General features: G+C 64.6%; 59 protein-coding genes (2 of these 59 running past the window's edge). 37 read left to right on the forward strand and 22 right to left on the reverse strand.

Translation table 11 applies throughout. The features are described from left to right. A protein-coding gene (locus BKG76_RS21070) for an ArsR/SmtB family transcription factor (protein ID WP_070939647.1) crosses the window boundary here: on the reverse strand, window positions 1-170 show its 5' portion. It extends 166 nt beyond the left edge of the window; the window shows 170 of its 336 coding nt (coding positions 1-170); its start codon is at window positions 168-170; the stop codon falls past the left edge of the window. 172 nt (window positions 171-342) lie between these two features. Here BKG76_RS21070 and BKG76_RS21075 point away from each other — a divergent pair, with 172 nt between their 5' ends. Then, complete coding sequence (locus BKG76_RS21075; protein WP_070939648.1) at window positions 343-759, forward strand: DUF5313 domain-containing protein; 417 nt, start codon at window positions 343-345, stop codon at window positions 757-759. 7 nt (window positions 760-766) lie between these two features. Here BKG76_RS21075 and BKG76_RS21080 read toward each other — a convergent pair whose 3' ends face one another. From BKG76_RS21080 to BKG76_RS21095, 4 genes are all read right to left on the reverse strand, one after another. Then, entirely contained in the window at window positions 767-1582 is an 816-nt protein-coding gene (locus BKG76_RS21080; RefSeq protein ID WP_407937670.1) for a DUF6498-containing protein, read from the reverse strand. Between the two features lie 5 nt (window positions 1583-1587). Beyond that, window positions 1588-2346: a hypothetical protein gene (locus BKG76_RS21085; protein ID WP_070939649.1), complete on the reverse strand. Its 759-nt coding sequence runs from the start codon at window positions 2344-2346 to the stop codon at window positions 1588-1590. A gap of 33 nt (window positions 2347-2379) precedes the next feature. Beyond that, on the reverse strand, window positions 2380-2586 hold the full coding sequence (locus BKG76_RS21090; protein WP_070939650.1) for a hypothetical protein: 207 nt from the start codon (window positions 2584-2586) through the stop codon (window positions 2380-2382). Window positions 2587-2656: 70 nt separating this feature from the next. Further along, window positions 2657-3625 (reverse strand): class I SAM-dependent methyltransferase, encoded by a 969-nt coding sequence (locus BKG76_RS21095; RefSeq protein WP_165611543.1) that lies wholly within the window; start codon window positions 3623-3625, stop codon window positions 2657-2659. A 53-nt stretch (window positions 3626-3678) separates the two neighbouring features. Between BKG76_RS21095 and BKG76_RS21100 the strand changes: the two genes are divergently transcribed. Together BKG76_RS21100 and ilvA are read left to right on the forward strand one after the other, a co-directional pair. After that, window positions 3679-4116, forward strand: coding sequence for a nitroreductase family deazaflavin-dependent oxidoreductase (locus tag BKG76_RS21100; RefSeq protein WP_070939652.1), 438 nt, complete (start codon window positions 3679-3681; stop codon window positions 4114-4116). A 14-nt stretch (window positions 4117-4130) separates the two neighbouring features. Next, window positions 4131-5372: a threonine ammonia-lyase IlvA gene (gene ilvA, locus BKG76_RS21105; RefSeq protein ID WP_070940038.1), complete on the forward strand. Its 1242-nt coding sequence runs from the start codon at window positions 4131-4133 to the stop codon at window positions 5370-5372. Window positions 5373-5378: 6 nt separating this feature from the next. Here ilvA and glgX read toward each other — a convergent pair whose 3' ends face one another. Together glgX and BKG76_RS21115 are read right to left on the reverse strand one after the other, a co-directional pair. Further along, window positions 5379-7520 (reverse strand): glycogen debranching protein GlgX, encoded by a 2142-nt coding sequence (gene glgX, locus BKG76_RS21110; protein WP_070939653.1) that lies wholly within the window; start codon window positions 7518-7520, stop codon window positions 5379-5381. 39 nt (window positions 7521-7559) lie between these two features. Next, window positions 7560-9740: an acyltransferase family protein gene (locus BKG76_RS21115; RefSeq protein WP_070939654.1), complete on the reverse strand. Its 2181-nt coding sequence runs from the start codon at window positions 9738-9740 to the stop codon at window positions 7560-7562. Between the two features lie 123 nt (window positions 9741-9863). Here BKG76_RS21115 and BKG76_RS21120 point away from each other — a divergent pair, with 123 nt between their 5' ends. From BKG76_RS21120 to bioD, 3 genes are read left to right on the forward strand one after another with little or no spacing between them, the layout of a single operon-like run. Next, window positions 9864-11180 (forward strand): adenosylmethionine--8-amino-7-oxononanoate transaminase, encoded by a 1317-nt coding sequence (locus tag BKG76_RS21120; protein ID WP_083338199.1) that lies wholly within the window; start codon window positions 9864-9866, stop codon window positions 11178-11180. A gap of 30 nt (window positions 11181-11210) precedes the next feature. After that, window positions 11211-12356, forward strand: coding sequence for an 8-amino-7-oxononanoate synthase (locus BKG76_RS21125; protein ID WP_070939656.1), 1146 nt, complete (start codon window positions 11211-11213; stop codon window positions 12354-12356). After that, the gene (bioD, locus tag BKG76_RS21130) at window positions 12353-13030 is read left to right on the forward strand and encodes a dethiobiotin synthase (RefSeq protein ID WP_070939657.1); all 678 of its coding nucleotides are present in this window, start codon (window positions 12353-12355) and stop codon (window positions 13028-13030) included. Before BKG76_RS21125 ends, bioD begins: the two co-directional genes overlap by 4 nt. Here the strand turns inward: bioD and BKG76_RS21135 are convergent. Beyond that, window positions 13027-13701, reverse strand: coding sequence for a TetR/AcrR family transcriptional regulator C-terminal domain-containing protein (locus BKG76_RS21135; RefSeq protein ID WP_083338156.1), 675 nt, complete (start codon window positions 13699-13701; stop codon window positions 13027-13029). The two genes, bioD and BKG76_RS21135, sit on opposite strands and share 4 nt — an antisense overlap. 62 nt (window positions 13702-13763) lie before the next feature. Between BKG76_RS21135 and bioB the strand changes: the two genes are divergently transcribed. Genes bioB through BKG76_RS21150 form a run of 3 tightly spaced genes read left to right on the forward strand, consistent with a single transcriptional unit; the run spans window position 13764 to window position 15735 of the window. After that, window positions 13764-14792, forward strand: coding sequence for a biotin synthase BioB (gene bioB, locus BKG76_RS21140; protein WP_109420938.1), 1029 nt, complete (start codon window positions 13764-13766; stop codon window positions 14790-14792). After that, window positions 14789-15040 carry a biotin synthase auxiliary protein BsaP gene (gene bsaP / locus BKG76_RS21145; protein WP_070910254.1) on the forward strand — a complete coding sequence of 84 codons (252 nt, stop codon included), beginning with the start codon at window positions 14789-14791 and terminating at the stop codon, window positions 15038-15040. Before bioB ends, bsaP begins: the two co-directional genes overlap by 4 nt. Next, window positions 15037-15735, forward strand: a complete 699-nt coding sequence (locus tag BKG76_RS21150; RefSeq protein ID WP_070939658.1) for a DUF2567 domain-containing protein — start codon at window positions 15037-15039, stop codon at window positions 15733-15735. Before bsaP ends, BKG76_RS21150 begins: the two co-directional genes overlap by 4 nt. Here BKG76_RS21150 and BKG76_RS21155 read toward each other — a convergent pair. Then, window positions 15719-17215 (reverse strand): malate:quinone oxidoreductase, encoded by a 1497-nt coding sequence (locus BKG76_RS21155; RefSeq protein ID WP_236737616.1) that lies wholly within the window; start codon window positions 17213-17215, stop codon window positions 15719-15721. The genes BKG76_RS21150 and BKG76_RS21155 overlap by 17 nt on opposite strands. Before the next feature lie 66 nt (window positions 17216-17281). On the opposite strand from BKG76_RS21155, the gene BKG76_RS21160 reads away from it, so the two are divergent. Next, window positions 17282-18202, forward strand: a complete 921-nt coding sequence (locus BKG76_RS21160) for a LysR family transcriptional regulator (protein WP_070939660.1) — start codon at window positions 17282-17284, stop codon at window positions 18200-18202. Here BKG76_RS21160 and BKG76_RS21165 read toward each other — a convergent pair. After that, window positions 18199-19905 (reverse strand): hypothetical protein, encoded by a 1707-nt coding sequence (locus tag BKG76_RS21165; protein WP_070939661.1) that lies wholly within the window; start codon window positions 19903-19905, stop codon window positions 18199-18201. The genes BKG76_RS21160 and BKG76_RS21165 overlap by 4 nt on opposite strands. 159 nt (window positions 19906-20064) lie before the next feature. Beyond that, window positions 20065-21288: an FAD-dependent monooxygenase gene (locus tag BKG76_RS21170; protein WP_070939662.1), complete on the reverse strand. Its 1224-nt coding sequence runs from the start codon at window positions 21286-21288 to the stop codon at window positions 20065-20067. A gap of 80 nt (window positions 21289-21368) precedes the next feature. On the opposite strand from BKG76_RS21170, the gene BKG76_RS21175 reads away from it, so the two are divergent. Continuing rightward, window positions 21369-21905, forward strand: a complete 537-nt coding sequence (locus tag BKG76_RS21175; protein WP_070939663.1) for a TetR/AcrR family transcriptional regulator — start codon at window positions 21369-21371, stop codon at window positions 21903-21905. A gap of 6 nt (window positions 21906-21911) precedes the next feature. Here the strand turns inward: BKG76_RS21175 and BKG76_RS21180 are convergent, their stop codons facing one another. Continuing rightward, the gene (locus BKG76_RS21180) at window positions 21912-23234 is read right to left on the reverse strand and encodes a lipase family protein (protein ID WP_070939664.1); all 1323 of its coding nucleotides are present in this window, start codon (window positions 23232-23234) and stop codon (window positions 21912-21914) included. A 64-nt stretch (window positions 23235-23298) separates the two neighbouring features. Then, window positions 23299-23994: an NUDIX hydrolase gene (locus BKG76_RS21185; RefSeq protein WP_070940041.1), complete on the reverse strand. Its 696-nt coding sequence runs from the start codon at window positions 23992-23994 to the stop codon at window positions 23299-23301. An 82-nt stretch (window positions 23995-24076) separates the two neighbouring features. Between BKG76_RS21185 and nadA the strand changes: the two genes are divergently transcribed. The 3 genes from nadA to nadC are packed head-to-tail and all read left to right on the forward strand — an operon-like array spanning window position 24077 to window position 27533. Then, on the forward strand, window positions 24077-25105 hold the full coding sequence (gene nadA / locus BKG76_RS21190; protein WP_070939665.1) for a quinolinate synthase NadA: 1029 nt from the start codon (window positions 24077-24079) through the stop codon (window positions 25103-25105). After that, on the forward strand, window positions 25102-26673 hold the full coding sequence (locus BKG76_RS21195) for an L-aspartate oxidase (RefSeq protein ID WP_070939666.1): 1572 nt from the start codon (window positions 25102-25104) through the stop codon (window positions 26671-26673). The genes nadA and BKG76_RS21195 overlap by 4 nt, the downstream gene beginning before the upstream one ends. Further along, window positions 26667-27533 (forward strand): carboxylating nicotinate-nucleotide diphosphorylase, encoded by an 867-nt coding sequence (gene nadC, locus BKG76_RS21200; protein ID WP_070939667.1) that lies wholly within the window; start codon window positions 26667-26669, stop codon window positions 27531-27533. The genes BKG76_RS21195 and nadC overlap by 7 nt, the downstream gene beginning before the upstream one ends. Window position 27534: 1 nt before the next feature. On the opposite strand, the gene BKG76_RS21205 is transcribed toward nadC, so the two are convergent. Both BKG76_RS21205 and BKG76_RS21210 read right to left on the reverse strand, forming a co-directional pair. Beyond that, complete coding sequence (locus tag BKG76_RS21205) at window positions 27535-28191, reverse strand: nitroreductase (RefSeq protein WP_070939668.1); 657 nt, start codon at window positions 28189-28191, stop codon at window positions 27535-27537. A gap of 4 nt (window positions 28192-28195) precedes the next feature. Beyond that, entirely contained in the window at window positions 28196-28570 is a 375-nt protein-coding gene (locus BKG76_RS21210; RefSeq protein ID WP_070939669.1) for a nitroreductase family deazaflavin-dependent oxidoreductase, read from the reverse strand. Window positions 28571-28714: 144 nt separating this feature from the next. Between BKG76_RS21210 and hisD the strand changes: the two genes are divergently transcribed. Genes hisD through hisI form a run of 8 tightly spaced genes read left to right on the forward strand, consistent with a single transcriptional unit; the run spans window position 28715 to window position 35120 of the window. Then, the gene (gene hisD / locus BKG76_RS21215) at window positions 28715-30064 is read left to right on the forward strand and encodes a histidinol dehydrogenase (RefSeq protein ID WP_070939670.1); all 1350 of its coding nucleotides are present in this window, start codon (window positions 28715-28717) and stop codon (window positions 30062-30064) included. Next, window positions 30061-31191: a histidinol-phosphate transaminase gene (locus tag BKG76_RS21220; RefSeq protein WP_070939671.1), complete on the forward strand. Its 1131-nt coding sequence runs from the start codon at window positions 30061-30063 to the stop codon at window positions 31189-31191. Before hisD ends, BKG76_RS21220 begins: the two co-directional genes overlap by 4 nt. Next, window positions 31188-31811: an imidazoleglycerol-phosphate dehydratase HisB gene (hisB, locus tag BKG76_RS21225; protein WP_070939672.1), complete on the forward strand. Its 624-nt coding sequence runs from the start codon at window positions 31188-31190 to the stop codon at window positions 31809-31811. Before BKG76_RS21220 ends, hisB begins: the two co-directional genes overlap by 4 nt. Then, window positions 31808-32458, forward strand: coding sequence for an imidazole glycerol phosphate synthase subunit HisH (hisH, locus tag BKG76_RS21230; RefSeq protein WP_070939673.1), 651 nt, complete (start codon window positions 31808-31810; stop codon window positions 32456-32458). The genes hisB and hisH overlap by 4 nt, the downstream gene beginning before the upstream one ends. Further along, window positions 32455-33186 (forward strand): bifunctional 1-(5-phosphoribosyl)-5-((5-phosphoribosylamino)methylideneamino)imidazole-4-carboxamide isomerase/phosphoribosylanthranilate isomerase PriA, encoded by a 732-nt coding sequence (gene priA, locus BKG76_RS21235; RefSeq protein WP_070939674.1) that lies wholly within the window; start codon window positions 32455-32457, stop codon window positions 33184-33186. The genes hisH and priA overlap by 4 nt, the downstream gene beginning before the upstream one ends. A gap of 1 nt (window position 33187) precedes the next feature. Further along, window positions 33188-34003, forward strand: a complete 816-nt coding sequence (locus BKG76_RS21240) for an inositol monophosphatase family protein (protein ID WP_070939675.1) — start codon at window positions 33188-33190, stop codon at window positions 34001-34003. Continuing rightward, window positions 34000-34773, forward strand: coding sequence for an imidazole glycerol phosphate synthase subunit HisF (hisF, locus tag BKG76_RS21245; protein ID WP_070939676.1), 774 nt, complete (start codon window positions 34000-34002; stop codon window positions 34771-34773). The genes BKG76_RS21240 and hisF overlap by 4 nt, the downstream gene beginning before the upstream one ends. Then, window positions 34770-35120 (forward strand): phosphoribosyl-AMP cyclohydrolase, encoded by a 351-nt coding sequence (gene hisI / locus BKG76_RS21250; RefSeq protein WP_070939677.1) that lies wholly within the window; start codon window positions 34770-34772, stop codon window positions 35118-35120. The genes hisF and hisI overlap by 4 nt, the downstream gene beginning before the upstream one ends. A gap of 10 nt (window positions 35121-35130) precedes the next feature. Here hisI and BKG76_RS21255 read toward each other — a convergent pair whose 3' ends face one another. Further along, window positions 35131-35589 carry a peroxiredoxin gene (locus BKG76_RS21255; protein ID WP_070939678.1) on the reverse strand — a complete coding sequence of 153 codons (459 nt, stop codon included), beginning with the start codon at window positions 35587-35589 and terminating at the stop codon, window positions 35131-35133. A gap of 50 nt (window positions 35590-35639) precedes the next feature. On the opposite strand from BKG76_RS21255, the gene BKG76_RS21260 reads away from it, so the two are divergent. Next, the gene (locus BKG76_RS21260; protein ID WP_070939679.1) at window positions 35640-36299 is read left to right on the forward strand and encodes a nitroreductase; all 660 of its coding nucleotides are present in this window, start codon (window positions 35640-35642) and stop codon (window positions 36297-36299) included. Here BKG76_RS21260 and BKG76_RS21265 read toward each other — a convergent pair. The 3 genes from BKG76_RS21265 to BKG76_RS21275 form a co-directional block, all read right to left on the reverse strand. Further along, window positions 36286-36726 carry an HIT family protein gene (locus BKG76_RS21265; protein WP_070939680.1) on the reverse strand — a complete coding sequence of 147 codons (441 nt, stop codon included), beginning with the start codon at window positions 36724-36726 and terminating at the stop codon, window positions 36286-36288. The genes BKG76_RS21260 and BKG76_RS21265 overlap by 14 nt on opposite strands. Before the next feature lie 188 nt (window positions 36727-36914). Beyond that, window positions 36915-39734, reverse strand: coding sequence for an MMPL/RND family transporter (locus BKG76_RS21270; protein WP_070939681.1), 2820 nt, complete (start codon window positions 39732-39734; stop codon window positions 36915-36917). Next, window positions 39731-40174 (reverse strand): MmpS family transport accessory protein, encoded by a 444-nt coding sequence (locus BKG76_RS21275; protein WP_070939682.1) that lies wholly within the window; start codon window positions 40172-40174, stop codon window positions 39731-39733. Before BKG76_RS21275 ends, BKG76_RS21270 begins: the two co-directional genes overlap by 4 nt. A 374-nt stretch (window positions 40175-40548) precedes the next feature. Here BKG76_RS21275 and BKG76_RS21280 point away from each other — a divergent pair, with 374 nt between their 5' ends. The 14 genes from BKG76_RS21280 to BKG76_RS21345 all read left to right on the forward strand — a co-directional run bounded on the left by BKG76_RS21280 (window position 40549) and on the right by BKG76_RS21345 (window position 53884). Then, window positions 40549-41040: a MarR family winged helix-turn-helix transcriptional regulator gene (locus tag BKG76_RS21280; protein WP_070939683.1), complete on the forward strand. Its 492-nt coding sequence runs from the start codon at window positions 40549-40551 to the stop codon at window positions 41038-41040. 61 nt (window positions 41041-41101) lie between these two features. Then, the gene (locus BKG76_RS21285; protein ID WP_070939684.1) at window positions 41102-42637 is read left to right on the forward strand and encodes an anthranilate synthase component I; all 1536 of its coding nucleotides are present in this window, start codon (window positions 41102-41104) and stop codon (window positions 42635-42637) included. Beyond that, entirely contained in the window at window positions 42630-43247 is a 618-nt protein-coding gene (locus BKG76_RS21290) for a TIGR02234 family membrane protein (RefSeq protein WP_070939685.1), read from the forward strand. Before BKG76_RS21285 ends, BKG76_RS21290 begins: the two co-directional genes overlap by 8 nt. A gap of 122 nt (window positions 43248-43369) precedes the next feature. Continuing rightward, window positions 43370-44188, forward strand: a complete 819-nt coding sequence (gene trpC, locus BKG76_RS21295) for an indole-3-glycerol phosphate synthase TrpC (RefSeq protein ID WP_070939686.1) — start codon at window positions 43370-43372, stop codon at window positions 44186-44188. Between the two features lie 39 nt (window positions 44189-44227). Continuing rightward, the gene (gene trpB / locus BKG76_RS21300; protein ID WP_070939687.1) at window positions 44228-45487 is read left to right on the forward strand and encodes a tryptophan synthase subunit beta; all 1260 of its coding nucleotides are present in this window, start codon (window positions 44228-44230) and stop codon (window positions 45485-45487) included. Beyond that, window positions 45484-46272 carry a tryptophan synthase subunit alpha gene (gene trpA, locus BKG76_RS21305; protein ID WP_070939688.1) on the forward strand — a complete coding sequence of 263 codons (789 nt, stop codon included), beginning with the start codon at window positions 45484-45486 and terminating at the stop codon, window positions 46270-46272. The genes trpB and trpA overlap by 4 nt, the downstream gene beginning before the upstream one ends. A 34-nt stretch (window positions 46273-46306) precedes the next feature. Further along, entirely contained in the window at window positions 46307-47356 is a 1050-nt protein-coding gene (gene lgt, locus BKG76_RS21310; RefSeq protein WP_070939689.1) for a prolipoprotein diacylglyceryl transferase, read from the forward strand. Further along, on the forward strand, window positions 47353-47706 hold the full coding sequence (locus BKG76_RS21315; RefSeq protein WP_070939690.1) for an NINE protein: 354 nt from the start codon (window positions 47353-47355) through the stop codon (window positions 47704-47706). Before lgt ends, BKG76_RS21315 begins: the two co-directional genes overlap by 4 nt. An 85-nt stretch (window positions 47707-47791) precedes the next feature. Next, on the forward strand, window positions 47792-48106 hold the full coding sequence (gene sugE, locus BKG76_RS21320) for a quaternary ammonium compound efflux SMR transporter SugE (protein WP_070939691.1): 315 nt from the start codon (window positions 47792-47794) through the stop codon (window positions 48104-48106). An 87-nt stretch (window positions 48107-48193) separates the two neighbouring features. Next, window positions 48194-49612, forward strand: coding sequence for a pyruvate kinase (pyk, locus tag BKG76_RS21325; protein WP_078277792.1), 1419 nt, complete (start codon window positions 48194-48196; stop codon window positions 49610-49612). Between the two features lie 9 nt (window positions 49613-49621). Next, window positions 49622-50491, forward strand: coding sequence for an acyl-CoA thioesterase II (locus tag BKG76_RS21330; protein ID WP_070939693.1), 870 nt, complete (start codon window positions 49622-49624; stop codon window positions 50489-50491). Further along, entirely contained in the window at window positions 50488-50673 is a 186-nt protein-coding gene (locus BKG76_RS21335) for a PLD nuclease N-terminal domain-containing protein (protein WP_070939694.1), read from the forward strand. Before BKG76_RS21330 ends, BKG76_RS21335 begins: the two co-directional genes overlap by 4 nt. A 50-nt stretch (window positions 50674-50723) precedes the next feature. Continuing rightward, complete coding sequence (locus tag BKG76_RS21340) at window positions 50724-52133, forward strand: bifunctional lysylphosphatidylglycerol flippase/synthetase MprF (RefSeq protein ID WP_070939695.1); 1410 nt, start codon at window positions 50724-50726, stop codon at window positions 52131-52133. A gap of 56 nt (window positions 52134-52189) precedes the next feature. After that, window positions 52190-53884, forward strand: coding sequence for a purine-cytosine permease family protein (locus tag BKG76_RS21345; protein ID WP_070939696.1), 1695 nt, complete (start codon window positions 52190-52192; stop codon window positions 53882-53884). A 3-nt stretch (window positions 53885-53887) separates the two neighbouring features. Here the strand turns inward: BKG76_RS21345 and BKG76_RS21350 are convergent, their stop codons facing one another. The 3 genes in view from BKG76_RS21350 to cydD are tightly spaced (each overlapping or abutting the next) and all read right to left on the reverse strand, a layout consistent with a single transcriptional unit that may run on beyond the window. Then, the gene (locus BKG76_RS21350) at window positions 53888-54382 is read right to left on the reverse strand and encodes a DUF4190 domain-containing protein (RefSeq protein ID WP_070939697.1); all 495 of its coding nucleotides are present in this window, start codon (window positions 54380-54382) and stop codon (window positions 53888-53890) included. Beyond that, window positions 54379-56031 (reverse strand): thiol reductant ABC exporter subunit CydC, encoded by a 1653-nt coding sequence (gene cydC, locus BKG76_RS21355; RefSeq protein ID WP_070939698.1) that lies wholly within the window; start codon window positions 56029-56031, stop codon window positions 54379-54381. Before cydC ends, BKG76_RS21350 begins: the two co-directional genes overlap by 4 nt. Continuing rightward, window positions 56015-56484 carry the final stretch of a thiol reductant ABC exporter subunit CydD gene (cydD, locus tag BKG76_RS21360; RefSeq protein ID WP_083338157.1) on the reverse strand. It continues 1204 nt past the right edge of the window, so 470 of the gene's 1674 nt are visible here — the last part of the coding sequence; its start codon lies beyond the right edge, outside the window; the stop codon is at window positions 56015-56017. Before cydD ends, cydC begins: the two co-directional genes overlap by 17 nt.

Raw genomic sequence — 56484 nt, forward strand, 5'->3', positions numbered from 1 at the left:
ACGGCCAGCTGCTGTGAGAGGTTGGCTGCCTCGATGCCGACTTCGGGCAGCATCTCCGACACGGCCTGATCGCGCTCGCTGAGCAGTTCCAGTACGCGTATGCGCACCGGATGGCCCAGCGTCTTGAAGAAATCCGCCTTCATCCGATACAGCGGCTGACGTGCATCCATATCGAGTCCATCTCACCACATGACAACTTGCAAAGATTAGCAACCCGGCAACAATGCTGGACAGGGGCACGTCTATAGTTCCTGACGGCTCTCGCCGGGGCCTTACCTGTATTCCAGCAGGGCTGTCTGCTGTCCACTCCGGCGAGAGCCGTCTAGCGCCCAGGAGCTCTGTATGACGACCGACCGGCCCAGCATCGGGCAGTTCATCACCTACGCCTATGGACGGCGCTTACCGGACTCGATGCGGGAATGGGTGGCCAACGACCTGTCCGGGCCGGGCGCCGTCCGCCGGCACATGATCCGGTACGTGATTCCGCCGCACTTCATCCTGGCGCCATTCTGGCTTCTGCCCGGCGGAACGCTGCTGCATGTGGCGATTACCCTGCCCATCTACGTCTGGGCAATTCTGATGACCCACGCCCTCAACAAGATCTGGCGCCGTTACCGGTTGGCCCAGCACGATCTGGATCCGAAACTCGCTGACATCGGCAACCGCGAGAAGCACGCGCGCAAGCACGAGGCGTACGCCCAGCGCTACGGTGCCCGTCCTGAGTCGAACGACACCTACTCCAGTAGCGATCCCATCTGATAGACGGTTAATGCCTCGCCGCGGACCACGGTTCTTCGTTTTTCTTGCGCCGCGCGGCCTCATCGCGCCGATCCTTGGCCCATTGCTCCTCGAAGGTCAGTCCGGGGCGGGCGCTGGGGATGCGGTTCATCGCTCGGCTGAGCCAGCGCGGCGGGGTGGCCGGCTCCCATTGCGGGAAGGTGGTGCTCAACGAGTACATGGTCTTCAGGGCAACGAACACTCCGAATAGTGCGGAGGACGCATCGGTGACCGCGACCGCGAACATCCCGAAGATCAGGGTGAGGTGCACGACGGCGACTCGTAGGAACCCGCGGCTTGCCATCGTCTCCAGCTGCCAGAAGGACCAGCGGCGCAGGGAGGGCAGATCCACCAGAAAGTCGACAGCCAGGGCGATGGATACCTGCAGGCAACCGAATACCACACTGCGCCAGTCGATACCGATGAGTGCGGCCTTGCCGTTATGGGTGAGTAGAAACAGGATGATGGCCAAGAAGAAGCCGTGGGCGGCAGAGAAGACGAGGGTGGTGAAAAGGAACCCCGTGACGAAGGAATCGCGCGAGCGGCTACGGTCCGGTCCCGGCGCCTGGTATTGGAAATGGCCCCGACGCGGACTCCACCGTTTGTGAAGGACGGTCCGAAGGGCGACGAACAGTGAGGCCACCACGGTCTCGAACCAGTAGACCGCGAGTGTGGTGCCGGCCGACCACCCTCCGGCGAACCAGCCGGCCAGGGGAATGGCATTGACCACGATCATCGTGGCCAGATGAAGGATGCGATTGAGGGTGTCGGGTGCGTCCGAGGATGAGTCGGAATCCCGGGCGATCACCGCTAGCTCAGAATGTTCACGGCACGGGCGAGTACCAATGCGACGGTGGAGAGCGCCACCATCGACTGCACAGTCATCAGCATCTTGGCCCACCGTGACAGCGGCATGGTGTCCGTTGGGGAGAAGGCGACGACGTTGGTGAAACTCACGTAGAGGTAGTCGGGGAACTTCGGACGCCAATCCGGCGGTGCGAGTTCGGGATTGGACATCTGCGGAAACATGAAGTCCGGATGTGGCCTTTCCGGCGTGCGGCGCGCGAATGGACCGCCCCGGTCAAACTCCCAGTACCACATGCCGAATACGATCACGTTGGTGATGAAGATCGCCAGGCCGCTGCCCAGGAGCACGCGCGGATTGTCGCCCATCTGCCCCGACACGATCTTGTAATCCAGCAGGACTGCCGAGATGGTGTTGTCGGCGGTGATGGCGGCGATCAGTAGATACGTCGCCCAGCGCCCGAGAGTCGTTGAACGCGTGAACTTTATTGGGTTGAGGACAACCAGGACCACCAGCAGCGCGGACTCCAGGACGGGCAGCGGCCAGCGCGGAGTGAGGTTGAACTGGGCCGGGATGGCCAACTGCAGGCAGATCGCCGCGACAAGAGCGATGAGAACCGGTATCCGGCTTTCCGGAGCGCCGGGACGCAGCCAGGACGGCAGGTGTTTTTCGGCGGCCAGCACGTCGTCGGACACTTCGTGGGCGAGTCGTTCAATACGGTGCCCGGCCGGGTGCCCGGCGGCCGATTCGGTTGGCGAAGACATGGGGATGTACTACACCCCGCAGCGAGATTCTGCTCAGTGAATGAGCGAGCCTGTGAGCCAGACAAGGCTGGCTACCGCAGAAGCGGAGAACAGCGCGGTCGACATCGATGCCACGACCATGAGCGTGACCAGGAAGACTGCGGTACCGATTCCGAGAGCGAGCAGTTTGTAGGCGGGCGATGCCACCGCGGCGACGTCCAGGGACCGCACCTGATCTGCTGCGCGCTCGAAGGTCGTCATGAAATACAGGATATGCCTAATGAGGAAGTTCGGTCAACCGAACACGCGGCTACGGGTGTGGAAAGACGGACTAGCTGGTCTTCCTCATCCCGCCCCGGTAGTAGTCGATCAGATCCGACTCCGATATCGACTCCGGCGCCTTTCGGCCCAGGAAGAAGACACTGCTGGCGCCGTCCAAACTGTGTCCTGGGTCGAGGATGCGATCGGCGTAGCTGAGCCAGAAGAACAGCAGCGATGCCACCCGGCCAAGACGAACAGATCGCGTCAGGGCCCGTACGAAGTAGTCGATCGACCATCGCAGCGCGGTTCCGGCGCCGGCCACCGCTCCGGAATCGATCCGTTCGAACGAGCGGAACAGATATCGATGCCCGCTATCGGTGAAGCGGGTGAAGTCGTAGGGCCCCTCGTGTACCTGCTGCAGGAAGGGGGTGTCGGCATAGACGATTCCACCGCTGCGCAGCACCCGGTGGATTTCCTGTGCCACCTGCCGCGGCTCCACAACGTGCTCGAGCACGGCCTGCACGATGACGCCGTCCATCGACCCGTCGGCCAGCGGAATCGCGTGGCCATCGCCCACGAATTGCACCACCGGGCTGACGTAGACGTCGAAGGCGATCAGATCGATTGCCTCGTCGGCATACAACGCTTCCAGGCCGCCGCCCACGGTGCCACCGCCGATCACCAACACCCTGGGCCGGCGGCCATGCCCCGGCTCGTCGGCGCGAAGGGCCTGCAGCATGTGGGCGACAGCGGTCGGTGCGACCGTGTTGTCGGGGTGTACGAGTCGCTGCGCCACCTGAAACAACCCCGACCGTTTGAGCGCGGATGCCCCATCGACGGCCTGGAGCCGATCGGCGTTCAGGACGCTGCGGGTGAAGTCGACGAGCGCCGGCAGGCCGCCCACCACCGGGAATGACGCCGTGTGGAGCTCGCACGCCGAACTGGCGCAGCGCCACACATTCTCCGCACTGTCTATCGACGCCCCGCAGCGCGGACAGATGAAGAGATTCTGGTTAACCATCGTCTCCAAAGAAAGCACGGCGCAACTATATGCGTGGAAGTACGTCGCAGCGCGGCGATACAGTTGTCGGCATGCCATTAACCGGTGAATACGAACCCAGTGGACTCGATTGGTCGCAGAAGCAGGTGACCAAGATTATTGAGAGCGGGACCACCGATGGCATCACCATCGCTGATATGCCGGTGATCCTGCTGACCTCGCTGGGCGCCAAGTCCGGCAAGCTGCGCAAGATCGCCCTGATGCGGGTCGAGCACGATGGCGAGTACGCGATTGTCGCTTCACTGGGCGGTGCACCCAAGAATCCCGTGTGGTATTACAACGTCAAAGAGAACCCGCTCGTGGAGCTGCAAGACGGCAGCACCACCAAGGACTACCAGGCGCGCGAGGTCTTCGGTGACGAGAAGGCACCGTGGTGGGATCGCGCCGTCGAGGCCTACCCGCCGTATGCGGAGTACCAGACCAAGACCGACCGTCAGATCCCGGTTTTCGTGCTGACACCGGTCTCTTGAGCGCGCCCGAGGTGGTGACGGCAGCCGATATCGATGCCGCGGCCAAGCGCATCGACGAGGTGGTGCACCCGACTCCCGTCCAGCATGCGGATCGGCTTTCGGCCCTCACCGGCGCCAACGTGTACCTCAAACGTGAAGATCTGCAATCGGTCCGGTCGTACAAACTGCGTGGAGCCTTCAATCTGCTGATGCAGCTCAGCGACGAGGAAAAGGCTGCCGGCGTGGTGTGCTCCAGTGCCGGCAATCACGCCCAGGGCTTCGCGCTGGCGTGTAAGTCGATGGGCGTGCATGGCCGGGTATACATCCCGAGCAAGACGCCCAAACAGAAGCGGCAGCGAATCATCTACCACGGCAACGGCTTCGTGGAATTGATCGCCGTCGGGCACGGCTACGACGAGGCCGCGGCGGCGGCCAAGGCCGACGCCGCACGTACCGGCGCCACTTTGGTACCGGCCTTCGACGATGTGCGGACCATCGCGGGCCAGGGCACCATCGCCGCCGAGATCCTCGACCAATTGGACAACCCGCCGGACGTGGTGGTGGTGCCGGTCGGCGGTGGAGGCTGCATCTCGGGAATCGTCACCTATCTGCGGGAGCGTGCCCCGCAGGTTCGCGTGGTGGGCGTGGAACCTGCCGGTGCCGCTTGCATGGCCGCGGCCATGCGTGCCGGTGGCCCGGTTCCGCTCGACCACGTGGATCCGTTCGTCGACGGCTGCGCCGTGCAGGTCGCCGGCGCTGCCCCGTATCGGCTGCTGGCCGCGGCGGGGGAGATGCTCTCGCTCACCACGGTTGATGAGGGCGCTGCCTGCACCGCGATGCTGGAGCTGTATCAGAACGAGGGGATCATCGCGGAACCCGCCGGTGCACTGTCGGTTGCGGCGTTGGCCGACATGTCGATCGAGCCGCGATCCACCGTGGTATGCCTGATTTCCGGTGGCAACAACGATGTTTCGCGATACGGCGAGATCCTGGAACGCTCGCTGGTGCACCTGGGGCTCAAGCACTACTTCCTGGTCGACTTCCCGCAGGAGCCGGGTGCGCTGCGGCGTTTCCTCGGCGAGATACTCGGCCCCAACGATGACATCACGCTGTTCGAGTACGTCAAGCGGAACAACCGTGAAATGGGCGCCGCGCTGGTGGGCATCGAGCTCAGCAACCCCGACGATCTAGCGGGTCTGCTGGATCGGATGCAGGTCTCGGATCTGGATATCGAACGGCTGGAACCAGATTCGGCGGCCTTCCGCTATCTGACGTAACGGCGACTAGCCGCTCTTGCGCAGCACCACAAGGGCGCGGTCCTGCACTCGCACCGCCTTGCCCGCATCGACCACGGCCGAGCATTGGCCGTCGGGCTCGGCGGTGTCGAGTACCGCGGTCCACTGGGCCGCGTAATCGCCGTCGGGTGTCACGAAATCCAGTGGTTCGTCGTAGGCGTTGAAGCACAACAGGAACGAGTCGCCGGACACCCGTTCGCCGCGGGCGTTCGGCTCTGGAATCGCGTCACCGTTGAGGAAGACGGCGAGGCTCTTGCCGAACCCGCTATCCCAGTCGGCGGTGGTCATCTCCTCGCCGGCCGGGGTCAGCCACGCGATATCGCGTACCTCCTCGCCCTCACGGATCGGGCGTCCCGCGAAGAACCGTCGGCGCCGAAACACCGGGTGCTGTTTGCGCAGCGCGATCACCGTTCGCGCGAATTGAAGGAGATCGGCGTTGGTCGCGGCCAGTTCCCAATCCATCCAGGACAGCGGCGAATCCTGGCAGTAGACGTTATTGTTGCCCTGTTGGGTCCGGCCGATCTCGTCGCCGTGGGACAGCATGGGAGTGCCCTGGCTCAGTACCAGGGTCGCGAAGATATTGCGCATCTGCCGGGCGCGCAGCGCGAGTATTCGCGGGTCATCGGTGGGCCCCTCCACACCGCAGTTCCACGAGCGGTTGTAGGTTTCACCGTCCTTGTTGTTCTCTCCGTTGGCCTCATTGTGTTTGTCGTTGTAGGAGACCAGATCTCGCAAGGTAAAGCCATCGTGTGCGGTGACGAAGTTGATGCTCGCGCTGGGCCGGCGCCCGGTGGCCTCATACAGGTCGGAGGAGCCGGTAAGCCGGGAGGCGAACTCTCCGAGAGTGGCGGGCTGTCCGCGCCAATAATCGCGGACGGTGTCACGGAACTTGCCGTTCCATTCGGTCCACAGTCCGGGGAAGTTGCCCACCTGATATCCGCCCTCGCCGATATCCCACGGCTCAGCGATCAGCTTGACCTGGCTGACAACCGGATCCTGCTGAACCAGATCGAAGAACGCCGAGAGGCGGTCGACATCATGCAGCTCACGGGCCAGCGTGGAGGCCAGATCAAAGCGGAACCCGTCGACGTGCATCTCGGTCACCCAGTAGCGCAGCGAATCCATGATGAGCTGCAAGGTATGCGGATTGCGGGCGTTGAGGCTGTTCCCGGTGCCGGTGTAGTCGGTGTACCGAGCGAGGTTGTCGTCGTTGAGCTTGTAGTAGGCGCGATTGTCGATGCCGCGGAAACTGAGAGTCGGGCCGATGTGGTCGCCCTCGGCGGTGTGGTTGTAGACAACGTCGAGGATGACCTCGATACCGGCCTCGTGAAATGCGCGCACCATTGCCTTGAACTCGGCGACGGCGCCACCGGCATGTGGAGAAGACGCGTACCCGGCGTGTGGCGCCAGATATCCGAAGGTGTTGTACCCCCAGTAATTTCGCAGCCCTAAGGCGATCAACCGGCTGTCGTGGAAGAACTGGTGCACGGGCATCAGTTCGATGGCGGTGACGCCCAGGGAACGCAGGTGGTCGATGACGGCCGGATGGGCCAGACCCGCGTACGTTCCCCTGAGCTCCTCGGGCACCCCGGGGTGTGACTGCGTCATGCCCTTGACATGCGCCTCATAGATGACGGTCTCGTGATACGGGGTGCGCGGACGGCGATCCGAGCCCCAGTCGAAGTACGGATTGATGACGACGGTGGTCATGGTGTGGCCCAGCGAGTCTCGCGCAACGAGCGCCTCGGTGTCCAGGGGATCTATCTGATAGGACAGCAGCGGCGGCGCGGTGTCGGGGCCGTAGTCGAATTCGCCGTGGAAGGCCTTGCCGTACGGATCGAGCAGCAGCTTGTTCGGGTCGCAGCGATGCCCGTTGTCGGGATCCCACGGCCCGTGCACCCGGAAGCCGTAACGCTGGCCGGGGGAGATGGTCGGCAAGTAGCAGTGCCAGACGTACCCGTCGACCTCCTCGAGGGGCACCCGGGTTTCGGTGCCATCCTTGGCGATCAGACACAGCTCGACGGACGTGGCCACCTCGGAGAACAACGAAAAGTTGGTGCCCGCCCCGTCGTAGGTGGCGCCCAGCGGATATGGGTTACCCGGCCATACCTGAAGCGGTGGCAGGGTCATGGTGAAGACCCTATCGGGCGCAGGCCCAGATCGCGCGCCTCACTGGCCCGGCTGAACCGGTCGCCACCATCCGGTGGCCAGAGCGATCTGTCGCCCCAGCTCCCGGGTCATGGTGCGCATGTAGGTGGCCGAGATGTGGTGAGAATCGTGATACACCAACACGTTTCCTTCCACGACGCGGCATTTGTCGGGCCGGCAGACAGCGCGAGTCATATCGAGGATCTTCAACAGTGGGAACCGGTTCGCAATGGCCAGGGTGGGGTTCACATCGTCGAGAGCGCGGTTGCGATCCATGGCGCACGAATCGGCGTTTCCGCCCGCGGAGATGCAGTCGGCCGCGGTGTAGGTGGTGCCGTCCTTGTCGATGAGCCATGGGGTGTCGCGCATCCCGAGGACCGGGATACCGGCCTCATCGAATGCCGACCAGATGCCCATGTAGCTATCGGGCATCACGTCGCCGGTGCCAAGAGCCGAGCGGGGGCGGGTGGTCGTGGTGAACACGTAATCGGGATGCTCCTGGATCAATCGCGACATCACCTCGTCGACCCATTTCTTGCAGTCCGGGTACGGGTCATTGGACCCGGCGATACGGGGGACCTCTTCGGTGCTGAGCGGGCAGCCCATCTTCAGATAGGTGGTGATCTTGAAGTTGTGCTGGCGCCCCAGGATGTCGAGTGCGGTGATCCAGTGCTCGGCATGTGAGCCGCCGGCCAGTGCGATGGTTCGGGTGGCATGTGGGTTGCCGTACGTACAGGTGATCACCGCGCGGTTGCGGAAATCGCTGATGCAGTCCTGCTCGGTGGTGATCGGCAGATCGTCGGAGGCCTCGAGGGTGGTGGGCCGCATCGGCAGCTCCGGTACGCGGTCGCCGTACAGCAGTGCCCCCGCGCCGGGGTAGTCCCGCGGGCGCAGACCTGAGAGTTCCTTGCCGTTGGAACGCTGCACCGTGACGTGCTCAAGCCAGGTGAATGAGGTCGCGGTGAGGGCCACGGCCATCAGCACGATCGCGGTGCCCAGCGCCAGCGTGGGGCGGCGTAAACGAGTCCACAGGGACGAGGACTTCGGTGAGACCCTCGGGTACCGCAGGGGAGTCTCCACGTACTTGTTGGTCAGATAGGCCAACGCCAGCGAGATGCCGAGGATCGCGGCGCCCTCCCAGAGGGAAACCTTGGGCTCGCCGCTGTACACCAACCAATAGACCAACAGCGGCCAGTGCCAGAGGTACAGCGAGTAGGCCAGCGCCCCCAGCTCGACCAGCGGGCGGGAGGCGAGGAACCGGTTGGCCGCCGGCTGTGGGGTCTCCGCCGGCAGGTTCGCCGCCGACAAGATGAGAACGAGGGTCGCGACCACGGGCACCAGGGCCAAGGGGCCGGGGAACTCGCGTACACCGTTGATGAGCGCGCCACAGGAGAGGATCGTCGCGACGGCCACGACGGCCAGGAGCTGCCGCAGCCACATCGGCCAGCGCGTGCCGGCGACCAGTGCGCCCACCAGTACCCCGAGCAGTAACTCCCAGGCCCGGGCAAAGGTGTTGTAGTAGGCGATCGACTGGAAGTCGAGATGGGCGTAGATCGCGTAGCCGAAGGATGCCAGCGACAGAGCTGCGATCACGGTGATGAGGACGGTGCGCATGTGCCGGCCGAGCGGTTTGCGCAGCAGGACTGCCAAGAGATACACCAACGCCAGGAAGCCGACGTAGAACTGTCCCTGCACCGACATCGACCACAGATGCTGTAGCGGGCTCACCGACTCGCTGGCCGCCAGGTAGTCGGCGGCGGTGTTGGCGAGCTCCCAGTTCTGGTAGTAACCCAGGCTGGCCAGGCTCTGTTCGGCAAACGTTTCCCAGCGGGTTTCCGGTTGCACCAGCACGGTGAGTACGGCGCAGGCCGCCAGCACCAGGATGAGTGCGGGCAGCAGCCGTCGCACTAGTCGTTTCAGGACCGGCACCGGGTTGAGCGATGCTCCCTGTGTAGTCGCTGTGCGTAGTAGCTTGCTGCCGTAAAAAAAGCCCGAAAGGGTTAAGAAGACGTCAACTCCACCCGACACCCGGCCGAACCACACGTGAAAGACGGCGACCAGAAAGATTGCGATACCGCGCAGGCCATCGAGGTCGTAGCGGTAAAATGCCTTGTCGCCCTTGGTCTTCGGGGCGGCATCCATCGCCGCGGCGGGTGGCACCTCGGGATCGGTCATTGGCTTAGTTGCTGAGACGAAGAACATTTTCGGCCCCCAATGTACCTATGGTTGCCGAGAGTCTTGGCAGATGCGCGCCAACGGCGTGTGCGGATGACCCGAATGGCCCCGATCAGAGGGTCTGTGACAGGCTCGCTGACTGTGCCGAAGTTGACGCCGGAAGAGGTCGGAGCCGTCGATGCCGCCCATTTGTGGCATCCGTACAGCGGGATCGGCGCCCCCGACATGGCCCAGAGACCGCTGGTGGTGACCGGCGCAGACGGTCCGAACATCACCGTCGTGCGCGACGGGCAACCGACCGACGTGCTCGACGGCATGAGTTCATGGTGGTCCTGCATTCACGGCCACGGTCACCCGGTACTGGACCGCGCCGTAACCGAGCAGGTGGCGTCGATGAGCCATGTCATGTTCGGGGGACTCACCCACGAACCCGCCGCCCGGTTGGCACAGCTGCTGGTGGAGGTGACGCCACCGGCGCTGCAGACGGTCTTCTTCTGTGACTCCGGATCGGTGTCGGTGGAAGTGGCGATCAAGATGGCGCTGCAGTATTGGCGCAGCCTCGGGTTGCCCGCCAAACACCGCCTGATGACCTGGCGCGGCGGCTACCACGGGGACACCTTCGCGCCGATGAGCGTCTGCGACCCCCAGGGGGGCATGCACTCGTTGTGGACCGATGTGTTGGTCGAGCAGATCTTCGCCGACCGGGTCCCCAGTGCCTACGACGACGAGTACATGCGGCGTTTCGAAGCGGAACTGACAGAACACGCCGCCGAACTCGCGGCCGTCATCGTCGAGCCCGTGGTGCAAGGCGCCGGGGGCATGCGATTTCACGACCCGCGTTACCTGGCCGAGCTGCGCGCCATCTGCGATCGCCATGGGGTGCTGCTGATCTTTGATGAGATCGCGACGGGATTCGGGCGCACCGGTGAGCTCTTCGCCGCCGATCACGCCGGGGTGAGTCCCGACATCATGTGTGTCGGCAAGGCCATCACGGGCGGTTATCTGACGCTGGCTGCCACGTTGTGTACCGCCAAGATCGCGCAGACCATCAGTGACGGCCCGGCGGGCGCACTGATGCATGGCCCGACGTTCATGGCGAACCCGTTGGCATGCGCGGTGGCGGTCGCGTCCATCGAGCTGCTGCTGTCCGGGGATTGGAAGTCCCGGGTCGCGCAGATATCGGCGGGTCTGAGTGAGGGCCTGGCGCCGGCCGCCGATCTGGAGGGCGTCGCGGATGTGCGGGTTCTCGGGGCGATCGGTGTCATCGACATGGAGCAGCCCTTGGGGCCAGAGGGCATGCGGATCGCCACCGATACAGCACTCGATGAGGGTGTGTGGCTGCGTCCCTTCCGGACATTGGTCTACGCGATGCCGCCGTACATCTGCGATGACGAGGAAATCCGCCGAATCACCCATGCGATGGTGCGCGCCGCGGCGGCGGTAGGAGCCGCGTCGGCGGTGCGCTAACCTGAACACCGTTCAGGAGAGGAGGCGCCGGTGACCGACGCATCATCACCGCTTGCCTGGTTGGGTGAGGTCGAGCGGCAACGGGAAGTCGCCGGACTCCGTCGTCGGCTGCGTACGCGCAGCGCTGCCGAGCCCGAGATCGATCTGGCATCCAACGACTACTTGGGCCTGTCCCGGCATCCACAGGTCATCGAGGCCGGTGTCGAGGCCCTGTGGATCTGGGGTGCCGGATCTACCGGCTCGCGCCTGGTCACCGGCAATACCGAGCTGCACGAAGAGCTGGAGCGTGAACTCGCGACCTTCATGGGCGCGCAATCAGCGTTGGTGTTCTCCTCGGGGTATACCGCCAATCTCGGTGCGGTCGTGGCGCTTTCCGGTCCCGGTACGCTCATCGTCTCCGACGCGCGGACCCACGCCTCGCTGATCGATGCGTGCCGCCTGTCGCGGGCGCGCGTCGTCGTGACTCCCTACCGCGACACACACGCAGTGGCGGCGGCCCTGGCACAACGCCCCGAGGAACGCGCGCTGGTGCTCACCGACGCGGTCTTCAGCGCTGACGGTGCGCTCGCACCGCTGACCGAGCTGTACGCGGTGTGCCGCGACCACGGCGCGGTACTGCTGGTCGATGAGGCGCACGGACTTGGTGTGCGCGGACCGGGTGGCCGTGGTCTGGTCTCCGAAGTCGGGCTCGCCGGCCTGGACGATCTCGTCGTCACCGTCACGCTTTCCAAGGCCCTGGGCAGCCAAGGCGGGGCCGTCTTGGGTTCCGAGGCAGTTCGTGCGCACCTCGTTGACGCCGCACGTCCATTCATCTTCGACACCGGTCTCGCTCCCGCCGCGGCCGGTTCGGCCTTGGCGGCGCTCCGTCTGCTGGCCGTCGAACCGGAACGCGTGCGTGCGGTCCTTGATCACGCGGCGGCGCTGGGGCAGTGGTGCGGTGTCGCGGAGAAACCGGAATCGGCGGTGGTGCCGGTGATCCTCGGGGATCCCACAGTCGCGTTCAACGCCGCCAAGGCATGCCTGGAGCAGGGTGTCCGGGTGGGCTGTTTCCGCCCGCCGTCGGTCCCCGAGGGGCAATCCCTGCTACGTCTGACGGCCCGCGCCTCACTGACCGAGGCAGATCTGAATCGCGTGCGTGAGGTGCTCGCCGGTGTGTTGGCGCTGGCCCGCCAGTGACGATCCTCCTGGTCACCGGAACATCGACCGGGGTGGGGAAGACGGTGGCGACCGCGGCTCTAGCCGCGGCGGCCGTCAGTCAGGGCATCGACGTGACGGTATGCAAGCCGGTGCAGACCGGTGACGACCGTGATGCTGATGAGGTAGCCCGGTTGTCCGGTGTGCGGCGCGTCCAGACACTGGTGCGTTATCCCGAACCACTGGCACCGGTCGCGTCGGCGTCGCGTGCCGGTCTGGCGTTACTGGACCACGTGCAGATGGCCACGGCGATCTTCGGTCTCGATCGTCCCGGCGCATTGACGCTGGTTGAGGGCGCCGGCGGTCTCCTGGTGGAGCTGGCAGCCGGGGGTAAGACCCTGCGTGACCTCGCGATCGTGCTCGACGCGCCGGTTCTGGTGGTGACGACCGCGGACCTGGGCACCCTCAATCACACCGCTCTCACCTTGGAAGCCCTTGATGCGCAGTCGGTTCCGTGCGCGGGACTGGTGGTGGGGACTTTTCCCGCGGAGCCCGATCTGGCGCAACGACTCAACCGTGAGGATTTGGCGGGTCAGTTCCAGACGCCGGTGCGTGCGGTGATTCCGGAGGGCGCCGCACGGCTGATGCCGGCGGTGTTCGCCGAGCTGAGCGTCGCGTTGTTCGACCCGCAGTGGATCGCCGAGCTGGTGTCCTAACCGATCGGGCTGGACTGGCGGGCCAGCTGGTCGATGCCGTCGACAAGTAGGCGCGTGCCGAAGCCGAATTGCGCCGTGGGGTCGGTGAGCCCCGCGTCGTCCGCGAGGAACGATTGACCGTCCTGGAGAGCCCCAGCGGAGTCCCACTGCAGCCGCGACTGTTCGTCGGCGACGTATCCGAGTACGTAATAGACGATGCTGCGGGCGGCCAACGCGGCGGGAACCGCGCCCAGACCCGCGGTGACGGCGGCCTCGGCGAGCCGATCGAGCACGGTGATCATGAGTGAGGTCTGGCCGGAGGCGAAGCTCGCCGACACCAACTCCGCGCCATCCTTGTGCGATAGCAGCGCGTCGCGAAGAGCCGAGCACAGAAAGTCGATGCGTTCTTGCCAGGGCACATCGCGACGATCGGATTCGGCCAACGGTGCCAGTACGTGATCGGCGACTGCGCCGAGCAGCTGCTGCTTATTCGCGAAATGCCAGTACAGAGCGCTCGGCGCGATATCGAGCTCGCGGGCCAGCCGGCGCATCGTGAGATCCGCGATCCCGTAGTCGTCGAGAATCGCGGTCGCTCGGCGCACCAGGTCATGTCGGTTCAGCGCCCGACGCTCTTCACGCAGGCGGCTCATCGGTGGGACCGCACGCCCCTTGTTTGGCTCAGTGATGGCCATACTCTAACCTGAACACCGTTCAGGATTGAGTATCAGGTTTGTACCTATGTGAGGAGCGCCGCGTGACTGAGACAGCTGAGCTGACAGCCGCGACTGACGCCGATGTATTGGCCGTCGCCCGCGAGCAGGTTTTGGAACAGGGCGTGGGCCTGACGCAAGAGCAAGTGCTACGGGTCTTGCAGCTGCCTGATGATCGCCTGGAGGAGCTGCTTGCGCTCGCTCATGAGGTGCGGATGCGTTGGTGTGGCCCGGAGGTCGAGGTCGAGGGCATCATCAGCCTCAAGACCGGTGGCTGCCCCGAGGACTGCCACTTCTGTTCGCAGTCGGGTCTGTTCGCCTCCCCGGTGCGCAGCGCGTGGCTCGACATCCCGAGTTTGGTGGAAGCCGCCAAGCAGACCGCGAAGTCCGGTGCCACCGAGTTCTGCATCGTGGCGGCCGTCCGTGGCCCCGACGAGCGGCTGCTCGCGCAGGTTGCCGCCGGTATCGAGGCGATCCGCAACGAGGTCGACATCCAGATTGCCTGCTCGCTGGGCATGCTGACGCAGGAACAGGTCGACCGTTTGTCGGCGATGGGTGTGCACCGGTACAACCACAACCTGGAAACCGCCAAGTCCCACTTCCCGAACGTGGTCACCACGCACAGCTGGGAGGAGCGCTGGGACACCCTCAGGATGGTCCGCGAAGCGGGCATGGAGGTGTGCTGCGGCGGCATCCTCGGCATGGGGGAAACCCTGGAGCAGCGCGCGGAATTCGCGGCGAACCTGGCCGAGTTGGAGCCCGACGAGGTTCCGCTGAACTTCCTGAACCCACGGCCCGGAACGCCCTTCGGCGATCTCGAGGTGCTGCCGGCCTCGGACGCGTTGCGCGCGGTGGCGGCATTCCGGCTCGCGTTGCCGCGCACCATGCTGCGTTTCGCCGGTGGCCGCGAGATCACCCTCGGTGACCTCGGCGCCAAGCAGGGCATCCTGGGCGGCATCAACGCCGTCATCGTTGGCAACTACCTGACCACGCTGGGCCGCCCGGCCGAGGCAGACCTGGAACTGCTCGATGATCTACAGATGCCGATCAAGGCTCTGAACAGCAGCCTGTGACCAATAGTCTGTACCTCATGGGTACCGAACCGGTGGCTGCCGGTAAGTACAACGTGTACACCGGGATCGAAATCGATGGTGGCGCTGCCGGTTCGGCGCTTCCGACGGCCGCTCAGCTGGGGCTGGAGCCGCCGCGGTTCTGCGCGGCCTGTGGGCGGCGGATGATCGTGCAGGTGCGTCCGGATGGTTGGCACGCGAAGTGTTCGCGCCACGGCGAGGTGGACTCCAAGCAGCTCGAGCAGCGATGAGCGCGAGCGAAGAGCCGGTGGTTCCGATGAGCGCGAGCGAAGAGCCGTTGGTTGCCGTGAACCAACCTGGCGCGCCGCGGTTTTCACATGCTCGCGCGGCAGTAGTCGTCTTCGGCACGTTGGCCGCGGCCGGCGTGCTGGTGGGGGCGCTCTGGAGCGTCATAGCACCGGGTGTGCATGGCGCCATCGCCGACACCCGGGACAACGGCCGGGTGTTTGTGCACTTGGGTAATCAGGCCGATAACTTCTTCATCGGCACCACCATGCTCATGGGTATGGCCGCGGTGGTCGCCGTGATCGCATCCGCGGCAGCCTGGCAGTGGCGGGCTCATCGCGGCCCCGTCATGGCGGGTGCGCTCACCCTGGGCGCCTTGGCGTGCTCGGCGGTAGCGGCGGGAGTCGGTGCCGTGTTGGTCCGGTTGCGTTACGGCGCATTGGATATCGCGGGTGCTCAGCTCGACGAGGGGCACCGGATCAAGTATGTCGTCCAGGCTCCGGCGGTGTTCTACGGTCACACGGAGGCTCAGATCGCCGTCTCGCTGGCGCTGGCTCCCTGCCTGGCCGCGATGGTTTATATGTTCTGTGTAGTTGCCTGCGCCCGTGACGACCTCGATGCCTGGCCGCCCGCGCCGACACCCGTCTACCGGGCGCCCGTGGCGGCACCGCCGGTCGAAGGCGCTAACTCGACGGCGTAGATCCGTCGAGCCGCAGCGAGTATGCGGTGGTACGTGCCGAGTTGATGACTGACGCGGCGTCCCAGGTGATATCTCCGGCGCCGGGTATGGCATCGGTGATCGTCTTCTGCCAGGTGGCGTGCCATTGTTCGGGAAAGCAGCGCCGGAGCGCGTCGATCATGATCGGCACCGCGGTGGACGCCCCGGGGGACGCGCCCAGTAGTCCGGCGATGGTGCGATCGGCGCTGACGACGAGCTCGGTGCCTTGTTGGAGCACACCCACCCGTCGCGGATCGGGCGTAATGAGTTGTGCGCGTTGACCTGCCGGGATAAGTTCCCAATCAGCGGTCTTGGCATGGGGGTAATACCGCCGCAGCTGCCGGACTTGTTGTCGTGGACCCGCGATGAGCTGTGTGATCAGATATCTGATCAGGGTGAGGTTCTGGACGAGTGCGGCCGCGATCACATGCACGTTGTGCCAGCGCACCGTGGTGAAAAAGTCGACCCACCGGCCCTGCTTGAGTAGCTTGGTGCTGAATGTCGCATATGGCCCGAACATGAGATACGGCCGTCCGCGGACCAGGCGTTTGTCGAGATGCGGCACCGACATCGGTGGCGCGCCGACAGGGGCTTGCCCGTACACCTTGGTTGTATGTTGCGCCGCGACGGCGGCATCCGCGCACCGCAGGAACGCCGCGCCGACGGGCAGGACAGCATATCCGCGGACCTCGGGAAGATGCGCGTGCTGCAGGATTCGCAGGGCGTGGCCGCCGGCGCCCACGAACACCTTGTGTGCGCGTATCGCGAACTCTCCATCGGGGTTTCGACCGCTCAGTAGCCACGAGCCATCGCGGTTCTGGCTGAGCGCCCGAACTTCGTGACCCAGCCACACCTGCCCGCCGCGATCGGTGACGATGCGCGTCAGTGCCTCGGTGAGCGCACCGAAATCGATGTCGGTTCCGTCGGGGTGCAGGGTCGCGGCGATGGGTTCAGCGGGTTCTCGGCCGCGCATCACCAAGGGCGCCCACCGCTCGATGATGGCGGGGTCATCCGTGTACCGCATTCCGGTGAACATCGGCTCGGCTGAGAGGGTTTCAAACCGCCGTCGTAGGTAGTCCACGTCGTGGCGCCCGAAGACCACGTCCATATGCGCCGCGGCGTGAATGAACGCTTCGGGCTGCAGCAGCCCCCTGCCGGCGAGGTAAGACCACCATTGACGACTCATGTGGAACTGCCGAGCGATGGTCGCAGCCTTCTCGCCGTTCGAGGGATCCGGCATGTAGTTGAGCTCGCAGAATCCGGTGTGCCCGGTGCCGGCATTGTTCCAGGGTCCGCTACTTTCCGTGGCCAGCTCGCTAGCCTTCTCCAGCACGATGATTCGCCACTCGGGCGCCAGTACAGACAGCATCGAGCCCAGCGTCGCGGACATGATTCCGCCGCCAATCAGCACAACATCGGCCTCGGTGGGGGACGTGTCGGACGCGCTCCGGTTTCTGCCCATACCGTTCACGATCCGTCCCCGCCAATCATTCCGTCCAATGAATGATTGGAGCAGTATCATCCGATAATGGATCGATGGACATCGCAGCTGGCTCCGCAGCTGCGGGCCTTGGTGGAGCTGGCCGCCCACGACGGGCACATGACGCAGGCTGCGCTCGCGTTGGACATTCCGCAGTCATCAATGAGCCGGCGGATTCACGCGTTGCAGACGGCGCTGGGCGTGCCGCTGCTCATTCACGACGGGAGGACCGTGCGCCTTACCCCGGAGGCACACCGGCTCGCGGCCCGTGCGCGTGAGCCGCTGGCCGAACTCGACCACACACTTGCCGAGCTCACCGGGGACGCGGATCCGGAACACGGCACCGTCCGCTTCGGATTTCCTCTCACGATGGGTTCGGGTCACATCCCCGATCTTCTTGCCGCATTTCGGTACCGGCACTCAGGTATTCGTGTGCTCCTCAAGCAGGCACATGGCACCGAACTCGGTGCCCAGTTACTGAGCGGGCACCTTGACCTTGCCGTCGTGATTCCGGCACCAGAACGGTTGCACCACAGCGTGATAGGCACCCAATATATTCACATCGCGGTGCCTGCGGATCACCGATTGGCAGGCGCCGCGCAGCTGCGGCTCGACGATTTGTCCGGCGAGACATTCATCGCCAACCCGCCCAGTTACAACCTGCGCCAGCTCACCGAGATGTGGTGCCGTGAAGCCGGATACATCCCCAACATCGCCATCGAAGTTACCGAGTTCAGCACCATCCGCGAACTCATCAGTCGCGGGCTTGGCATTGCGCTCTTGCCGCATGACGACCGCACCCCACCGGGTATACGCGAAATACCACTGGCGGGAGGCGGCTATCACCGTTCCATCGCCCTGGCCTGGGGCACCGCGACCCGCGCGGCACCGACCAGGTGCCTGAACGACTTTTTACTCCAACACTTCTCGCCGGCTGCCGTCAACAGCGTGGTTAGTGGCGACGCCTAGTCGTGGCCGCCGCCGTGCGACGTGGAGCCTTCTCCACCGGATTTAGATGAGCTGCTCGCGGATCCTGGGGACTTGCTCGAATCGTGCGTGGAGGCGCTGGTTGGCGATTTCGTCCCGGAAGTCTTGGACTCGGGCTTTGTCTTGGCGTCCGTCGTCTTGGGATTGGTCGCCTTGGTGTCGGTGGTCTTGGCATCCGGCGTCGCACTATCAGGTTTGACGGAATCGGAGGCCTTGGAATCCGAAGTCTTGGAATCGGAAACCTTGGAGTCCGACGTCTTGGAGGCTGAGGTGGATGGCCCGGACTGTCCCGATGTCGACTGTGAGACAGGGCCACGGACTATTCCTTGAGCGCTGATGGCGCCATGCTCGGTTGTGCTGACGGTGGGAATCTTCGGCTTGACCGTCTTGTCCGGCTTGTCGGTCGGCGCCGCGTCGGCGGATGACTTGGGATCCTTCGCCGAATCCTTCAGGGTAACGGTGTCTTTCGCTGGCTTGGTGCCCTTTGTTCCATCGCCGGAAATCCCGTCGGCACCGGTAGCGACCGCCGGTGTGGTGACGTCCTTGGGGGATTCTTTGGTGCCTTCGACGGTGGTTTCCTTGCCATCTGTTTTGGTGCCATCCGTCTTGGCCGTGTCGCCCGTCTTCTTGTCCTTGTCGCCGGTGGGCGCCTTGCCTTCGGTGGATACCTTCGAGTCTTTGGCTTCCGTGGTGTCCTTGACGGTGTCCTTGACGCCGACGGCGGCACTTGCGTCGGTCGCCTTGCCGTCTTCCTTCGGGGTCTCCTTGGTCGTATCCTTGCTCGATTCCGCGGTGGTTTGCGCTGCGGTGCCGGCTTTTTCGAGGGTCGTCAGTTTCGGGTCAGTCTTCGTCAGACCCAGCGCCTCGGAAAAATGCGCCTCGGCATCCTTGAAGGCCTTGGTGAACGGCGCCAATGCCTCGGCCGGTAGTGTGCCGTCGGCGTTCGGCGTCGCCTGAAGGGCCAAGCCCGGCAAGGGCGGCAGTGGCGGTAGCAGGTAACGCACCTCAGCCCAGGCGAAGTTGATCACGGAATTCACGATGTCACCGCCGAATCGCCCGAACGAGTTCACGATGTTGGAAAAGCTGGGGTCGTTGATGATCGGGTCGACGAGGTTGTAGACAAAGCTGTTGGCAATGGGCCGAACGAGATTGTCATAGACGATACCGATCTGGGCGCTCACCAGGCCGCCGATCACGGGGACGAACCCGGCGCCCCATTGGGCGAGGTTGACCCCGTAGTCGACCCAGTATTGAACGAATTGGTAGGCCTGGTCGATGCCATTGGTGATGGAGTTCGCGACGGCGGGTCCTGCGGCTGCCGAGGCGGATGCGCCGGACCGCGGCGGGACACCCACGGGCGCGGGGGACTGCACTGCGGCGACGCCTGGCTGCACCGACGGGGCGAACTGGGTGATCGACGCGAGCCGGGGTGGGCTCGTCGGCGCGTTGGCGGCCTCGGGCGCAACCGGTGCCAGTGGGAGTTTCAACGCGGTCAGGGGACTGACTGGGGCGTTGGCGGCTTGCGGCGTGAGGGTGAATGCGCTCAGACGTACCGAGGCCGACCGGATATCGGGTAGTGAGATTGCTTGCCGCGTGGGCGGAGTCACCGTGGGTGCGACCACCAAAGTGGTTGCGGTGATAGCGGCCAGACCCGCCTTGAACAAGGGATTGGCGGTCCGGTCCATCTCACTCCTATGTGTTCTGTTGTGACGACCCGGACGTCAGCCTACGTGGTGTGCTGCCCATACACGGCCCCCACGGTGAAGGAGTGTCGCACAGCAACGTGGCAACTAATGTCTCCAATGATGTTCTGGCTCTTGTTGATCCGTACTCTGGCTAACGTGCTATTGACCGGCTACGTGCTGGTAGTCACGGATGGTGAAGGTGTCGTGGATATTCAATCGGCGCGCCGCCACGAGCCGGGACAGCGTGTGCGCCAGTGGTGATGGCAAATGCTGCAGGATTCGTGCACCGTGAACCAGAGCCACAAGGCCCAGACGGCTCTTGGGCACCAGGGTGCCGGATGCGGTGAGGGCCAGCTGTCGACTGCGGTGCACGTAGTCACGCAGTGCTGCTTCGTATGCGAGGTAGCCGCGGGTGTGATCCCCTCCGGCCGCCGCGATTTCCCCGGCGAGCACGTACGCCCCGACCACGGCAATGCTGGTACTTCCTCCTACGGCCGGGCCCGGGCAGTACCCCGCGTCGCCGACGAGGGTGATGCGGCCCTTGGACCAGGTGTCCATGCGCAGTTGCGTGATGGAGTCCATGTAGAAGGCGTCCGTGGTGTCGAGCTCGGCGAGCATCCGCGGTACCTCCCAACCGAAGTCCGCATAGAGGTGTTTGAGGATCTGCTTCTGCCGGTCTACATCGCGGTGGTGATAGTCGAGCGGTTCTGGCGTGCGGAAGAGAAAGAACGCCCGTGCGTCCTGAAGTTGCTTGGCGCTGTAGATACCCGCCAACCGGTCGACGCGCGGGAACATCAACGCGCGATCGTCGAGATCGAGATAGTTCGGTATGGACGCGACGGCGAGATACTCGCCGAGCCAATGCGAATAACCCGACTCGGGACCGAATACCAGGCTGCGAACGTTCGAGTGCAGCCCATCGGCGCCGATGACAAGATCGAATCGACGATCGGGGGCCTTGTCGAAGGAGACGTGTACGCCGGTGGGCTCTTCGGTGAGTGCTGTGATGGAATCGCCGAAGATGTATTCAGCGGTGGGTGAGCTGGCGTCGTAAAGGATTTCGCTGAGATCGTCCCGCATGATCTCGATATGGCGCTGCGACACGGCGGAGGTGATCAGTGCCTCCGGCAGCTCGACCAGTCCACGTTTACCCTCGCGCTGAATGGAGATGATGTCGGTGCCGGCCTCGTGTGCTTCGATGCGTTCCAGGACGCCCATCTTCTCGACGATGTCCATCGCGGGCTTGAATAGGTCTACGGCATGTCCGCCCGACTTCCGTGGACTGGGCGCGCGCTCGACCACGGTGACGTCAAAACCGTAGCGTGCCAGCCAAAATGCCAGGGTAGGGCCTGCGACGCTTGCACCGGAGATGAGAACCCTCATGCCAACTCCTTACTTAACGATCGGTAAGTACATCGAGCATACTGCTTACCTATCGGAAAGTCAGGGGCTAATATCGGGATATGGTTCCCGAGGCGAGCGCCGTAACAAACACCAGGGAGCGCATCCAGGTGGTGGCGCGCGACCTGTTCGCCGAACATGGACTACGCAACACCAGCCTGCAGGACATCGCGGCCCGGCTGAAGATCACCAAACCAGCTCTCTACTATCACTTCTCGTCGCGTGATGATCTAGTCCGCAGCATCGTCCAGCCGATGGTGGATGATCTCGAAGCGTTTTTGTCCACGAGCAACGCGGGGGATACGCGTCAACTACTTGAGGACTACTTCGACGTGCTGTGGGCCCATCGGGTTGTCATGGGCATCATCGTGCGCGATTTGGCCACGTTGGGGCAGCTCGAGCTGGGCGAGTGGCTGATGGAATGGCGCCGCAAGCTGATCGGGCTGTTGGTAGGCAGTAAACCTTCTGGGGTGCAGATGATCCGGGCCACGGTAGCCCTCGGCGGATTGTCGGATTGCACCATCGAGTACGCGGACCGTTCGTATCGGCAGGTCAAGAAGGCCGCGGTGGACGCGGCGATCGCGGCACTGAACAGCTGAGTCGGGTTAGAGAGAACGTCCGCCGATCACCTTGGCGCTGATCCAGCCGAGTTTGAGCAGGCCGAAGTAGGTCGAGGGTTGGAATGCCAGCGGCCAGCTCGTGCGGCGTGATCCGGTCGGGAGCGCTTCGCCCTGGAACCGGGCGCTGAGCCACTCCATCGACATGGGCGCGGACATCGGGTGCAGCAGTATATGCTCGTTGAGCAGGTCGCGGTGATACGCCACATTGGCACCGCCGCCGCGGTAGGTGTCGGCGAGTTCGTCGATGCACGACGTGGAGATGATCTCGTCGTGGACGGCCTGAATGATCAACATCGGCGGGGTGGGAATCGTCTTGCCGAGCTTGATGCTGTCGAAGACGTGCTGCACCTCGGGTGTCTCCAGGAGCTGATCGAGCGGCTGGTCCACCAAATCGTCCATGTCCTTGAAGGCCATGGCGATGATGGCACGGAAGGTCGGCATGTCCTCGAGCCGTCCCAGGACCTCCTTGCCCTTGGGGGTCGCGTGCTCCTCGATCACGCGCTCAAGGCCGGGATACACATGGGACAGGGCGGCGACGACCAGGGCGGGTAGCGCGGCGAACAGTCCACCGTTGAGACGACGGAAGGTATGGCCCAGATCGCCTACGGGAGATCCGAGTACCGCGCCGGCGATCTCGAGCTCGGGCGCGTAATCGGCGCTGACCTCTGCCGCCCACGCGGTCGCAAGCCCTCCGCCGGAGTAGCCCCACAGGCCGATGGGTGCCCGCCGGGACAGTCCAAGCCGGTCGCAGTTGAGGGCGGCGCGAAGTCCGTCCAGGGTGCGATAGCCCGGCTCCTCCGGCGCGCCCCAGATGCCGTCGACACCCTCGTGATCCGGAATGGAGACGGCCCAGCCCTTGGCAAGCAGCGCGGCGATGAGCAGCAGTTCGAACTGGGCGAAGCAGCCGAGCGCATGCGCGCCGCGCCGCAGTGCATACGAGGGAAAACAGCGGTCGGTGACGGCATCGATGGCGCACTGGTACGAGACGATCGGCACCGGCGTCGCCGGGTCGCTCTGCGCGGGCGTGAGAACTGTGGTCACCGCGGCGTCCGGGCGCTGGTTGAGGTCATTACTGCGGTAGAGCAGCTGGGTGGCGGTGAATCGCTGGGGGATGCGGCCGAGGAACGCCATCTCGACGTCGCGGCTGCGTAGCACCGTGCCCGGCGCGGCGTGCTCGAATCCGAGAGGGGGCAGGTAGAACGGGTCCTCTGTGGGCAGCAACGAGCGTGCGCCGCGCTCGATCTCCTGGTGAGGTGCTTCGCCGATCCACTTGACGTCACCGGATACAGCCAGGTCGTGGGGTGCCATGCCTGCGCTCCCTTCAAGGTCCCACGCATTCATACCCTAAGAAGACTCTAAGAGGCTAGTCGGGTCAGCCGGGAGGTCGGAGCGCGGCAAACTCATCGGTGACCCGATACCGATCATCGGTGAATCGGTACAGGGCGCCGGGGCGGCCGCCGCTGCGGCCCGATCGCGCGGTGGTTCCGGTTGGGGTGAGCACTCCACGTCGGACCAGCACGCGCTGCAGGTTGGTGGCGTCGACCGGGTATCCGAGGGTGGCGTAGTAGATGTCGCGCAGCGTCGAGAGCGTGAATTGCTGTGGCGCCAAGGCGAATCCGATGTTTGTGTAGGACATCTTGGCCGCCAGCCGGGTGTGTGCGTGCGCGACCATGACGTGATGGTCGAAGGCCATTGCGGGCAGATTGCTCACACGGTGCCACTGGGTGTCGGCGGGGAGTTCGGGTGTGGCGGGGAAGGGTACGAGCCCGAGGAACGTCGAGGCGATCGTGCGAGGGCCGGGCACGCGGTTCGGCTCCGAAAACACTGCTAGCTGTTCGAGGTGTGCCAGCTCACGCACGTCCACCTTCTCGGCGAGCTGCCGCCGGATGGACGAGGGGAGATCTTCGTCGGTGCGCACTCGGCCACCGGGCAGGGCCCAGGCGCCGCGGTGCGGTTCAAGCCCGCGTTGCCACAGCAGCACCGCGAGCTCGGGCACCTGACTGGCGCCAAAGTGACGTACTTGGAACACCACGGCTAACACTTCATGTTCGGTGCTAGTATGGATCATGTTTTCGATCATAAGTCGAAAACCTCGGTCGTCCAAGCCCAGGCTGGCGGCGGACCGAGACCCGAGGCGCGAGGAGGCGGCAATGACCGCAGCTGACGTAGTACTTGACGGCGTGATTGACGGCCCCGGTGGATACACCGGGGTGGAGGGCGATGCCCGCTGGGCCGAAATGGTGCGCCGGCTTGCCGACCAGCGCGGCGCCACGCTGCTCGCGCACAATTACCAGCTTCCAGCGATCCAAGACGTGGCCGACCATGTCGGCGACTCACTGGCGCTGTCCCGAATCGCCGCCGAGGCGCCCGAAGACACGATCGTGTTCTGCGGGGTGCATTTCATGGCGGAAACGGCCAAGATCCTCAGCCCGGAGAAGACGGTGCTCATCCCGGACCAGCGGGCCGGATGCTCGCTCGCCGACTCCATCACCGCCGAGCAGTTACGGGACTGGAAGGCCGAGTTCCCCGACGCTGTCGTCGTCTCCTATGTCAACACCACGGCCGCCGTGAAGGCGCTGACCGACATCTGCTGCACCTCCTCCAATGCCGTCGATGTCGTTGCGTCGATCGACCCGGACCGCGAGGTGCTGTTCTGCCCGGACCAGTTCCTCGGCGCGCACGTCAAACGGGTGACGGGTCGACAGAACCTGCAGATCTGGGCGGGTGAGTGCCACGTGCACGCCGGTATCAACGGCGACGAACTCGCCGGACAGGCACGTTCGCACCCGGATGCCGAGCTGTTTGTGCACCCCGAATGCGGTTGCGCCACATCGGCTCTGTACCTCGCAGGCGAGGGGGCAGTGCCCGACGATCGGGTGAAGATCCTCTCGACGGGCGGAATGCTCGACGCGGCTCGCGCAACGAGTGCGCGAGAAGTACTGGTGGCCACCGAGGTTGGCATGCTGCACCAGCTGCGCAAGGCCGCCCCCGAGGTGAATTTCCTGGCGGTCAACGACAGGGCCTCGTGCACCTACATGAAGATGATCACCCCGGCGGCACTGCTGCGCTGCCTGGTTGAGGGTCGCGATGAGGTGAATGTCGATCTGGACACCGCACGCCTGGCGCGGCGCAGTGTCCAGCGGATGATCGAGATCGGGCAACCCGGCGGCGGAGAATGACGCCACCGGCGAGGACCACCTGGAGTGCTGATGCAGATGTGGTCGTCGTCGGTGCGGGTGTAGCCGGACTGGCGGCCGCGCTGGCAGCACACCGCCGCGGCCGAAAGGTCCTGGTACTGAGCAAGATCGGTGCGACCGCCACGCATTTCGCGCAGGGCGGCATCGCAGTGGTCCTGCCGGATTCGGAAGATTCCGTCGAAGCGCACGTTCGGGACACATTGACCGCCGGGGCGGGCCTGTGTGACGACGAGGCGGTGCGCTCGATCGTTTCCGATGGCTACCGGGCCGTGCGCGATTTGGTGGCAGATGGCGCGCGATTCGATGAATCACACTCGGGGCAATGGGCATTGACGCGCGAAGGTGGGCACAGCACCCGCCGGATCATTCATGCCGGCGGCGATGCGACGGGCGCGGAAGTGCAGCGGGCGCTCGATCACGCCGCGGCGACGCTGGACATTCGCCGTAGCCATGTGGTGTACGACATCCTCATCGGACCGGGCGGCGTGGGTGGCGTTGTCGTCGGAAACGGCGACGGCCTCGGCGTGATCAACGCAGGTGCGGTAGTGCTTGCCACCGGCGGTCTGGGACATCTGTATTCGGCCACCACCAACCCCGAGGGCTCGAGCGGCGACGGCATTGCGCTCGCGTTGCGCGCGGGTGTTCCCGTAGCCGATATCGAGTTCATCCAGTTTCACCCGACCATGTTGCATACCCCGCACGGCACCGGATGTCGGCCACTGATCAGCGAGGCGGTCCGTGGTGAGGGCGCCATTTTAGTTGATGCGCACGGGGATTCGGTTACCGCAGGAGTGCATCCGCTGGGCGACTTGGCGCCGCGCGATGTGGTGGCCGGGGCAATCGCCCGGCGGCTGCGCGAGTCCGGAGATCAATGTGTCTATCTCGATGCACGCACCATCGACAATTTCGCCGGCCGTTTCCCCACCATCACCGCCGCCTGCGCGACGGCGGGGGTCGATCCGTCGGTCCAACTGATTCCGGTGGTGCCCGGCGCCCACTACAGCTGCGGCGGCGTTGTTACCGACCCACACGGCCAGACCGAGGTGACGGGATTGTTCGCCGCGGGCGAGGTGGCGCGTACCGGGATGCATGGTGCAAACCGCCTGGCTTCCAACAGTTTGTTGGAAGGACTGGTTGTTGGCAGGCGTGCGGGGGAGGCGGCGGCACAGGTGACCGACCGGGCTGTCGTGGTCGAGGAGAGCGATCGCAGGCACCCCCGAATGGACCGTCGGCGGCTTCAAGCGGCGATGACACAGTGGGCCTCGGTGCTCCGCGACGCCGACGGACTCGGCATGTTGGATGCCGAATTGCGTTCGGGCACTACGGTGGCGGCCGACTCGGAGCAGGCGACACCACGTGAGGTCGAGGACGCGGCGCTTACCCTCACTGCCCAGGCCGTGGTCGCCGCGGCGACGGCACGCACAGAATCTCGGGGCTGCCATGCCCGCTCGGACTGGCCCGGAACCGATCCGCTGTTCGCCGTCAGCCTTCCGGTGCGCCGCGACACCGATGGCTGCGAAGTTGCGCTATCGTCGGGGGTGCCATGTTGACCGGAAATCTCACGGAAATCGAACTCGCCGAGGCACGTTCGGTGGTAGAGCGTGCTCTTGCCGAGGACCTGTGTTATGGGCCGGACATCACGAGTCAGGCGACGGTGCCCGCAGATGCCGAATGCACCGCATCGATGGTGACCCGATCCGGTGGGGTCATCGCCGGAGTCGATATCGCCCTCATCGTGCTCGATCAGGTTGTGGGCGCGGGGAAATACCGGGTGGAAAATCGTCTCACCGATGGCGCACGGGTCGGCACAGGAACATCGCTGCTCACCGTCACCGCGCCGACCCGTGCTCTGCTGACCGCGGAGCGCACCATGCTCAATCTCGTATGCCATCTCTCGGGTATCGCCACCACCACCGCCGCCTGGGTGGACGCGGTCGACGGTACGAACGTGCAGATCCGTGACACCCGCAAAACCCTTCCAGGACTGCGTCTTCTGCAGAAATACGCTGTCCGCGCCGGAGGCGGGGTCAACCATCGACTCGGCCTCGGAGACGCCGCACTCATCAAGGACAATCATGTGGTGGCCGCGGGCTCGGTGGTGGCCGCGTTGCGGGCGGTCCGCGCGATAGCGCCGGATATCGAATGCGAGGTCGAGGTCGACTCGCTGGAACAACTCGACGAGGTCATGGCCGAGGGCGCCGAGCTCGTGCTGCTCGACAACTTCCCGGTCTGGCAGACCCAGGTGGCGGTGCAGCGGCGCGATGCGCGTGCGCCTCAGCTCAAGCTGGAGTCCTCCGGTGGGCTATCGCTGGAAACCGCTGCCGCATACGCCAAGACGGGTGTCGACTACTTTGCGGTTGGGGCGTTGACCCACTCGGCGCGGGTGCTCGACATCGGTTTGGATATGTAGCTCACTCCAAGAACGTCACGTTCTCGGAGACGGGATTGCGCGGAGAGCGCACCGAATTCACCGGCGCCGACGGATCCCGGTAGCCGATGGCGACCGCACACACCAGGTCCATCTGATCGGAGAACCCGACGACTGGTCGTACCACTTCGGGAAACATGGCGGGTGCCACCTGCATACAGGTATCGACTCCGCGTGCATAGAGCGCCAGAGCAAGCGTCTGCAGGTACATGCCGACGCCGGCGGCATCCGCGGTGCCGAGTCTGCCGTCGAGCCCGACTATCGCCGCGGTGGGCGCATCGAAGAAATCGAAGTTGCGCAAGGTGGCCCGGAAGCGGGCATCGGAGTCGTATCGCTCGATGCCCATCGAGCCGTACACCTGGCTACCCAGCGCACGCCGTTGTGCCTGGAACTCTTCGGGTAGGTCGATACGGGACAGACCGTGTTCCTTTACGTACGACGTCAGCTCGGCCGCCAACCTGTCCCGGGTACCGCCCGCGACGATGGCCACCCGCCAAGGCTGAATATTCGAGTTCGACGGAGCGTGCTGGGCCGACTCCAACGCGGCCAGAAGGATCTCGCGCGGAACCGGGGTCGGCAAGAACGCGCGTACCGCCGATCGCCCCCGGACCAGACGATCGAAGTCGGGGGGATCGGACACCGGATTACTCCGCGATGTCGGCCACGAAGACGCCTGCGCGCTTGTTCACCTGGCGGGTGGACCGTGTCAGCGCGGGGTCTCCCTGACCCTGCTCCACGATGCGCGGGTTGACCACGTGGATTTGCTTACCACCGAACAGTCTGATGTCGGCGCCGCCGGCCGCGATCACGTTCTTGGTCCAGTTGGTCTTGCCGTGGATCAACCCAATAGAGACCGCATTGCCTTTGCGGAAAGCGTTTACCGTGGTCTCGTACTTGGCGCCAGAGGTGCGGCCGTAGTGCGTGACGGTGGCGAATGAAGGAAGAAAACGCGCGATGGGAGCCACGAGGGGATTGATGAACCTGATCTGCGCTCGCTCAAGCCACTCGGGCAAGAGCATGGGTACGCCGGGCTGGTTGTTTGCTGACATCGATGTTCCGATCGTTGTGGGTCGTGGCGGGAGTCCTGCGGATGAGTCTAGTTAGACATGCGTCACACACAACCGGTGACTGCCTGGTAAATGGTGTTGAGCAGCTCTGGGACAATGGCTTATGTGAATGACGCCGCACCCGTTTTGCTTCGCCGTATCGACATGCGTGGTGCGAGCTTGTCCCCATCCCATCTGCGCTCGGCGCTGCCGCGGGGCGGCACGGATGTCGACGCGGTGCTGCCGAAGGTGCGGCCCGTCGTGGAGGCCGTTCGGGACCGCGGCGCGGAGGCGGCGCTGGAATACTGCGCCGAATTCGACGGCGTGCGCCCCGAGACCGTTCGGGTGCCGGCCGCCGAGCTGGAGCGCGCCCTCGCCGAGCTGGACCCCGCTGTGCGTGACGCGCTCGAGGTCGCCATTCTCCGTGCGCGGGCAGTGCATGCCGACCAGCGTCGTCAGGACACGGTGACCACGGTCGCCGACGGCGCCACGGTCACCGAACGATGGGTGCCCGTCGAGCGGGTGGGCCTCTATGTTCCCGGCGGTAACGCCGTGTACCCGTCGAGCGTAGTGATGAACGTTGTCCCGGCGCAGACGGCCGGGGTGGGATCGCTTGTCATCGCCTCGCCACCCCAGGCACAGTTCGGCGGTCTGCCGCACCCGACCATTCTCGCGGCGGCGCAGTTGCTCGGTGTCGACGAGATCTGGGCGGTCGGCGGCGCGCAGGGCGTCGCGCTACTGGCACACGGCGGCACCGATACCGACGGCGCCGAACTCGCGCCGGTCGACATGATCACCGGCCCCGGCAACATCTACGTGACCGCGGCCAAGCGGATGTGCCGCTCGATGGTGGGTATCGATGCCGAGGCCGGTCCGACCGAGATCGCGATCCTCGCCGATGAGACCGCCGATCCGGTGCACGTCGCCGCCGATCTGATCAGCCAAGCCGAACACGATGTGCTGGCGGCGAGCGTCCTGGTCACCACCAGCGAGGCGCTTGCCGACGCGGTGGTCAACGAGACCGCGACCCAACTACAGACGACGGTGCATGCCGAACGCGTCACCGCCGCATTGACCGGCACCCAATCCGGGATCGTGCTCGTCGACAACATCGACGCGGGAATCAAGGTCGTGAATGCCTACGCGGCTGAGCACCTGGAAATTCAAACGGCCCAGCCGGTGCCGGTCGCGGCGCGGGTACGCAGCGCCGGTGCGATCTTCCTGGGGCCATGGTCCCCGGTGAGCCTGGGCGACTACTGCGCCGGATCCAACCACGTACTGCCCACCGCCGGATGTGCCCGCCATTCCAGTGGACTGTCGGTGCAGACCTTTCTGCGCGGTATCCACATCGTGGATTACACCGAGGCGGCCCTCAAAGAGGTCTCCGGACATGTGATCACGCTCGCCAACGCCGAGAATCTGCCCGCGCACGGTGAGGCCGTTCGACGTAGGTTCGAGCGATCATGAGCGATGCAATCGGCGGTTCGGCCCGACTCGAGGATTTACCGCTGCGGGACAGCTTGCGCGGTAAGAGCCCTTATGGCGCACCGCAATTGACGGTGCCGGTGCGGCTGAACACCAACGAGAACCCACACGAACCTTCGGTGGGGCTGGTCGACGATGTCGCCGCGTCCATCCGTGAGGTGGCCGCGGAACTGCACCGCTACCCGGATCGCGATGCGGTGGCCCTGCGCGCCGATTTGGCCGCGTATCTGACGGAGCAGACCGGCGTGCACGTCGCCACCGAGAATGTATGGGCGGCAAACGGTTCCAATGAAGTGCTGCAGCAATTACTACAGGCATTCGGGGGGCCGGGCCGCACCGCGCTGGGATTCACGCCGTCCTATTCGATGCATCCCATCATCTCCGACGGAACCCAAACCGAGTGGTTGCAGGCGCAGCGTTCGGAGGACTTCGCCCTGGACGTCGGCACCGCGGTCGCGGCGGTGCGGGAACGCCGGCCCGACGTAGTCTTCGTGACCAGCCCGAACAACCCAACGGGACAGTCGGTTCCGCTGGATGATCTGCGGCAGATCCTGGATGTTGCTCCCGGGGTGGTGATCCTCGACGAGGCGTATGGCGAGTTCTCGGCGGCACCGAGTGGCATCACGCTCGTGGACGAGTACCCGGCGAAACTGATCGTGAGTCGCACCATGAGCAAGGCGTTTGCCTTCGCGGGCGGGCGGCTCGGATACCTGGTTGCGGCGCCCGCGGTCATCGATGCGCTGCTGCTGGTGCGGCTGCCGTACCACCTGTCGGTGCTCACGCAGGCTGCGGCACGCGCCGCGGTGAAACATCGCACCGAGACTCTCGGTAGTGTCGCGACGTTGGTCGCCGAGCGCGTTCGGGTGTCAGAGTCGTTGTCGGCCAGCGGGTTCCGGGTAATTCCCAGCGACGCGAACTTCATCCTGTTCGGCCGATTCGCGGATTCTGCGGCGAGCTGGCAGCGGTACCTCGATGCGGGGGTTCTCATTCGGGATGTCGGTATTCCGGGTTATCTGCGCGTCACCGTCGGGCTGGCGAGCGAGAATGACGTGTTCTTGAAGGTCAGCGACAGCTTGGCTGCAACCGACCTAGAAGTGGAGGCATCATGACGGTTCCTGTGCAGGCACGTGTAGCACGAGTGGCGCGGGCCACCCGTGAGTCGGACATCGTGGTGGAGCTCAATCTGGATGGAACCGGCCAGGTGCACATCGACACCGGCGTGCCGTTCTATGACCACATGCTGACCGCGCTAGGCACGCACGCCAGTTTCGATCTGAAAATCACGGCAAAGGGTGACACCGAGATCGAGGCCCACCACACCGTGGAGGACACCGCCATCACCCTGGGGCAGGCGCTTGCCGAGGCCCTGGGCGACAAGAAGGGGATACGCCGGTTCGGCGATGCCTTCATTCCGATGGATGAGACCTTGGCCCACGCCGTGGTCGATGTCTCCGGCCGTCCCTACTGTGTGCACACCGGCGAGCCGGACCACCTGCTGCACACCACAATCGCCGGTTCTTCGGTTCCGTACCACACCGTCATCAACGCCCACGTGTTCGAATCGCTGGCGCTCAACGCGCGGATCGCGCTGCATGTGCGCACGCTGTACGGTCGCGACCCCCACCACATCACCGAAGCCCAGTACAAGGCCGTGGCCCGTGCGCTGCGCCAAGCCGTCGAACCCGATCCCCGGGTGACCGGCGTGCCGTCGACCAAGGGCAGCCTGTGACCGGTGCGGGACCGAAAGTTGTTGTTCTCGACTACGGTTCGGGCAATCTCAGGTCTGCGCAGCGCGCCCTGGAACGGGTAGGCGCCGACGTTACGGTGACCGCCGACGCGCACGCGGCGCTCAACGCCGATGGTCTCGTGGTCCCCGGAGTCGGTGCCTACGCGGCGTGCATGGAGGGGCTGCGCGGCATTGACGGTGAACGCATCATCGACGTCCGCCTCGCCGGTGGCCGCCCGGTGCTGGGTATCTGCGTGGGTATGCAGATCCTGTTCAGCCACGGCATCGAGTTCGGCGTCGACACCCAGGGGTGCGCGCAGTGGCCCGGTGTGGTCAGCCGCCTTGATGCGCCGGTCATTCCGCACATGGGGTGGAACACCGTTGACGTGGCGGCAGGATCCGAGCTGTTCGCCGGGCTGGACGCCGATACTCGCTTCTACTTCGTGCACTCGTACGCCGTGCAGAAGTGGGAGTTGGAAACCCCCAGTGATTCGCCGATCGCGCCGCCGCTGGTGACCTGGGCGACCCATCACGTGCCGTTTGTCGCGGCGGTGGAGAATGGATCACTTGCTGCCACACAGTTCCATCCGGAGAAGAGTGGCGATGCGGGGGCCGTGTTGTTGAGCAATTGGGTGAAGGGAATCTCTTGAGTCTCGTTCTATTACCGGCGGTTGATGTCGCGGACGGTCAGGCCGTGCGCCTTGTGCAGGGTAAGGCCGGCAGCGAAACCACTTACGGCTCACCGCGTGACGCGGCGCTGGCGTGGCAGAACGACGGTGCCGAATGGGTGCATCTGGTGGACCTGGATGCGGCATTCGGTCGCGGTTCCAATCGTGAGCTGCTGGCGCAGGTTGTCGGCGAGCTCGATGTCAAGGTGGAACTCTCCGGCGGTATCCGCGACGACGAGTCGCTGAGTGCGGCGCTGGCCACCGGTTGCGCCCGCGTCAATCTGGGCACCGCCGCGCTGGAGGACCCGCAGTGGTGCGCCTCGGCGATCGCGCGGCACGGCGAGCGTGTGGCCGTGGGCCTGGATGTCGAGATTGTCGACGGCGAACATCGTTTGCGCGGCCGTGGCTGGGTCAGCGACGGTGGTGACCTCTGGGAGGTGCTCGAACGGCTGCGCGGGCAAGGGTGTTCGCGCTACGTCGTCACCGATGTGACCAAGGACGGCACCCTCACCGGACCGAACCTTGAACTGCTGGCGCAGGTCGCCGGTGTGGCCAACGCGCCCGTCATTGCCTCGGGTGGGGTGTCGAGTCTGGATGATCTGCGCGCGATCGCGGAGCTGACCGGAGCCGGTGTTGAGGGCGCGATCGTCGGAAAAGCGCTTTACGCAGGGCGTTTCACCTTGCCCGACGCGATAGCCGCCGTTTCCTGACATGACCACGACCGCTGAACTGGAAGCGCTGGTACGCGAGGCGTCCGTGATTCTGGATGCGGCGGCCCAGCGCTTCGTGGCGGGCCACGGCGCCGATGGTGTGGTCTTCAAAGGCGGTAAGGACTTCGCCACCGAAGAAGACCTCGCCATCGAACGGATGGTCGTGCAAGCGCTGACCGAACGCACCGGAATCGGGGTGCACGGTGAGGAATTCGGTGGCCCGGCGGTGGATTCGGGACTGGTCTGGGTTGTGGACCCCATTGATGGCACCGTCAACTACGCGGCGGGGTCTCCGATGGCCGCGATCCTGTTGGGCCTCATGTCTGACGGCGTTCCGGTGGCCGGGTTGACGTGGTTGCCGTTCATGGGGGACAAGTACACCGCCGTGTCGGGAGGCCCGCTGATTCGCAACGGCGTGGCGATGCCCCCGCTGCCGCGAACGGATCTCGCGGACGTGGCGGTGGGCCTCGGTACTTTCAACGTCGATTGGAAGGGCCGAGTTCCGGGCCGCTATCGACTGACGGTGGTGGAGAAACTGAGCCGGATCACCTCGCGCCTGCGGATGCACGGCAGCACAGGAATCGATTTGGCATTCACCGCGGGCGGAATATTGGGCGGTGCGGTGAGCTTCGGTGCGCACGTGTGGGACCACGCTGCCGGTATCGCACTGGTACAGGCCGCGGGCGGTCATGCGACCGATCTGAGTGGCGCGCCCTGGACACCGGAATCACCCTCGGTGCTGGTAGCCGCGCCCGGTGTGCATGAACAGATCCTGGAAGTGCTTGCTGAGGTCGGAGATCCGGAGGACTACCGATGAGTGTTGCCACCCGTGTCATCGCTTGCCTCGACGTCGACGACGGTCGGGTGGTCAAGGGAGTGAACTTCGAAAATCTGCGCGATGCAGGCGATCCGGTGGAGCTGGCCGCGGCATACGACGCGGAGGGCGTCGACGAACTCACCTTCCTTGATGTCACCGCTTCGTCCTCGGGGCGCGCCACCATGCTGGATGTGGTGCGGCGCACCGCCGAGCAGGTGTTCATTCCGTTGACCGTGGGCGGTGGTGTGCGATCGGTGGACGATGTGAACGTGTTGCTGCGGGCCGGTGCGGACAAGGTGGGCGTGAACACCGCGGCGATCGCGCGCCCAGAACTATTGGCGGAGTTGGCGCAACGGTTCGGGTCACAGTGCATCGTGCTGAGCGTCGACGCCCGCCGCGTCCGTGAGGGTGACGCGCCGACCCCGTCCGGGTGGGAGGTAACCACACACGGCGGGCGCCAGGGCACTGGGATCGATGCGATCGAATGGACAAGTCGCGGAGCAGAATTGGGTGTGGGGGAGATCCTGCTCAATTCCATGGATGCCGACGGCACCAAGGCGGGATTCGACCTTCAGATGATCGCGGCCGCACGGGCCGCGGTTGACGTTCCGGTGATCGCCAGCGGCGGTGCTGGTGCTATCGGGCACTTCGCGCCCGCGGTGAAGGCCGGTGCTGATGCGGTGCTGGCGGCCAGTGTCTTCCACTTCCGGGAGCTGACCATCGGTGAGGTGAAGGCGGCGATGGCGGCAGAAGGGATCACGGTGCGATGACCGAACTGGATCCGGCCATTGCCGACCGCCTGAAGCGCGATGCGGCAGGTTTGGTGACCGCGGTGGTACAGGAACGCGACACCGGCACCGTACTCATGGTCGCGTGGATGAACGACGAGGCATTGGCTCTGACGTTGTCCACGCGCCGGGGCACCTACTTCTCGCGGTCCCGGCAGCGTCTATGGGTCAAGGGCGAGGAATCGGGGCACACCCAGTACGTGCACTCGGTGCGGTTGGACTGCGACGGCGACACGCTGGTCCTCGAGGTCGATCAGACCGGACCCGCGTGTCACACGGGCGCCCACAGCTGCTTCGACCGCGATGAACTCCTGAGTGACGCGCGTTAGGTAGCGCGCGCTACGTACGGGCGCGCAGGAACTCTAGGGCCTTATCGGCGTGCGCGTTCATGTTGAGCTCGCTCGCGAAGACTTCGAGAACCGTCTTGTCGGTGCCGATGATGAACGTGGTCCGCTTAACGGGAGCGAGCTTGCCCAGCAGCCCGCGCTTGACACCGAAGGCAGCCGAAACCTTGCCTCCGCTGTCCGATAGCAGTGGGTAGTCGAACTTGCGCTTGTCGGCGAAATCGGCCTGCTTCTCCACCGAATCGACACTGATGCCCACCCGGGAAGCGCCCACTTCCTTGAATTCGCTTGCCAGATCACGGAAATGGCAGGCCTCGGCGGTGCAGCCGGGGGTATTGGCGGCCGGGTAGAAGAACAGCACGACGGGCCCGTCGGCGAGGAGGGCGGACAGGCTGCGGGTCGTTCCGGTCTGGTCCGGGAGCTCAAAGTCCGCGACGCGATCACCAGGTTTCATGAACCGAACGCTACCCGTGTGCGGTGGTATGTCGCCATACGATCGGTGACGTGGACGTATATGACGCGGTGGAATCCCGGCACTCGGTCCGGGACTTCCTCGATCGCCCGGTGGATCATGAGACGCTCACTCGGGTGCTGACGGCCGCCTCTCGGGCTCCGTCGGGAGGGAACCTGCAGCCATGGCATGTGTACGTGCTCAGCGGCGCACGCCTCACGGAGCTCAAGGACCGGATCGCCCAGCGGGTGAGCACGGGTGAGCACGGGGACGCACTCGAGGTGGCGATGTATCCGGAGCCACTGGGCGGCTCCTATCGGGAACGACTGCACGACTTTGGGCGACGACGTTACGGCGCCCTGGGTATCGATCATGACGATCGGGCGGCCCGGGCCCGGGTGCGCGCCGGCAATTGGGATTGTTTCGGTGCCACGACAGCCCTGTTCTGCTACCTCGATCGCGATATGCCACCACCGCAATGGGGTGATGCGGGCATGTACCTACAGACGGTGATGCTTCTGCTTCGGGCAGAAGGGCTGCACAGCTGCCCGCAAATCGCCTGGGCGGAGTATCACCGCACCGTCGCACAGGTCATTGCGCCACCGCCGCAGCGAGTCTTGTACTGCGGCATGTCTATTGGCTACAGGAACCCGGTGGCGCAACATCTGGAGATGCCGCGGGCAGCGCTGTCGGAGACCGTCACATTTCTTTAGCGGTCAGCGCCGCACACAGCGTGTTTCCCAGGGCGGTGATCGTACGCATGTCGCCACGGACGCCCGGCGCCCACGGCAGTCGCAGGCCGTCCTTGGACTTGTCGGCATATCGGGGAATCACGTGAAGGTGGAAGTGGAACTCCGTCTGCCACGCGTGGGCACCGCAGCAATTCAGCAGGTTCACGCCGTCGGCGCCGAGCTCGGAGACCACTGCTTTGGCTATGCGCTGGGCGGCCACGGCAACAGCGCCGAGGTCATCGGCCGATATCTCGAGCAGATCCCTGCTGTGCCGCTTGGGAACCACCAGCAGATGTCCGTCCGAGCCGGGGTTGATGTCCATGAACGCATACGTTTCGGCGTCCTCGGACACCCGCACGCTGGGCACCGCACCGGAGATGATTCCGCAGAACAAGCACTTGTCGGCCACCGTCCCACGTTAGATGCGTTGACGGCTCGAATGTATGTTCGATACGATCGGCCGGTCTGGATGGCTTCGAGGTGATGAGGTGTGCGGTGCCATCGAAGAGCGTGACAGTGTTCCTGCCCGGCGGTACGGTGTGGGAGTTCCACTGGGATTTGTACCGCCGAGCCAAATCAACTGGTGTGCAATGTGGTTCACCGATACGTCGCGGGCTTCGGGCGCGCCGGGATCAGCCGTGGCCACCAGAACAGCGGCCCAAGGAGCCGGGCGATCGCGGGAGTGATGAACGAGCGCACGATGAGCGTGTCCAACAGCAGGCCAAGGCCGATGATGGAGCCCAGCTGACCCACCGACAGTAGGTCGCTGGAGAGCATCGCCATCATGGTGGTCGCGAACACGATGCCCGCGGTGGTCACCACCTTGCCGGAGTTGGCGACGGCCCTGATGAGTCCGGTGTTGAGCCCGGCCTTGCTTTCCTCCAGATATCGGGCGATCAATAACAGGTTGTAGTCCGACCCCACGGCCACCAGGATGATGAAGGTGATGGGCAGGTTCAACCAGCTCAGCGGTATGCCCAGGAAGTGCTGCCAGACCAACACCGACAGCCCGAAGGCACCGGAGTATGAGAACGCCACCGTGCCGATGATGACCAGTGCCGCCACCACGCTCCGGGTGATCAACAGCATCACCAGGAAGATCAGGGCGAATGCCGCGATCGCCGCGATCAGGAGGTCGGTCTTGGTGGCGTCCTGGATGTCCCAGTAGGTTGCGGCCGCACCACCGAGATAGACGCGCGACCCGGCCAGTGTCGTGCCCTTGAGTGCCTCTTTGGCCTTGGGGAGGTACGCCTGCGCGTGGTCTATGCCTTCCGGGCTCAGGGCCTCGCCGTCGTGATAGATCATGTAGCGGGCGGACTTTCCGTCCGGCGACATGAAGTACTTCAGGTCGATCTGGAAATACGGATTGGCGAACGCGTCGGGCGGCAGGTAGAAGAACTCGTCGTTCTTCGAGCTGTCGAATGCGTATCCGAGGTCCATCATCTGGCGGCCCAGCTCATTCATCTGGGTCAGCATCGGCCGCATGGTGCTCTGCTCGGTGAGCACCACCTTTCTCATCTTGTCCAGTTCGGCGGCGCTCTTGCCGATGACCTCGACCAGTTGAGGGGTGACGGCATCCTGAATCACGGCGGCCTTGAGGCTGTCGTCCGCCGCATCGGTCATCGCGTCGACCTGGTCGGTCATGTCGAACAGTGATCTCATCGCCCAGCACATCGGGATATCCGCGCAGTGCGGTTCCCAATAGAAGTAGTTGCGCAGCGGTCGGAATTGGTCGTCGAAGTTGCCAAGGGTGTCCCGCATGCTGACGGTGGCATCCTTCAACTCCTGTGCGCCCTTGAGGGAGATGTGCGCAGAACCTGCTTGTTGCCCGGTGAGCTCCTGCTGTTGGCGCATCAGGGCGGCCATCCGGTCGGTGATATCGGCCATCTGAGTGAACCGGTCGGTGAGATCGGTGAGGAAGGGGAGTATTTCGTTGATCTTGGTCCCCATCGTCCCCATCGTGTAGGTGAACGACGAATGCTCCAGTGGTGTGCCCAATGGTCTGGTGACGCTTTGGATCATGGCGACGCCGGGAGTGTGGAACACCTCGCGCGCCACCTTGTCCAACGCGATCATGTCCGTCGAATTGCGCATATCGTGATCGGACTCGATCATCAGCATGTCGCTGTTGAGCTTGCTCACCGGGAAATGCCTGTCTGCCGCGGCATACCCCTGATTGGCCGGGACGTCGTCGGCGATGTAAATCCGGTCGTTGTAGTTGGGGCGGTAGGACGGAAGCGTGATCGAGCCGATCATCACCACCACGCTGCTCACCACCAGGATGCGGCCCGGCCACCGTACCGTGACGGTAGCCACCTTGCGCCAAATGCCGGTGCTGGCCTTGACTTTCGGTTCAAATACCCCGAATCGGCTACCCAGTGCCAATACGGCGGGCCCGAAGGTGAGAGATGCGGCGACGGCGACGAGCGTTGCGGCCGCGCACGGGATGCCCATGGTGTTGAAGTAGTTGAGTCGGGTGAACTGAAGGCAGAATGTCGCACCCGCGATGGCCAGTCCCGACCCGAGAATGACATGCGAGACACCCTTGACCGCAGAGTAATACGCGGTCTCGCGGTCCTCGCCGGCATGGCGTGCCTCTTGATATCGGCCGATCAAGAAGATCGCGTAATCGGTTCCGGCTCCGAGGATCAGCGACACCAGGATGTTCGATGCGAACACGGAGATGCCGATGAACTTGTGGTAGGCGAGGAAAGCGACAACGCCTCGCCCACAAGAGAGTTCCACCATCACCATCAGCAGCGTCAGAAGTGCCGTCGCCACGGACCGGTAAACGATGAGCAGCATCACCGTGATGATGATGATGGTCACGTACATCAGGCGGATCATGCTTTGGTTGCCCACTTGGAGCATGTCTGTGGACAGCGGGGCGGAGCCGGAGACGTACACCTTGACCCCGTTGGGGGGCTGCACCTCGGAGACCAATTCGCGCACCGCGCGGATGGATTCGTCGGAGACTGTCGAGCCCTGGTCGCCGGCGACCCGCACGAGTGTGTAGGCCGCTTGCCCGTCGGAGCTCTGTACGCCGGCGGCGGTCGTGCCCTGGCCCCACAGGTTCATCACGTACTGGACATGCTTCTTGTCATTTTCAAGCTTGCTGGCCAGTGTGTCGTAGAACGTGTGGTCGGCATCGTTCAGCTTGTGGTCACCCTCGAGGATCACCATGGCCAAACTGTTGCTGTCTGATTCCTGGAACGACTCGCCGATATGAATCAGCGCCCTGGAGGACGGCGCGTCGAGTGGCACCAGTGGGCCCTGATTCTGATCCGTGACCGGTTCGAGCTGGGGTACCACCACATTGACAACCACGGTGAACGCCGCCCAGGCGAGCACCACCAGTATCGAGTACTTGCGAATTATCTTGGCGAACAACGGTTTCTGTGCGGAATGTGTGCTCATGCGGACAGCACCTGGCACCAGACCCCGGCGTGCTCGCCGGTCGCGGTGTGCTCCGAGCGCACCAACCCGTCAACAGTGATGCGGCAGCCGACGTTTCGGCCCGCCACCTGTGCCGTGATGTCCCCGGTCGCGGTGGTCAACACGGTGGTCTCCGTATGCGTCCAGGGCAATGCGGTCGGCTCAATATCGACCGGTCGGTTGTTGGTGTCCCAATAGCTGATCCGCGCCCAGCCGCCGTAGTCGCCGAACACTTCGTAGACGATGTTCTTGGGATTGAATTGGACAACCGCGAAATTTCCTCCAGGACTACGTGTTCGGTCCTCCGAGCCGAACACCCCGTGCGCGAATTTGATGGCCAGCCCGGCGATCAGAAGTATGACGATCGCCAAGGCGGGCAACCAGATCTTGTTGACCACACGACGGCTTCTGGAAACGCTCATGGCTGCACCTTTCGAGGTTCAATGCCCGCGGAGCCCGCAACATCCGGGCGACATCGGCTTGCCCCGTTGCTTGCCGAGCGGTGTGGAACGTGGTCGTCACTGGTGACGGCGGTAGAGCCTGCCGCTCGGCGCGTTCACCGTTTTGGGGTTTGCGACTCCGGAGCGGAACTCATGCGTGACAGATACTATACAAGTTATGTATTAGGTGTGGATCTGACGAGTGAGACCCTTGTCTCAGGGATCGGCACGGGCTCTAGGGGAATAAAGTGACCACACCGCAGGTGGAAGTTTCCGAGCCCCGGATAGCGACGTCGCGGTTTCGATAGCCTGGGTCCTACCCGCGTTTACCTGGCATACCTGGACCGAGAGGCACGATGGCCGTCCACGAGAGCTCGATCACCGCACGCGACTGGACGCTGAACAGGCCGGAGCTCGACACATCGCCGATGGAAGTGATCGGCTCGCTGAAGCGTGCGTCGGGGCTGCTCGCCCGGTTACTAGAGCCTCTCTATGCCACGGCGGCCATCGCCGAGCCCGAGCACGATGTTCTGGTTGTGCTGCGCCACCGCAAGGGACCCGTGATCGCCCGGCACGTGGCCGAAGAGCTTGGGGTATCACAGGCCTGGGTGTCCAGAATGCTGCGCAAGCTGGAAGAGCGTGGATACGTGCGCAGGGAGGCGAACGCCAACGACCGGCGGGCCGCGATCATCAGCATGACCGATAGCGGGCGCTCGGTAGTGGACGAGCTGTTCCCGGAGCGGCTGCGCATAGAAGCCGAAGCGCTTGCCGGGCTCGGAGACGAGCGCGCCTCGGTCGTCGCCGGACTGGAACGACTGGTCGCCTCGCTGAAGGCGTACGAGGGCTAGGCGCACTCAGCGTTAGCGACGCGGCCAAATTCCCTGGCGGGGGTCTGGGAGAATGGCTCCCATGCATAGCACCGTCAGCGGCGCAGCCACCACGACCAGGGAAGAATTCAACGCCCTGGCGGCGGTGCACCGGGTGGTGCCGGTGACTCGAAAAGTACTGGCAGATAGCGAAACCCCACTCTCCGCGTACCGAAAGTTGGGCGCAAACCGCCCGGGCACCTTCCTGCTCGAGTCGGCCGAAAACGGCCGATCGTGGTCGCGGTGGTCGTTCATCGGTGCAGGCGCGCCCTCGGCGTTGACGGTGCGGGACGGCCACGCCGCATGGCTGGGAGCGACCCCGGAAGGCGCCCCCGTCGGCGGAGACCCGCTCGACGCGCTGCGCGCCACCATGGATCTGCTGGCGGGCGAGTCGCTTGAGGGCCTCCCGCCGCTGTCCGGCGGCATGGTGGGTTTCCTGGCGTACGACATCGTCCGGCGGCTGGAGAAGCTTCCGGAACATGCCACCGATGACCTCGGACTGCCGGATCTGCTGCTGCTGCTCGCCACCGATATGGCGGCGGTCGACCACCACGAGGGCACCATCACGCTGATCGCCAACGCGGTCAACTGGGACGACACCCCGGAACGCGTGGCCGAGGCGTACGACAGCGCCGTCGCGCGGCTGGACGTGATGACGGCGGCCCTGGGGCAGCCGCTCCCGTCGACCGTTGCCCACTTCGATCGGCCGGCCCCCACCTACCGCAGCCAGCGCACCGTCCAGGAGTACAGCGCAATCGTGGACAAGCTCGTCGGCGACATCGAAGCCGGCGAGGCGTTCCAGGTCGTACCGAGCATGCGCTTTGAGATGGAGACCGATGTCGACCCACTCGAGGTGTACCGGATCCTGCGGGTCACCAATCCCAGCCCGTACATGTATCTGCTTCATGCACCGGATTCCGATGGTGGAACAGCATTTTCCATCGTCGGGTCGAGTCCGGAGGCGCTAGTCACCGTCAAGGACGGGGTGGCCACCACCCATCCGATCGCGGGAACGCGCTGGCGCGGGGCGACCGCCGAGGAAGACATCTTGCTCGCCAAGGATCTTCTGGCCGACGAAAAAGAACTCTCCGAGCACCTGATGTTGGTCGACCTCGGCCGCAACGACCTCGGCCGGGTGTGCACCCCCGGCACCGTGAAGGTCAGTGATTACAGCCATATCGAGCGCTACAGCCATGTCATGCATCTGGTGTCGACTGTGTCCGGATCGCTTGCCGACGGCAAGACGGCGTTGGACGCCATCACCGCGTGCTTCCCGGCGGGAACGCTGTCCGGGGCACCAAAGGTGCGCGCCATGGAACTGATCGAGGAAGTCGAGCTCACCCGCCGCGGACTGTACGGGGGAGTCCTGGGCTACCTGGACTTCGCCGGCAACGCCGATTTCGCCATCGCGATCCGCACCGCGCTATTCAAGGACGGCCGCGCCTACGTGCAGGCCGGCGGGGGTGTGGTGGCCGACTCCACGGGCGAGTACGAATACAACGAGGCGCGCAACAAGGCCACCGCCGTACTCAACGCCATCGCCGCCGCCGAAACCCTCACGGGCGCCGCGGATGTCTGACCCGGCCCCGCCGAATCCGGGCCGCAGGCGGCTCCTGGCGGGCGCTGGACTCCTCGTCGTCGCCGCGGGCGGGCTGTGGGTGGCCTCGAAATTCACCTGGGTTCGGCTGCGTTCCTTCGACGGTCTGGGTGAACCCAGGACGCTGCTGGTATCCGGCGCCGATTGGTCCGCCGCGTTGGTGCCGCTGGCCGTCGCGCTGATCGCCGCCGCCATCGCCACGCTCGCGATACGCGGCTGGGCCCTGCGCATCTTGGCCGTCCTGGTGGCGGTCATCGGCGCTGGCGCCGCCTACCTCGGTGTCAGCCTCTGGGCGGTTCGCGACGTCGGGCCACGCGCCGCGGAGGTGAAGAAGGTTGCGGTATCGACCTTGGTCGGCGCCGATCGCCTTTCCGGCGGCGCCACCACCGCCGTCCTTGCCGCCGTGGTGGCGGTATTGGCCGCCATCACGCTGCTGCGGGCCGGGCGGGGAGTCACGGCCTCGAAGTACCAGACCCCGGCCGCACGACGCTCTGAGGCCGCGAATCCGGCCGATAAGAAGCAGAGTGAGCGAGTGATGTGGGACAGCCTCGACGACGGGCAGGACCCCACCGCCGGTCCTGCCCGGCCGTAGTTCGGTTCGACAGTCCGGTTCGATGTGACCCGGTTTTCTTGTGTGCGCCCACAGCGGCTACCCTTCTGTGAAGTTCGAGTGCGCAGGCGCGGGGGCGCCGCAAGAAGGGAATCGTCGAGGTCATGAGTTCGGGAACCGTACTCGATTCGATCCTCGATGGCGTGCGCGCTGATGTCGCGGCTCGCGAAGCCGTTGTCGATCTCGCCACCGTCAAGGCGGCCGCCAAGGCCGCGCCCAAACCACTCGATGTGATGGCCGCCCTGCGCGAGCCCGGCATCGCGGTAATCGCCGAGGTCAAGCGGGCCAGCCCGTCGCGCGGCGCACTCGCCGATATCAGTGATCCCGCCGAGCTTGCCAAGGCCTACGAGGACGGGGGAGCACGCATCATCAGCGTGCTCACCGAGGGGCGGCGGTTCCATGGCAGCCTCGATGATCTGGACTCGGTACGCGCCGCGGTGTCGGTTCCCGTGTTGCGCAAAGACTTTGTGGTCAGCCCGTATCAGATCCACGAGGCGCGCGCGCATGGCGCCGACCTGATCTTGCTGATCGTGGCGGCACTCGAGCAGACCGCGCTGGTGTCGCTGCTCGATCGCACCGAGTCGCTCGGCATGACCGCGCTGGTGGAAGTGCACACCGAGGAAGAGGCCGACCGGGCTCTGTCCGCCGGGGCCTCCGTTATCGGAGTCAACGCACGTGACCTGAAAACTCTTGAGATCGACCGGGATTGCTTCTCGCGTATCGCGCCGGGGCTGCCCAGCGGAGTGATCCGTATCGCCGAATCCGGTATCCGCGGTACAGCCGACCTGCTTGCCTATGCCGGTGCCGGAGCCGATGCCGTGTTGGTCGGCGAGGGGTTGGTCACCAGCGGCGATCCGCGGGGAGCCGTCGCTGATCTGGTGACTGCGGGCACGCATCCGTCCTGCCCTAAACCGGCCCGCTAGATAATGCCCGAAAGCTTTCACACAGGCGGCTCATCCAGCATGAAGAACACCGGTTTACCGCAGATGAGCGCTGCGATCGCCGAACCCACCGCGCACGATCCGGACGCCCGCGGCCATTTCGGTCCCTACGGCGGTCGCTACGTGGCCGAGGCGCTGATGGCCGTCATCGAGGAAGTGACCGCCGCCTACGAGAAGGCTCGGTCCGATCGATCCTTCCTCGATGAGCTCGATCGGCTGCAGACGCACTATGTGGGCCGCCCGTCCCCGCTGTACGAAGCGGAGCGACTCAGTGCTCACGCGGGTGGTGCGCGGATCCTGCTCAAGCGAGAAGACCTGAACCACACAGGTTCCCACAAGATCAACAACGTTCTGGGTCAAGTCTTGCTGGCCAAGAAGATGGGCAAGACTCGGGTCATCGCGGAAACCGGCGCCGGGCAGCATGGCGTCGCCACGGCCACCGCTTGTGCGCTTCTGGGCCTCGAATGCGTGATTTACATGGGCGCCGTCGACACCGCACGGCAGGCGCTCAACGTCGCGCGGATGCGGCTGCTCGGATCAACTGTGGTGTCAGTGGAGTCCGGGTCGAAGACCCTGAAGGACGCCATCAACGACGCGATGCGCGACTGGGTGACCAACGCGCACAACACCTACTACTGCTTCGGCACGGCCGCCGGGCCGCATCCCTTCCCGGTGATGGTTCGCGATTTCCAACGCATCATCGGCATGGAGGCACGCGCGCAAGTTCTCGCCCAGGAGGGCAGATTGCCGGACGCGGTGGTCGCCTGCGTCGGCGGGGGTTCGAACGCCATCGGCCTGTTCCATGCCTTCATCGACGATCCGGCGGTGCGCCTCGTCGGGTACGAGGCCGCGGGCGACGGTGTCGAGACCGGCAGGCATGCAGCTACATTCAGCGGCGGGACACCGGGCGCCTTCCAGGGCTCCTACTCCTACCTGCTGCAGGACGATGATGGTCAGACGATCGAATCCCATTCGATCTCAGCGGGTCTGGACTACCCGGGAGTCGGTCCTGAGCACGCTTGGCTGCGCGAAAGCGGACGTGCGGACTACCGCCCCGTCACCGACAGCGAGGCCATGGATGCCTTCCTGCTGCTCTCCCGCGCCGAGGGGATCATTCCCGCCATCGAGTCGGCCCATGCCGTCGCCGGTGCACTCAAACTCGGCGTCGAGTTGGGTGCGGGTGCTGTCATTGTGGTGAATCTGTCGGGCCGCGGCGACAAGGACGTCGAGACCGCCGCCAAGTGGTTCGACCTCTTGGACAAGAACGGCAGCCAGTCATGACACAGCCCGGCCGTCTGACCGAAGTCTTCGACAAATGCCGCGCCGAGGAACGCGCCGCGCTGATCGGATACTTACCCAACGGGTATCCGGACCTGGACACCTCGATCGAACTCATGACCACCCTGGTGCGCGGCGGATGCGACATCATCGAAGTCGGGATCGCGTATTCCGATCCGATGATGGACGGCCCGATGATCGCCGCCGCCGCAGAGACCGCTCTTGCCAACGGGGTTCGGGTGGCGGACGTGTTCACCACGGTGCGCGCCATCACCGACGCCGGCGGGCATGCCGTCGTCATGTCGTACTGGAATCCGGTGCTGCGCTATGGAGTTGACGCGTTCGCACGTGACCTCGCCGCCGCCGGCGGCCTCGGTATCATCACTCCGGATCTGATCCCCGATGAGGCCGAAGACTGGATCGCCGCCTCGGACGCACACGATCTGGACCGTATCTTCCTCGTCGCGCCGTCATCCACGCCCGAAAGACTGGCGAAGACAATCGGCGCTTGCCGGGGATTCGTGTACGCGGCGTCCACCATGGGCGTCACTGGCGCCCGTGATGCGGTGTCGAACGCCGCACCCACTCTGGTGAGCAGGGTTCGCGAGGTCTCCGATATCCCGGTGGGGGTGGGTCTGGGCGTGCGCTCCGGTGCGCAAGCGGCTGAGATCGCGGCATATGCCGACGGCGTGATCGTCGGCTCGGCATTGGTGGCGGCAGCCCCGCAGGGCCCCGCGGCCGTGCGATCGTTGACTGAAGAGTTGGCCACCGGAGTTCGAAGGGCATGAGCTCACGGACAACAGGGAAAACAGGTAGAGCACAGTGACTATCGTGAATCTGGCATACATCCCCAGTCCGCCCCAAGGGGTCTGGCATCTGGGGCCGATCCCGATCCGCGCGTACGCACTGTGCATCATCGCGGGCATCATTGCCGCGCTGGTCATCGGTGATCGTCGGTGGGAGCAACGCGGCGGCGAACGCGGCGTCATCTACGACATCGCGTTGTGGGCAGTGCCTTTCGGGCTGGTCGGCGGCCGGCTCTATCACGTGATGACCGACTGGCAGACCTACTTCGGACCACATGGCAAGGGCCTGGGCAAGGCCATCGCAGTCTGGGAGGGTGGCCTCGGCATCTGGGGCGCTGTTGCCCTCGGTGGCGTCGGAGCCTGGATCGCGTGTCGCCGGCGCGGAATTCCATTGCCGGCCTTCGCTGATGCGATCGCTCCCGGCATCGTGCTGGCCCAAGCGATCGGCCGATTGGGCAACTACTTCAACCAGGAACTCACCGGCGGGCCGACCACGCTGCCGTGGGGTCTGGAACTGTTCTACCGCCGCTCTGCCGATGGCACGGTGGACGTCCTCAACCTCAACGGTGTGTCCACCGGCGAGGTGGCCCAGGTGGTTCACCCGACTTTCCTCTACGAATTGTTGTGGAATGTCCTGGTTTTCGCACTGCTCATTGTCGTGGATCGGCGCTTCAAGATTGGGCATGGGCGGCTGTTCGCGATGTACGTCGCGGCGTACTGCGTTGGGCGCTTCTGGGTGGAGCTGATGCGCGTGGATCCGGCCACACAGTTCGGCGGAATTCGCGTCAATTCGTTTACCTCGACGCTGGTGTTCCTCGGAGCGATTGCCTACATTCTGCTGGCTCCCAAGGGGCGCGAGGATCCTGCCACTTTGGGTGGCACGCCGGCGCCGTCCGACGACGGGGAATCTCCCGCAGAGCCTGCTGCCGACGACGCTGAGGACTCCAAGGATTCCGAGGATGTCGCGGAGACAACCGAAGAAGGCGTCACGAAGAATCCAGGGGAAGGCGCCGCGGATAAGCCCGCGGACGAACCCGCCGAAAATTCTGGCATTGTGGAGAAATGACCGAGAGCACTCCGCCTCCTTTCGGAACTCCTCCGCCGGTACCACCGCCCGGCATTCCTTATCCGCCTCCGTATGTGGATCCCGCGGCTCCTTATGGACGCGACCCGGCCACCGGGGCGCCGTATTCGGACAAGTCGAAGCTCGTCGCCGGTCTGTTGCAACTGCTGGGCCTGGTCGGATTCCTGGGTTTTGGCCGCATTTATCTCGGCCAGACACTGCTGGGTGTGGTTCAGCTGCTGATCGGGTTTGTGACATTCGGGATTGTCGCGGTCATTTGGGCGATCATCGATGCGGTCTTGATTTTCGGCGGCAAGGTCAGCGATAAGGCTGGTCGCCAGCTTCGAGATTGACGTGTGAGAAGATGGAAATGACCCGGGACGACCCGGTCATTCTCTCGCCAGGGGACGACCTCACCGAAACACGGAGGTATCTCTCATGGTTTGGCTGGTCCTCATTCTTGCGGGTCTTCTCGAGGTGGGCTGGGCCATCGGCCTCAAGTACACCGAGGGTTTCACGCGGTTGTGGCCCACCGTCGGCACGGTCGGATCAATGATCATCAGCATCGCGCTGCTGGGCATCGCGATGAAGAACCTACCGGTGGGCACCGCGTACGCGATCTGGGTGGGCGTGGGAGCCGTCGGCACCGCGATCCTGGGCATTGTGTTATTCGGCGATTCGGCCAACATCTGGCGGCTACTGAGCCTGGGATTGATCGTGGCAGGCATCATCGGTCTGAAATTGGCCTCCTGACAACGTAAACCGGCCAAGGTAACCGGCGGGTGAATCGTGCTCGCGCTGACTCGTGAGTAGGTAGCACCCCGACTATGCTCAAAAGTCGTGACGAGACGCGGAAAAATTGTTTGTACCCTCGGCCCTGCGACCGGTTCGGCCGAGCTTGTAGGTGCGCTCGTCGACGCTGGTATGGACGTCGCGCGGCTGAACTTCAGCCATGGTGAGCACGCCGACCACGAGCAGAACTACCGTTGGGTGCGCAGAGCCTCCGACGAGTCCGGGCGGGCGGTCGGCGTGCTTGCCGACCTCCAGGGACCCAAAATCAGGCTGGGACGGTTCGCTACCGGATCTACCCACTGGGCAACGGGCGAACTGGTCCGGATCACCGTCGAGGACGTCATCGGAACCCCCGACCGGGTTTCCACCACGTACAAGCAGTTGGCCGTGGATGCCGCCGTCGGCGACAGGCTGCTGGTCGATGACGGCAAGGTGGGGCTGACCGTAGAGGCCATCGAGGGCAATGACGTGGTGTGCCGGGTCACCGAGGGCGGCCCGGTCAGCAATAACAAGGGATTGTCGTTGCCGGGGATGAACGTCTCGGTGCCCGCGCTGTCCGAGAAGGACATCGCGGATCTTGAATTCGCCTTGCGCCTCGGAGTCGATCTCATCGCGCTGTCCTTTGTGCGCTCACCCAGCGATGTCGAGTTGGTGCACGCCATCATGGACCGCGTCGGGCGCCGCGTGCCGGTGATCGCCAAGCTGGAGAAGCCCGAGGCCGTTGCCAACCTTGAGGCCATCGTCCTTGCCTTCGACGCGATCATGGTCGCCCGCGGTGACCTCGGCGTGGAATTGCCGCTCGAAGATGTGCCCATCGTGCAGAAGCGGGCGATCCAGATCGCGCGCGAGAACGCTCGTCCGGTCATCGTGGCTACCCAGATGCTCGAATCGATGATCGAGAACTCCAGGCCCACCCGTGCCGAGGCCTCCGATGTTGCCAACGCGGTCCTCGACGGCGCCGATGCGGTGATGCTGTCGGGGGAGACCTCGGTGGGCAAGTACCCGCTCGAAGCGGTGCGGACCATGGCGCGCATCGTGTCCGCGGTGGAAAGCCACTCCGTGAGCGCGCCGCCGTTGACACATGTGCCGCGGACCAAACGCGGAGTCATCTCCTACGCCGCGCGGGATATCGGAGAACGCCTCAACGCCAAGGCACTCGTCGCGTTCACGCAGTCCGGCGACACCGTGCGTCGCCTGGCCCGGTTACACACCCCTCTGCCCGTGTTGGCGTTCACCCCGCTGCCCGAGGTGCGTAGCCAGCTCGCGCTCACCTGGGGAACGGAAACCTTCATTGTCCCGGTGATGGACACCACCGACGGCATGATCCAACAGGTGGATACAGCATTGCTGGCGATGGAGCGCTATCAGAGCGGAGATCTCGTGGTGATCGTCGCGGGCGCCCCTCCCGGGACAGTAGGCTCGACCAATCTGATCCATGTGCACCGGATCGGCGAGGACGACCACTAGGAGCTCAGCATCAGCAACGCACCGGACTTTGAACAGCTACTTGCGCTGCTGGAACTGAAGAATCCCGAGACCGACGTCTTCCTCGGCGGGCATCCGACCGTCAATCCACCGCGCACCTTTGGCGGTCAGCTGATGGCGCAGTCCGTGGTGGCCTCCGGCCGCACCGTATCGGACAGGCTGTCGCTGGCCGCGATCTCGACCCATTTCATCAATGGCGGCGATCCCGAGCAGGACATCGAGTTCCGGGTGCAGCGGTTGCGGGACGAGCGCAGCTTCGCCAACAGGCGGGTTGACGCGGTGCAGGGTGAGCTGCTGTTGTCCTCGGCGTTGGTGTCGTATCTCAAGGATTCGCCGGGGCTGGAGCACGCGGTGAAGCCACCGGCGGTGGCCGATCCCGAGACGTTGCCGTCCATCGATGAGCATCTGGTCGGCTACGAGGAGACCGTGCCGATGTTCGTGGCCGCGCTCAAACCGATCGAATGGCGGTACGACAATGACCCCGCGTGGGTGCTGAAGTCGAAATCTGAACGGCTGGAACATAATCGGGTTTGGATGAAGACCCATGCGGCGCTACCCGATGACCCGGTGCTGCACAGCGCCGCACTGGTCTATTCATCGGACACCACCGTGCTGGACTCGATCATCACCACCCACGGGCTGTCCTGGGGCTATGACCGGATTTTCGCCGCGACCATCAACCACAGCGTGTGGTTTCACCGTCCGCTGCGGTTCGATGACTGGGTGCTCTATGCGACCGAGTCGCCGGTTGCCTCGGCAGGTCGCGGAATGGGTGCGGGGCGCTATTTCGATCGCGAAGGAGCGTTGCTGGCCAGTACCATCCAGGAAGGCATTATCAAATACTTCCCGGGGCGGTCATGATTCGTATTCTTTCTCTGCTGGTGCTGGTCCTCACCGTTGTCACCATCATTTCCATCATCAAGGACCCGGCGAAGCCCAATGGCGAGAAGCTCCCATGGGCCATCATCGTGCTCGTGTTTCCGATCTTCGGACCCATCTTGTGGTTTGCCATCGGAAAGAGTGATCCCTCCGACCGCTGGTAGCTGCAGGAGTATCCTGGGGGTTGGATGCGAGCACACCGGGAGGTGGCTGAATGCTAGAACCATCAGCGACTACCACCCATGTGCGCATTGCTGAACGCATTGCCGTTCATAGTGATTCACGATCGGCGCGTTTAGTAAGCGCCGGCACGCTGCTTTTCGTGACCGGGTGGCTGGTGCTTTTGGTCGCCCATTCCGGATACCTGAAACACCCCGATTTCGACGAAACCCTTTGGCCCCTCACCGTTCTTTTCTGTGTCGGTTTCATCGCGCGCGGAATCTTCCTTGGCCGGCCGGTCACCTACGGTCATGCGGCGTGGGCGGGGGTGGCGATTCTGATCGCACTGGGAGTCGACGTCCTGCAATTCGAGCGCACGGGTGACGCACTGGTGGTCGCTGCCGGACTCATCCTGATGTGGCCGACGTCCGCAGCACCGCAGCCGGAGGCGCTGGCGGAGGTCTGTGCCCTGGTCGCCAAGACCAGCGATGATCCGTTGGCGGTATTCGCCATGCACTCGCTGAAGTCCTATTACTTCAACGCCGACCGTAGCGCGGCGATCGCGTACCGGACGCGAGCGGGTTTTGCGGTGGTCGGCGGCGACCCCATCGGCGACGAGTCCAGGTTCCCGTCCCTGGTCCGGGACTTCGCGGCAATGTGCCGCTCGCATGGCTGGCGCATCGCGATTCTGGGATGCAGTGAGCGCCGCCTGTCACTGTGGGGCGACTCCCGAGAAGTCGGTCACCGGCTGCATGCCATAGCCGTGGGTCGCGATGTCGTTGTCGACGTGCAGACCTTTGACATGGTGGGCCGCAAATATCGCAACCTGCGCCAAGGCATGCAGCGCACCCACAACTCGGGGGTGACCACCGAGATTGTCGACGAACGCAGTCTCGATGGAGCGCGACGCACCGAACTGCAACAGGTGATGGAACTTTCACACGGAGGCCGATTCGAGCGGGGCTTCTCGATGATCCTCGACGGCGCGCTGCTCGGCCGCTATCCCGGCATCCGGCTCATCATCGCCCGAGACAATCGTGGTGTGGTGCAGGGCTTTCATCGCTATGTCACCTCGGGGGGCGGCAGCGATGTCTCCCTCGATGTGCCATGGCGGCGCCCCGGCGCGCCCAACGGGTTGGACGAGCGACTCACGATCGACATGATCGCCCGCGCTAAGGCAGAAGGCGCGCGCCGGTTGTCGCTGGCATTCGCGGCGTTCCCGGAGATCTTTGCCGAGCGGGACCGCACCCGCGCGCAGCAGATCTGCTACTCGGCGATTCACATACTCGATCCGCTGATCGCACTGGAGTCTTTGTACCGGTACCTGCGCAAGTTCCACGCCCTCGGCGAGGCGCGATACGTGCTTGTGCAGATGTCGACGGTGCCGCTGGTCGCGTTCGCGTTGCTGAGCCTGGAATTCGCCCCCAGGATGCGCCCCAAAGTGGCTGCCGGACCTGCCACGTAACAGGACATTAACGTCGGGAAAACGCGCCCGAATTGGGCGGTGGACAGGCTGTCCGCGTGACCGACACTCTCGATACGACTGCATCCGCACCCGTTTCGTCTGCTCCGTCCACCCACGACGCCTCGGAAAGCGCGGCGCTGCGGGAGACATTGGAGGACTACACACTCCGGTTCGCTCCCAGGCGTTTTCGGCGCTGGAGCCCCGCCGTCGTTGGTGTTACCGCCTTGGGCGGCATCGCCTACTTGGCAGATTTCGCGATCGGTGCCAACATTGGAATCTCCTATGGCACCGGAAATGCGCTGTGGGGCATAGGGGTTTTTGCGGTCATCATTATTCTGACCGGAATCCCGTTGTCCTACTACGCGGCCCGCTACAACATCGACCTCGACTTGATCACGCGTGGAAGCGGATTCGGCTACTACGGCAGCATCGTCACCAACATCATCTACGCGACGTTCACGTTCATATTCTTCGCGCTCGAGGGCTCGATCATGGCCCAGGGACTCAAGCTTGGGCTTGGCGTACCGCTACCCGTGGGCTATGCGATGTCCACCATCATCATCATTCCGCTGGTCATCTACGGGATGAAGGCATTGTCGGTGCTTCAGGTGTGGACCACCCCGTTGTGGCTCGTCATGATGGTCATCCCGTTCGTCTATCTGGTTGTGCGTCACCCGGATTCCATCGGCACGTTTTTCGCCTACGGCGGCAAGGATGCGCAGGCCGTCAATCTGGGCTCGATCATGCTGGCGGCGGGAGTGTGCCTGTCGTTGATCGCGCAGATTGCCGAGCAGATCGACTATCTGCGCTTCATGCCGCCGAAAACCCCTGAGAACAGTCGCCGTTGGTGGACCGCGATGTTGTTGGCGGGACCCGGCTGGGTGCTGTTCGGCGCCATCAAGCAGGTGATCGGGCTGTTCCTGGCGGTGTATCTCATCGCCAACGTGGTGGGCGGGGCCGCGGTGGCCAATCAGCCGGTGCATCAGTTCCTGGAGATCTACCAGAACATGATGCCGCACTGGCTGGCGATCACCCTGGCCGTGATCCTGGTGGTAATCAGCCAGATCAAGATCAACGTCACCAATGCCTATTCGGGTTCGTTGGCATGGACCAACTCCTTCACCCGTATCACCAAACACTACCCGGGCCGTTTGGTCTTCGTGCTGTTCAACCTGCTGATCGCACTGGTGCTCATGGAAGCCAACATGTTCGACTTCCTGAGCACCATCCTCGGGTTCTACGCCAACTGCGGTATGGCATGGGTCGTCACGGTGGCCTCTGATATCGCGGTCAACAAGTACCTGCTCAAGCTCTCGCCCAAGGAGCCGGAGTTCCGGCGGGGCATGCTTTACGACATCAACCCGGTCGGATTTGTATCGATGCTGCTCTCGGCAGGTATCTCGATCCTGGTCTTCTTCGGGGTGTTCGGCGAGGCGATCCGTCCCTACTCGCCGATCGTGGCAGTCGTGATCGCCTTTGTGCTGCCCCCGATCCTCGCCGTGGCGACGCGCGGAAAGTACTACCTGCGTCGGACCGACGACGGTATCGACCTGCCGATGTACGACGAGTACGGAAACCCGTCCGGTGAGCTGCTGCGGTGCGCGGTCAGCGGCATCGACTTCGAGCGTCCCGACATGATCGCCTCGGCGAAGCCGGGTCCCGACGGGGAGCTGCAGTACATCTCGTCGCTCAGCCTGGCCACCGACCGGCTCGGTGAGCATGTGCTGCCTGCCGATCCGCCCACGCGGTAGCGATCAAGGCTTAGGCGTACTCGGCGGCGTACCGGCCTTTTCGTTCATCCGCTTCTCGAAGTCGTTTTGGCATTGGGTGGCTTTAGCCTGATCACCCTTGACGTCGGCCAAACAGGTGATGAAGTCGCTCAAACCGGCCGACTTCATGAAAACCAGGGTGAACACGACGATCAACGTGGATAGCAGGATTGCGAGGCCCCCCAACGCGATGCCCGCGATGGCCACGCCGCGATTGTCGGCCTCGGCACGTTTGACTCTGAGCAGGCCCGCGATCCCGAGACCCACCGCCACGAGGCCCCCGAAAAATCCGCCAAATACTGTGCACGACAACAGGATGGCTATGATTCCGGCAATCAGTGCACTCATGCCGATGCCGTTCTTCGGCGCCGGTGGGGGAACCGGAACGCCGGGTGCGCCGTACGGATACGGATAGGGGTAGGGCGGCGGGTAGCCGCCGGCCGGCTGGTATGGCGGCGGCGGAGGTGGCGTTTCCGTCATACGTGCACTGTATCGCCGAGTTGGATACGAAGGCATGTCACCGAATCGGGCAGGTGGTGGGTGGCGACCACGACGGTCCGCCCCGCCAGCAACGAGCTGTTGGCGTCCAACAACTCCCGCAGCATCGTTTCGGCGGCGTGCCCATCGAGATGTTCGGTGGGTTCGTCCAGGAGCAGCACCGGAACCGTGGAGAGGATCGCGCGCGCGAGGAGGAGCCGTCGCCGTTGCCCGCCGGATACCGAGGCCGCGCCCGCGGTCAACACCGTGTCCAGTCCTCGTGGCAGCGACTCGATCCAGGAAACGAGGCCCACGGCGGACAAGGCGCCCATCATGGCGTCATCGGTGGCGTCACCGCGGGCGACAAGGAGGTTGTCGCGCACCGTGGTGGCGAACAGGTGCGCGTCCTCGGCGAAAAACCGGATGAGTGAGGGCAGTTCGGCCGCCGGTAGATCGGCCAGGGGATTGCTGCCGACGCCGATGCTGCCCGAGGCCGGCGAGGACAGTCCGGCAAGGGTCGTGAGCAATGACGTCTTGCCGATGCCGCTGGGGCCGGTGATCGCCAGCCGGGCACCCGCCGGCAGCTGGAACGACAACGGACCCGATACGGAACATCCGGTGCGCCAACGGAGTTCTGAGCACTCGACAGATGCGCCGGAGTTCGCCGCGGTCGGCATCACATCGACAGGCACGGCCATGTCGATGTCGGTCGAGACCAGCTCCTGCAGATGCCGCGCCGAGGCGCGAGCGCGCGCGATGCCGATGGCAGCGGCGGGCAACGCGGTGGAAGCCTCGAACGCCGCCAGCGGCAGCAGCACCAGGATGGCGAGGGTCGTGGGCGCGATATGCCCTGCGAGTTCTACTGCCGAGGCCAAGCCCCCAACGGAGGCGGCGCCCACAGCCAGCGTGGGAACCGCGGCTGCCCAGGCCGCCGGACTCGCGGCCGCGTCCTGGGCAGCCGCCCACTCCATCCGGCGTCGGCGAGCCAATTCAAGCTGACGGGGCAGCAAGCCCGCCACCCGGAGCTCGGGTGCGTGGTCGAGGATCTCGACGGTTGTCTCGGCGTGCAGTGCGCGTGCCCGCGCGCCGCGTGTCTGTCTGGCCCGGGACGCGCGCGCTGCCAACATCGGCGCCAGGACATCGGCGATCAGTAAGGCACCCGCCATCATGGCGGCGGCAGGCAGTGATATCAGTGCGATGGCGACTGTCGCCGCGACGCCGAGCACGGCGGCGACCGCGGCGGGAATGACGCTGCGAACCACGGTCTCGGCCAGCTCGTCGATGTCTGCACCGATGCGGGCAAGCACCGCACCCTTGCGCAGCGTTCCGGCAGATCCGCCGACCAGCCGCGCGTACACGTGCGCACGTACGGTGGCCGCGCCGCGCAGCGCGATATCGTGGCCGGCGAGCCGCTCGCAGTACCGCCAGATGCCGCGCGAGATTCCCAGTGCCCGCACCGCCACCACGGCAACCGACAGGTCGAGTACGGGTGGCATCTGCCAGGCGCGGGTGATCAACCACGCCGACAGGCCGGCCAGAGCCAGGGCACTTCCCAGCGCCAGGACACCGTATGCCACGGCCACCGTGAGCCGTGCCGGTCGCACCCGCAGCGCGACCAGCCAGTGCCGTAAGGGATCAGTGGTGCGCGGCATGTCTTGCCTGCACAGTGAAGACTCTGTCGGCCGCAGCCAAGACCGGAGCTCGATGGCCCACCAGTACCACCGTCGCGCCGCTTCGAGCACGGGACACCAGCGCCGCCAGCACGGCGGCCTCGGTATCACCGTCGAGATGCGCGGTGGGCTCGTCGAGAAGCAGGATCGGTCGATGGGTGCCGAGCGCCCGGGCCAGACCCAGCCGTTGCCGTTCACCCAGCGATAGCCCGACGCCACCCGTACCGAGGCGGGTATCCAATCCTTCAGGCAGCGTCGCCAGGGTCCTATCGAATTGGCTCTCGGCAAGCGCGGATTCCAGATCGTCGAGCGTTCCGAAGATCTCGAGGTTCTCGCGTACGGTGCCCGCGACCAGTACCGGCCGTTGCGGCAGCCATCCGATCATCGACCACCAGGTGTCGCGGTCAATGTCGTCAAGTGCCACCTCGTCCACGA

Source organism: Mycobacteroides franklinii (assembly GCF_001853795.1).
GTDB classification, from domain to species: Bacteria; Actinomycetota; Actinomycetes; order Mycobacteriales; family Mycobacteriaceae; genus Mycobacterium; species Mycobacterium franklinii.

Coding starts and splice junctions, on each gene's coding strand:
- BKG76_RS21075 (WP_070939648.1), top strand. CDS start 343: ATGACGACCGACCGGCCCAGCATCGGGCAGTTCATCACCTACGCCTAT.
- BKG76_RS21290 (WP_070939685.1), top strand. CDS start 42,630: ATGTCTGACCCGGCCCCGCCGAATCCGGGCCGCAGGCGGCTCCTGGCG.
- BKG76_RS21085 (WP_070939649.1), bottom strand. CDS start 2,346: ATGTCTTCGCCAACCGAATCGGCCGCCGGGCACCCGGCCGGGCACCGT.
- BKG76_RS21270 (WP_070939681.1), bottom strand. CDS start 39,734: ATGAGCACACATTCCGCACAGAAACCGTTGTTCGCCAAGATAATTCGC.
- BKG76_RS21100 (WP_070939652.1), top strand. CDS start 3,679: ATGCCATTAACCGGTGAATACGAACCCAGTGGACTCGATTGGTCGCAG.
- cydC (WP_070939698.1), bottom strand. CDS start 56,031: ATGCCGCGCACCACTGATCCCTTACGGCACTGGCTGGTCGCGCTGCGG.
- BKG76_RS21175 (WP_070939663.1), top strand. CDS start 21,369: ATGGTTCCCGAGGCGAGCGCCGTAACAAACACCAGGGAGCGCATCCAG.
- hisB (WP_070939672.1), top strand. CDS start 31,188: ATGACGGTTCCTGTGCAGGCACGTGTAGCACGAGTGGCGCGGGCCACC.
- BKG76_RS21255 (WP_070939678.1), bottom strand. CDS start 35,589: ATGAAACCTGGTGATCGCGTCGCGGACTTTGAGCTCCCGGACCAGACC.
- BKG76_RS21280 (WP_070939683.1), top strand. CDS start 40,549: ATGGCCGTCCACGAGAGCTCGATCACCGCACGCGACTGGACGCTGAAC.
- BKG76_RS21150 (WP_070939658.1), top strand. CDS start 15,037: ATGAGCGCGAGCGAAGAGCCGGTGGTTCCGATGAGCGCGAGCGAAGAG.
- BKG76_RS21090 (WP_070939650.1), bottom strand. CDS start 2,586: ATGACGACCTTCGAGCGCGCAGCAGATCAGGTGCGGTCCCTGGACGTC.
- BKG76_RS21170 (WP_070939662.1), bottom strand. CDS start 21,288: ATGAGGGTTCTCATCTCCGGTGCAAGCGTCGCAGGCCCTACCCTGGCA.
- BKG76_RS21180 (WP_070939664.1), bottom strand. CDS start 23,234: ATGGCACCCCACGACCTGGCTGTATCCGGTGACGTCAAGTGGATCGGC.
- hisD (WP_070939670.1), top strand. CDS start 28,715: ATGGCTTATGTGAATGACGCCGCACCCGTTTTGCTTCGCCGTATCGAC.
- glgX (WP_070939653.1), bottom strand. CDS start 7,520: ATGACCCTGCCACCGCTTCAGGTATGGCCGGGTAACCCATATCCGCTG.
- BKG76_RS21160 (WP_070939660.1), top strand. CDS start 17,282: ATGGATCGATGGACATCGCAGCTGGCTCCGCAGCTGCGGGCCTTGGTG.
- BKG76_RS21315 (WP_070939690.1), top strand. CDS start 47,353: ATGACCGAGAGCACTCCGCCTCCTTTCGGAACTCCTCCGCCGGTACCA.
- BKG76_RS21210 (WP_070939669.1), bottom strand. CDS start 28,570: ATGCTCTTGCCCGAGTGGCTTGAGCGAGCGCAGATCAGGTTCATCAAT.
- BKG76_RS21155 (WP_236737616.1), bottom strand. CDS start 17,215: ATGGGCAGAAACCGGAGCGCGTCCGACACGTCCCCCACCGAGGCCGAT.
- hisF (WP_070939676.1), top strand. CDS start 34,000: ATGAGTGTTGCCACCCGTGTCATCGCTTGCCTCGACGTCGACGACGGT.
- BKG76_RS21185 (WP_070940041.1), bottom strand. CDS start 23,994: ATGATCCATACTAGCACCGAACATGAAGTGTTAGCCGTGGTGTTCCAA.
- BKG76_RS21220 (WP_070939671.1), top strand. CDS start 30,061: ATGAGCGATGCAATCGGCGGTTCGGCCCGACTCGAGGATTTACCGCTG.
- BKG76_RS21275 (WP_070939682.1), bottom strand. CDS start 40,174: ATGAGCGTTTCCAGAAGCCGTCGTGTGGTCAACAAGATCTGGTTGCCC.
- BKG76_RS21165 (WP_070939661.1), bottom strand. CDS start 19,905: ATGGACCGGACCGCCAATCCCTTGTTCAAGGCGGGTCTGGCCGCTATC.
- hisI (WP_070939677.1), top strand. CDS start 34,770: ATGACCGAACTGGATCCGGCCATTGCCGACCGCCTGAAGCGCGATGCG.
- sugE (WP_070939691.1), top strand. CDS start 47,792: ATGGTTTGGCTGGTCCTCATTCTTGCGGGTCTTCTCGAGGTGGGCTGG.
- nadA (WP_070939665.1), top strand. CDS start 24,077: ATGACCGCAGCTGACGTAGTACTTGACGGCGTGATTGACGGCCCCGGT.
- trpC (WP_070939686.1), top strand. CDS start 43,370: ATGAGTTCGGGAACCGTACTCGATTCGATCCTCGATGGCGTGCGCGCT.
- BKG76_RS21335 (WP_070939694.1), top strand. CDS start 50,488: ATGATTCGTATTCTTTCTCTGCTGGTGCTGGTCCTCACCGTTGTCACC.
- nadC (WP_070939667.1), top strand. CDS start 26,667: ATGTTGACCGGAAATCTCACGGAAATCGAACTCGCCGAGGCACGTTCG.
- BKG76_RS21240 (WP_070939675.1), top strand. CDS start 33,188: ATGACCACGACCGCTGAACTGGAAGCGCTGGTACGCGAGGCGTCCGTG.
- BKG76_RS21195 (WP_070939666.1), top strand. CDS start 25,102: ATGACGCCACCGGCGAGGACCACCTGGAGTGCTGATGCAGATGTGGTC.
- BKG76_RS21285 (WP_070939684.1), top strand. CDS start 41,102: ATGCATAGCACCGTCAGCGGCGCAGCCACCACGACCAGGGAAGAATTC.
- trpB (WP_070939687.1), top strand. CDS start 44,228: ATGAAGAACACCGGTTTACCGCAGATGAGCGCTGCGATCGCCGAACCC.
- BKG76_RS21135 (WP_083338156.1), bottom strand. CDS start 13,701: ATGGCCATCACTGAGCCAAACAAGGGGCGTGCGGTCCCACCGATGAGC.
- trpA (WP_070939688.1), top strand. CDS start 45,484: ATGACACAGCCCGGCCGTCTGACCGAAGTCTTCGACAAATGCCGCGCC.
- BKG76_RS21340 (WP_070939695.1), top strand. CDS start 50,724: ATGCTAGAACCATCAGCGACTACCACCCATGTGCGCATTGCTGAACGC.
- BKG76_RS21115 (WP_070939654.1), bottom strand. CDS start 9,740: ATGTTCTTCGTCTCAGCAACTAAGCCAATGACCGATCCCGAGGTGCCA.
- BKG76_RS21350 (WP_070939697.1), bottom strand. CDS start 54,382: ATGACGGAAACGCCACCTCCGCCGCCGCCATACCAGCCGGCCGGCGGC.